The organism is Actibacterium atlanticum (assembly GCF_000671395.1).
GTDB classification, from domain to species: domain Bacteria; phylum Pseudomonadota; class Alphaproteobacteria; order Rhodobacterales; family Rhodobacteraceae; genus Actibacterium_D; species Actibacterium_D atlanticum.
In genome coordinates this window covers 1-55,308 of record NZ_AQQY01000013.1, presented here as the reverse complement: position 1 = coordinate 55,308, position 55,308 = coordinate 1, and the positions used below count along the sequence as shown (strand labels likewise).

Annotated in this window: 56 protein-coding genes and 1 tRNA gene; 26 read left to right on the top strand and 31 right to left on the bottom strand. The window is 60.1% G+C overall.

Annotated features, from left to right (window positions below; genetic code table 11):
- Positions 1 to 408: 408 nt before the first annotated feature.
- Complete coding sequence (locus ATO10_RS14895) at positions 409 to 885, bottom strand: hypothetical protein (RefSeq protein WP_035253109.1); 477 nt, start codon at positions 883 to 885, stop codon at positions 409 to 411.
- Between the two features lie 56 nt (positions 886 to 941).
- Between ATO10_RS14895 and hisF the strand changes: the two genes are divergently transcribed.
- Both hisF and ATO10_RS14885 read left to right on the top strand, forming a co-directional pair.
- The gene (gene hisF, locus ATO10_RS14890; RefSeq protein ID WP_035253107.1) at positions 942 to 1,700 is read left to right on the top strand and encodes an imidazole glycerol phosphate synthase subunit HisF; all 759 of its coding nucleotides are present in this window, start codon (positions 942 to 944) and stop codon (positions 1,698 to 1,700) included.
- A complete protein-coding gene (locus ATO10_RS14885) occupies positions 1,700 to 2,014 on the top strand; it encodes a phosphoribosyl-ATP diphosphatase (protein WP_035253106.1) in 315 nt (104 codons plus the stop codon). The genes hisF and ATO10_RS14885 overlap by 1 nt, the downstream gene beginning before the upstream one ends.
- A gap of 707 nt (positions 2,015 to 2,721) precedes the next feature.
- Here the strand turns inward: ATO10_RS14885 and ATO10_RS16100 are convergent.
- From ATO10_RS16100 to rlmB, 4 genes are all read right to left on the bottom strand, one after another.
- Positions 2,722 to 3,759: a calcium-binding protein gene (locus tag ATO10_RS16100; protein WP_051598179.1), complete on the bottom strand. Its 1,038-nt coding sequence runs from the start codon at positions 3,757 to 3,759 to the stop codon at positions 2,722 to 2,724.
- A 76-nt stretch (positions 3,760 to 3,835) separates the two neighbouring features.
- Positions 3,836 to 4,273 (bottom strand): CoA-binding protein, encoded by a 438-nt coding sequence (locus tag ATO10_RS14870; RefSeq protein ID WP_051598178.1) that lies wholly within the window; start codon positions 4,271 to 4,273, stop codon positions 3,836 to 3,838.
- A gap of 180 nt (positions 4,274 to 4,453) precedes the next feature.
- On the bottom strand, positions 4,454 to 4,732 hold the full coding sequence (locus ATO10_RS14865; protein ID WP_035253104.1) for a hypothetical protein: 279 nt from the start codon (positions 4,730 to 4,732) through the stop codon (positions 4,454 to 4,456).
- 3 nt (positions 4,733 to 4,735) lie between these two features.
- Positions 4,736 to 5,512, bottom strand: a complete 777-nt coding sequence (gene rlmB / locus ATO10_RS14860; protein WP_035253101.1) for a 23S rRNA (guanosine(2251)-2'-O)-methyltransferase RlmB — start codon at positions 5,510 to 5,512, stop codon at positions 4,736 to 4,738.
- Positions 5,513 to 5,643: 131 nt separating this feature from the next.
- Between rlmB and ATO10_RS16445 the strand changes: the two genes are divergently transcribed.
- Positions 5,644 to 5,727, top strand: a tRNA-Tyr gene (locus tag ATO10_RS16445).
- An 18-nt stretch (positions 5,728 to 5,745) separates the two neighbouring features.
- On the opposite strand, the gene ATO10_RS14855 is transcribed toward ATO10_RS16445, so the two are convergent.
- The gene (locus ATO10_RS14855; RefSeq protein WP_035253099.1) at positions 5,746 to 6,162 is read right to left on the bottom strand and encodes a hypothetical protein; all 417 of its coding nucleotides are present in this window, start codon (positions 6,160 to 6,162) and stop codon (positions 5,746 to 5,748) included.
- 92 nt (positions 6,163 to 6,254) lie between these two features.
- Here ATO10_RS14855 and ATO10_RS14850 point away from each other — a divergent pair, with 92 nt between their 5' ends.
- Both ATO10_RS14850 and ATO10_RS14845 read left to right on the top strand, forming a co-directional pair.
- A complete protein-coding gene (locus tag ATO10_RS14850; RefSeq protein ID WP_035253097.1) occupies positions 6,255 to 7,259 on the top strand; it encodes a hypothetical protein in 1,005 nt (334 codons plus the stop codon).
- A 72-nt stretch (positions 7,260 to 7,331) separates the two neighbouring features.
- Positions 7,332 to 8,624: an O-acetylhomoserine aminocarboxypropyltransferase/cysteine synthase family protein gene (locus ATO10_RS14845; protein ID WP_035253094.1), complete on the top strand. Its 1,293-nt coding sequence runs from the start codon at positions 7,332 to 7,334 to the stop codon at positions 8,622 to 8,624.
- Between the two features lie 138 nt (positions 8,625 to 8,762).
- Here ATO10_RS14845 and ATO10_RS14840 read toward each other — a convergent pair whose 3' ends face one another.
- Both ATO10_RS14840 and ATO10_RS14835 read right to left on the bottom strand, forming a co-directional pair.
- A complete protein-coding gene (locus tag ATO10_RS14840; RefSeq protein ID WP_035253093.1) occupies positions 8,763 to 9,974 on the bottom strand; it encodes a GTP-binding protein in 1,212 nt (403 codons plus the stop codon).
- Between the two features lie 160 nt (positions 9,975 to 10,134).
- Positions 10,135 to 10,830, bottom strand: a complete 696-nt coding sequence (locus ATO10_RS14835; protein ID WP_035253091.1) for an SIMPL domain-containing protein — start codon at positions 10,828 to 10,830, stop codon at positions 10,135 to 10,137.
- 157 nt (positions 10,831 to 10,987) lie between these two features.
- Here ATO10_RS14835 and ATO10_RS14830 point away from each other — a divergent pair, with 157 nt between their 5' ends.
- Positions 10,988 to 13,516, top strand: coding sequence for a hypothetical protein (locus tag ATO10_RS14830; protein WP_035253087.1), 2,529 nt, complete (start codon positions 10,988 to 10,990; stop codon positions 13,514 to 13,516).
- A 133-nt stretch (positions 13,517 to 13,649) separates the two neighbouring features.
- Positions 13,650 to 15,554 (top strand): monovalent cation:proton antiporter-2 (CPA2) family protein, encoded by a 1,905-nt coding sequence (locus ATO10_RS14825; protein WP_035253085.1) that lies wholly within the window; start codon positions 13,650 to 13,652, stop codon positions 15,552 to 15,554.
- 132 nt (positions 15,555 to 15,686) lie between these two features.
- Here ATO10_RS14825 and ATO10_RS14820 read toward each other — a convergent pair whose 3' ends face one another.
- From ATO10_RS14820 to ATO10_RS14800, 5 genes are all read right to left on the bottom strand, one after another.
- Positions 15,687 to 16,202, bottom strand: a complete 516-nt coding sequence (locus tag ATO10_RS14820; protein ID WP_035253081.1) for a CarD family transcriptional regulator — start codon at positions 16,200 to 16,202, stop codon at positions 15,687 to 15,689.
- A 293-nt stretch (positions 16,203 to 16,495) separates the two neighbouring features.
- On the bottom strand, positions 16,496 to 16,834 hold the full coding sequence (gene fdxA, locus ATO10_RS14815; protein WP_035253080.1) for a ferredoxin FdxA: 339 nt from the start codon (positions 16,832 to 16,834) through the stop codon (positions 16,496 to 16,498).
- 49 nt (positions 16,835 to 16,883) lie between these two features.
- Positions 16,884 to 17,258: an RNA-binding S4 domain-containing protein gene (locus ATO10_RS14810; protein WP_035253077.1), complete on the bottom strand. Its 375-nt coding sequence runs from the start codon at positions 17,256 to 17,258 to the stop codon at positions 16,884 to 16,886.
- Positions 17,259 to 19,988 (bottom strand): helicase-related protein, encoded by a 2,730-nt coding sequence (locus ATO10_RS14805; RefSeq protein ID WP_035253076.1) that lies wholly within the window; start codon positions 19,986 to 19,988, stop codon positions 17,259 to 17,261.
- A 25-nt stretch (positions 19,989 to 20,013) separates the two neighbouring features.
- On the bottom strand, positions 20,014 to 20,508 hold the full coding sequence (locus ATO10_RS14800) for a tetratricopeptide repeat protein (RefSeq protein ID WP_238323519.1): 495 nt from the start codon (positions 20,506 to 20,508) through the stop codon (positions 20,014 to 20,016).
- A gap of 130 nt (positions 20,509 to 20,638) precedes the next feature.
- Between ATO10_RS14800 and ATO10_RS14795 the strand changes: the two genes are divergently transcribed.
- From ATO10_RS14795 to ptsP, 8 genes are all read left to right on the top strand, one after another.
- On the top strand, positions 20,639 to 20,926 hold the full coding sequence (locus ATO10_RS14795) for an SCP2 sterol-binding domain-containing protein (protein WP_035253071.1): 288 nt from the start codon (positions 20,639 to 20,641) through the stop codon (positions 20,924 to 20,926).
- Between the two features lie 9 nt (positions 20,927 to 20,935).
- Positions 20,936 to 21,874 carry an alpha/beta hydrolase gene (locus ATO10_RS14790; RefSeq protein WP_035253068.1) on the top strand — a complete coding sequence of 313 codons (939 nt, stop codon included), beginning with the start codon at positions 20,936 to 20,938 and terminating at the stop codon, positions 21,872 to 21,874.
- Positions 21,875 to 21,973: 99 nt separating this feature from the next.
- Complete coding sequence (locus ATO10_RS14785; protein ID WP_051598177.1) at positions 21,974 to 23,158, top strand: 3-deoxy-D-manno-octulosonic acid transferase; 1,185 nt, start codon at positions 21,974 to 21,976, stop codon at positions 23,156 to 23,158.
- Between the two features lie 119 nt (positions 23,159 to 23,277).
- Complete coding sequence (locus ATO10_RS14780; protein ID WP_035253062.1) at positions 23,278 to 23,754, top strand: NUDIX hydrolase; 477 nt, start codon at positions 23,278 to 23,280, stop codon at positions 23,752 to 23,754.
- A gap of 64 nt (positions 23,755 to 23,818) precedes the next feature.
- On the top strand, positions 23,819 to 24,256 hold the full coding sequence (locus tag ATO10_RS14775; RefSeq protein ID WP_035253060.1) for a DUF1178 family protein: 438 nt from the start codon (positions 23,819 to 23,821) through the stop codon (positions 24,254 to 24,256).
- Complete coding sequence (locus ATO10_RS14770; RefSeq protein WP_035253057.1) at positions 24,256 to 24,921, top strand: SDR family NAD(P)-dependent oxidoreductase; 666 nt, start codon at positions 24,256 to 24,258, stop codon at positions 24,919 to 24,921. Before ATO10_RS14775 ends, ATO10_RS14770 begins: the two co-directional genes overlap by 1 nt.
- 72 nt (positions 24,922 to 24,993) lie before the next feature.
- Complete coding sequence (locus tag ATO10_RS14765) at positions 24,994 to 26,232, top strand: aspartate kinase (protein ID WP_035253055.1); 1,239 nt, start codon at positions 24,994 to 24,996, stop codon at positions 26,230 to 26,232.
- 13 nt (positions 26,233 to 26,245) lie between these two features.
- A complete protein-coding gene (gene ptsP, locus ATO10_RS14760; protein ID WP_035253053.1) occupies positions 26,246 to 28,498 on the top strand; it encodes a phosphoenolpyruvate--protein phosphotransferase in 2,253 nt (750 codons plus the stop codon).
- On the opposite strand, the gene ATO10_RS14755 is transcribed toward ptsP, so the two are convergent.
- Together ATO10_RS14755 and ATO10_RS14750 are read right to left on the bottom strand one after the other, a co-directional pair.
- Positions 28,495 to 29,262: an EcsC family protein gene (locus tag ATO10_RS14755; protein ID WP_035253051.1), complete on the bottom strand. Its 768-nt coding sequence runs from the start codon at positions 29,260 to 29,262 to the stop codon at positions 28,495 to 28,497. The two genes, ptsP and ATO10_RS14755, sit on opposite strands and share 4 nt — an antisense overlap.
- A 38-nt stretch (positions 29,263 to 29,300) precedes the next feature.
- Entirely contained in the window at positions 29,301 to 29,792 is a 492-nt protein-coding gene (locus ATO10_RS14750; RefSeq protein ID WP_035253047.1) for a GNAT family N-acetyltransferase, read from the bottom strand.
- Positions 29,793 to 29,872: 80 nt separating this feature from the next.
- Here ATO10_RS14750 and ATO10_RS14745 point away from each other — a divergent pair, with 80 nt between their 5' ends.
- On the top strand, positions 29,873 to 30,484 hold the full coding sequence (locus tag ATO10_RS14745) for a flavin reductase family protein (RefSeq protein WP_035253044.1): 612 nt from the start codon (positions 29,873 to 29,875) through the stop codon (positions 30,482 to 30,484).
- Between the two features lie 178 nt (positions 30,485 to 30,662).
- Here the strand turns inward: ATO10_RS14745 and ATO10_RS14740 are convergent, their stop codons facing one another.
- Positions 30,663 to 32,252 (bottom strand): SulP family inorganic anion transporter, encoded by a 1,590-nt coding sequence (locus tag ATO10_RS14740; RefSeq protein WP_238323518.1) that lies wholly within the window; start codon positions 32,250 to 32,252, stop codon positions 30,663 to 30,665.
- 255 nt (positions 32,253 to 32,507) lie between these two features.
- Here ATO10_RS14740 and ATO10_RS14735 point away from each other — a divergent pair, with 255 nt between their 5' ends.
- Positions 32,508 to 33,080: an invasion associated locus B family protein gene (locus tag ATO10_RS14735; protein ID WP_035253038.1), complete on the top strand. Its 573-nt coding sequence runs from the start codon at positions 32,508 to 32,510 to the stop codon at positions 33,078 to 33,080.
- 18 nt (positions 33,081 to 33,098) lie between these two features.
- On the opposite strand, the gene ATO10_RS16555 is transcribed toward ATO10_RS14735, so the two are convergent.
- Complete coding sequence (locus ATO10_RS16555; RefSeq protein WP_202898671.1) at positions 33,099 to 33,272, bottom strand: hypothetical protein; 174 nt, start codon at positions 33,270 to 33,272, stop codon at positions 33,099 to 33,101.
- 316 nt (positions 33,273 to 33,588) lie between these two features.
- On the opposite strand from ATO10_RS16555, the gene ATO10_RS14730 reads away from it, so the two are divergent.
- On the top strand, positions 33,589 to 34,128 hold the full coding sequence (locus tag ATO10_RS14730) for an adenine phosphoribosyltransferase (RefSeq protein ID WP_035253035.1): 540 nt from the start codon (positions 33,589 to 33,591) through the stop codon (positions 34,126 to 34,128).
- On the opposite strand, the gene ATO10_RS14725 is transcribed toward ATO10_RS14730, so the two are convergent.
- The 11 genes from ATO10_RS14725 to coxB form a co-directional block, all read right to left on the bottom strand.
- Positions 34,125 to 35,528, bottom strand: a complete 1,404-nt coding sequence (locus ATO10_RS14725) for an FAD-binding oxidoreductase (RefSeq protein WP_035253032.1) — start codon at positions 35,526 to 35,528, stop codon at positions 34,125 to 34,127. The two genes, ATO10_RS14730 and ATO10_RS14725, sit on opposite strands and share 4 nt — an antisense overlap.
- Positions 35,529 to 35,564: 36 nt before the next feature.
- The gene (locus ATO10_RS14720) at positions 35,565 to 36,377 is read right to left on the bottom strand and encodes an MBL fold metallo-hydrolase (protein ID WP_035253029.1); all 813 of its coding nucleotides are present in this window, start codon (positions 36,375 to 36,377) and stop codon (positions 35,565 to 35,567) included.
- Positions 36,378 to 36,433: 56 nt separating this feature from the next.
- Positions 36,434 to 37,027 (bottom strand): GNAT family N-acetyltransferase, encoded by a 594-nt coding sequence (locus ATO10_RS14715; RefSeq protein ID WP_035253026.1) that lies wholly within the window; start codon positions 37,025 to 37,027, stop codon positions 36,434 to 36,436.
- Positions 37,027 to 38,289, bottom strand: coding sequence for a M16 family metallopeptidase (locus ATO10_RS14710; RefSeq protein ID WP_035253023.1), 1,263 nt, complete (start codon positions 38,287 to 38,289; stop codon positions 37,027 to 37,029). Before ATO10_RS14710 ends, ATO10_RS14715 begins: the two co-directional genes overlap by 1 nt.
- Positions 38,286 to 39,677 (bottom strand): threonine synthase, encoded by a 1,392-nt coding sequence (gene thrC, locus ATO10_RS14705; RefSeq protein WP_035253021.1) that lies wholly within the window; start codon positions 39,675 to 39,677, stop codon positions 38,286 to 38,288. The genes ATO10_RS14710 and thrC overlap by 4 nt, the downstream gene beginning before the upstream one ends.
- Before the next feature lie 15 nt (positions 39,678 to 39,692).
- Complete coding sequence (locus ATO10_RS14700; protein ID WP_035253019.1) at positions 39,693 to 40,358, bottom strand: SURF1 family protein; 666 nt, start codon at positions 40,356 to 40,358, stop codon at positions 39,693 to 39,695.
- 86 nt (positions 40,359 to 40,444) lie between these two features.
- Positions 40,445 to 41,278 carry a cytochrome c oxidase subunit 3 gene (locus tag ATO10_RS14695; protein ID WP_035253016.1) on the bottom strand — a complete coding sequence of 278 codons (834 nt, stop codon included), beginning with the start codon at positions 41,276 to 41,278 and terminating at the stop codon, positions 40,445 to 40,447.
- A gap of 30 nt (positions 41,279 to 41,308) precedes the next feature.
- Positions 41,309 to 41,902, bottom strand: a complete 594-nt coding sequence (locus ATO10_RS14690; protein WP_035253015.1) for a cytochrome c oxidase assembly protein — start codon at positions 41,900 to 41,902, stop codon at positions 41,309 to 41,311.
- Positions 41,899 to 42,090, bottom strand: coding sequence for a hypothetical protein (locus ATO10_RS14685; RefSeq protein ID WP_035253012.1), 192 nt, complete (start codon positions 42,088 to 42,090; stop codon positions 41,899 to 41,901). Before ATO10_RS14685 ends, ATO10_RS14690 begins: the two co-directional genes overlap by 4 nt.
- A gap of 1 nt (position 42,091) precedes the next feature.
- Entirely contained in the window at positions 42,092 to 43,042 is a 951-nt protein-coding gene (gene cyoE, locus ATO10_RS14680; RefSeq protein ID WP_035253010.1) for a heme o synthase, read from the bottom strand.
- 57 nt (positions 43,043 to 43,099) lie between these two features.
- Positions 43,100 to 43,993, bottom strand: a complete 894-nt coding sequence (gene coxB, locus ATO10_RS14675; protein WP_035253007.1) for a cytochrome c oxidase subunit II — start codon at positions 43,991 to 43,993, stop codon at positions 43,100 to 43,102.
- Positions 43,994 to 44,161: 168 nt separating this feature from the next.
- On the opposite strand from coxB, the gene tldD reads away from it, so the two are divergent.
- From tldD to ATO10_RS14640, 7 genes are all read left to right on the top strand, one after another.
- Positions 44,162 to 45,583: a metalloprotease TldD gene (gene tldD / locus ATO10_RS14670; protein WP_035253005.1), complete on the top strand. Its 1,422-nt coding sequence runs from the start codon at positions 44,162 to 44,164 to the stop codon at positions 45,581 to 45,583.
- Positions 45,584 to 45,727: 144 nt separating this feature from the next.
- Entirely contained in the window at positions 45,728 to 46,798 is a 1,071-nt protein-coding gene (gene dprA / locus ATO10_RS14665; RefSeq protein WP_081806546.1) for a DNA-processing protein DprA, read from the top strand.
- Positions 46,799 to 46,978: 180 nt separating this feature from the next.
- Positions 46,979 to 49,543 carry a type I DNA topoisomerase gene (gene topA / locus ATO10_RS14660; RefSeq protein WP_035253003.1) on the top strand — a complete coding sequence of 855 codons (2,565 nt, stop codon included), beginning with the start codon at positions 46,979 to 46,981 and terminating at the stop codon, positions 49,541 to 49,543.
- Between the two features lie 123 nt (positions 49,544 to 49,666).
- Positions 49,667 to 50,365 (top strand): CoA transferase subunit A, encoded by a 699-nt coding sequence (locus ATO10_RS14655; protein WP_035253000.1) that lies wholly within the window; start codon positions 49,667 to 49,669, stop codon positions 50,363 to 50,365.
- An 18-nt stretch (positions 50,366 to 50,383) separates the two neighbouring features.
- On the top strand, positions 50,384 to 51,421 hold the full coding sequence (locus ATO10_RS14650; protein WP_035252998.1) for a GSCFA domain-containing protein: 1,038 nt from the start codon (positions 50,384 to 50,386) through the stop codon (positions 51,419 to 51,421).
- Positions 51,418 to 52,215: a hypothetical protein gene (locus ATO10_RS14645; RefSeq protein WP_035252996.1), complete on the top strand. Its 798-nt coding sequence runs from the start codon at positions 51,418 to 51,420 to the stop codon at positions 52,213 to 52,215. Before ATO10_RS14650 ends, ATO10_RS14645 begins: the two co-directional genes overlap by 4 nt.
- Before the next feature lie 27 nt (positions 52,216 to 52,242).
- Positions 52,243 to 52,872, top strand: a complete 630-nt coding sequence (locus ATO10_RS14640) for a 3-oxoacid CoA-transferase subunit B (RefSeq protein WP_035252994.1) — start codon at positions 52,243 to 52,245, stop codon at positions 52,870 to 52,872.
- A 75-nt stretch (positions 52,873 to 52,947) separates the two neighbouring features.
- Here ATO10_RS14640 and ATO10_RS14635 read toward each other — a convergent pair whose 3' ends face one another.
- The 3 genes from ATO10_RS14635 to ATO10_RS14625 form a co-directional block, all read right to left on the bottom strand.
- Positions 52,948 to 53,349, bottom strand: coding sequence for a hypothetical protein (locus ATO10_RS14635; protein ID WP_035252992.1), 402 nt, complete (start codon positions 53,347 to 53,349; stop codon positions 52,948 to 52,950).
- Positions 53,350 to 53,398: 49 nt separating this feature from the next.
- Positions 53,399 to 53,800, bottom strand: coding sequence for a hypothetical protein (locus tag ATO10_RS14630; protein ID WP_035252990.1), 402 nt, complete (start codon positions 53,798 to 53,800; stop codon positions 53,399 to 53,401).
- Between the two features lie 183 nt (positions 53,801 to 53,983).
- Positions 53,984 to 54,799 (bottom strand): lytic transglycosylase domain-containing protein, encoded by an 816-nt coding sequence (locus ATO10_RS14625; protein ID WP_035252987.1) that lies wholly within the window; start codon positions 54,797 to 54,799, stop codon positions 53,984 to 53,986.
- 58 nt (positions 54,800 to 54,857) lie between these two features.
- On the opposite strand from ATO10_RS14625, the gene ATO10_RS16440 reads away from it, so the two are divergent.
- A complete protein-coding gene (locus tag ATO10_RS16440) occupies positions 54,858 to 55,157 on the top strand; it encodes a hypothetical protein (RefSeq protein ID WP_155886781.1) in 300 nt (99 codons plus the stop codon).
- Positions 55,158 to 55,308: the final 151 nt, after the last annotated feature.

The following is a 55,308-nucleotide window of genomic DNA, read 5'->3' as shown; positions in this document are numbered from 1 at the left end:
GCAGAACCAGTTTGATCATAATTCTCATCTATCTCGTTACGTTGGGGCCGCCGAGCATCTTTGCGATCCACGCGCTGTTTACACCGGACCGCTATAGCCCGAACGGGCGTCGGTTGCTTTGGATGCGCAATCGTAGCGCTGGCGCTGCAGCCATTTGGCTCCTGGTCGTTTTTCTTCCTGGAATACTAAGCTTCGCGATTTATCACTTGGGTAAATGCACAGGCGTTAACCAGTATTTTCGAACTACATGCGAGCGCATCCCGGATGATTTCGGAACATCTGCAGCATTTTGGATTTTCGTAGCCATGGTGCTGGGAATTGTTGGATGGCTTCCACTTTTCGGTCTGATTTGCGCCGAGTGGGCTACGCGAAAAAGCTATCGCGCACGCCAAGACGAGACCGACTAACCTACACCGCTTGTTTGCGACGTAGTCGGACCTCCTCAAACCACTTGATCAGCCCGACATCCATTGGCCAGGTGATGGCAATGAATTTGATCCAGTTGGCTATGATCAGGGGCCAGATGCCTTCCCCTCCTGCCAGCAATTGCAGGGCAAAATAGTTGTCAGTGTAATCCGCCACGACCGACAGCCAGACCAGCGCCAGCAGCAATGCGCGACGTCCGCCCTGCCAGTAGCGGTGCACAACGAAGCTTAGCACCACGCCGTAAAGCGTCGGGAAGATCAGGTCGATCGTCCAGGTGCCGCGCAGGTGATAGGCGATGTCGGCGGGGCTCCAGCTGGCCAATCCGCGTTCGACCTGCCCGACGGTCATCAAGAACCCAAGGCTGCGCCAGCCGGGCAGGAAGCTGAAATAAACCAGCATCAGGACCATCCAGCCCAGCCCCAGCACCACGCCGATGGAAAGAAGTGTAAACCGTGTCATGCGCTGTCAGATAGTGCGGCCTTGCCCTTTGCCCAGTGCGCGCCTAAACAAATCGCATGTTAAAAACGCGCATCATCCCCTGTCTGGACGTTGCCGATGGCCGTGTGGTCAAAGGCGTGAACTTCGTTGACCTGATCGACGCCGGTGACCCGGTCGAGGCCGCCAAGGCCTATGACGCGGCGGGCGCCGATGAGCTGTGCTTTCTGGACATTCACGCAACGGTCGAAAACCGGGGCGCGATGATGGATATGGTCACCCGCACGGCGGAACAGTGTTTCATGCCGCTGACGGTGGGCGGCGGGGTGCGCACGGTCGAAGATGTGCGCAACCTGTTGTTGGCGGGGGCCGATAAGGTTTCGTTCAACTCAGCCGCTGTGGCCAACCCCGATGTGGTGGCCGAGGCCTCAGAACACTTTGGCAGCCAGTGCATCGTGGTGGCGATTGACGCGAAAACCGTATCCCCCGGCAAGTGGGAGATTTTCACCCATGGCGGGCGCAAACCCACCGGCATTGATGCGGTCGAATTTGCCAAGCTGGTCGAAAGCAAGGGCGCGGGCGAGATTTTGCTGACCTCGATGGATCGCGATGGCACCAAGGCGGGGTTCAACTTGGCCTTAACCAAAGCGATTTCCGATGCGGTGGACATCCCGGTGATCGCCTCGGGCGGGGTGGGCACGTTGGACCACCTTGTGGAAGGCGTAACCGAGGGCGGGGCGAGTGCGGTGCTGGCGGCCTCGATCTTTCACTTTGGCGAATATACGATTGGCGAGGCCAAAGCGCATATGCATGCCGCGGGCATCCCGGTGAGGTTGTGATGGATATCTTACGTGAACTGGAAACGGTGATCGCCTCGCGCAAAGGCGCGGACGCTGACAGCAGTTGGACGGCGAAATTGCTGGCCAAAGGCCCCGAGAAATGCGCCGAGAAGTTCGGGGAAGAAGCCATTGAGGCCATCATCGCCGCCGCCAAGGATGACCGCGAGAACCTGACCTATGAGGCGGCGGATGTGCTGTATCATCTGCTGGTGATGCTGGCCGCGCGGGATGTGGCGCTGGACGATGTTCTGGCCGAGCTGGCCCGCCGGCAGGGCATCAGCGGCATCGCTGAGAAGGCGTCGCGCAAGGGCTGAGGCCGGGCTCGGAATTAGTTGGGGTTTACTCCTCGCCAGCTACTTCGCCATTTTCAACTCTTCCGCGTATACAATATTACCCACAGAATCTGTTATGGGAACATAGCAGGCTCCCTCTTTGGGCGGGCGGAGCTTTCCGTTCAAGCTGCTGAGAATGCTTGTCGGAACTTGCTCCTTTTGGCACGGTGGAAGTTCGAAAACAGCGTAACCTCGTTGCGCCATACACCTTCCATAGTATTCGCTCCTAAGCGAAGCGTTTGCGTCATATTGATAGACGTTGCCTCCTGATACGACGCCACCATATGTGTTGCAGCTTACGGTGGTTCCATATGTGTAGCATTGGGTTGAAACAGGAGTAGTATAGACCGGCGTAGTAGCCGTTCTAACATCTCTTGGAACCGCGTTGACGCTAGCCAGTTCGCAATCGAAATCATCTCTGTCTGCTCGTGAGACCGTGGCTCCAGACTTGAACAGGTAATACTCGTTTTGGTCGACGCACCCGACCAACACGATCATTGAGAATATAGACAATCTAATCATGGCTGAACCCACGTTATCTAAACCACAGGCAGTGCGTGCACTCTAAACCGAACATTCAACCAAAAGGAAGGGCGAACTCACTGCAGTCCAAATTGCTTTAGGTTGAAGTTCGTTGCGAGAAGTAGAGAGGCAATTCCGAGGAGGCGTCGCGCAAGGGCTGAGACCCTTTAAAACACGAAGTCGCCGCTTTCCAGCTCGCTTAACTCATAGCCCAGCAACCAGATCAGGTTGCCTGCGCCATCGCTGATCACCACGTGATCGCCCAGCTCGAACATGTGGTTGGCGGTCAGGTCGTTGTAATCCGTGATCGCGCTGACGTCGCTCAGCACTACGACATCGCCGGTCGAGGACGCGTCAAAGTCCAAAATCACATCGGTGCCCCAGTCATCTTCAAAGATGAACAGATCCGTGCCGCCCTGCCCTTGCAGAATGTCCGTGCCCGCGCCACCGGTGATCAGATCGCGCCCGTCGCCGCCGATGATGATGTCATTTCCGGTTTCGCCCGTCAGCGTGTCACCGCCCGCGCCGCCCAAAAGCAGATCGCGGCCCGCACCACCGTTGACAGTATCGTCCCCCGCGCCGCCGATCAGTTGATCATTGCCACCTGCGCCGTTGATCGTGTCATCTTCGGCCCCGCCGATCAGGGTGTTCGATCCGTCATCCCCCTGCAGCACGTCGCTGGGCAGCAAGTCCTCGGGGCTTTCGCCGGTGTCAAACGGCATCGGATAGCCGGTGAACAGCGCCAGATATTCCTCAACCGGGGTGCCGTTGCCATCGGTCAGGTTCAAGGTTCCCCCTGATTCAAGCCAATCCTGCATCGCGCCGATCCCTACCAGATGCGCCCCGGCAATGATCGCGCTGGCGGTGATATAGACGCCGTCCATGGTTTGCCCAAGATAGTCATCCAGCCCAAAGGCTGTGACATAGCCCCACAACAGTTCAAACCAAGCATCCGCCGCCGCATCCTGCACCGTCGGAGACGCCAGAAATTCGGCCGTTGAATCAATGCCCCACTTGCCGGTCCAACCGCCGGAATAGTTGTTGTCATAGGCGTTGCCGTCGTGGTTCACGAAGCCAAGGTCAATCAACGCAGCCTCGCCGAACTGATAGGCGCCCAGATAGCCTGCGGCGCTGACGACGCTGTAATTGCCACTGGATTCACGCTGTTTCAGCGCCTCGCGGAAGTCTTCGTATGTGTTGCTCATTGCCCTGCCTCGGCCCAATCCACCTCGAAACAATCAAGATTTTAGCGGGCAATTAGGGCGAAATTGCGGACAATTTTCAGGAGATCGCCCCAAACAGACGGGGATATTCGATCTTGGGGCAACGGTTCATCACAACATCCACCCCAGCAGCGCGGGCGGATTGCGCGGCCCCTTGGTGCTCCACGCCCAGCTGCATCCAGATCGTGCGCAGATCAGGCAGATGGGTCAGAGCCTGATCGACGATCGGTGGCACGTGTTCGGAGCGGCGAAACAGATCGATCATATCGACCCCGGCCTCGGGGGGGATCGCAGCCAGATCGGGAAGGATCACCTCGCCAAGGGCGGATTTCCCCGCATGGCCCGGATTGATCGGGACGATACGTTTGCCAAGGTCTTGCAAATACCGGGCAACGTAATGGGAAGGACGCGCAGGATTCAGCGAAAATCCCACCACAGCCACGCAGCGGGTCCGGTTGAAAATATCACGCAACAGGGCATCAATGTGATCAGTCATGGGGCCTTGGTCGCACAAAAAAGCGCCCGAGCCAATCAGGCCGGGCGCCAGTCACGGAACGAGGGACAGTGAAGCACAGCGCGGTGTTCCGTACGCGCCTGCTGCTGTGGAGATAAGTATGAAACTCTCTTCTTCCAGAGCATGTAATAAGAATGTGAACAGGCGGTTAATGGCCGAATCCTAGTCGAAAATGTCTTCGATCTCGTCCCAAAGCTCGTCCAACAGGTTCTGAATCGGCGATCTTTTCTTCTTTTTCTTCTTAGACTTAACCGGCAAGCGCGGGTTGTGCTGCACGGGCTTTTCAGGCTTGGGTTTGGGCGCGGCTTTCAGCGCCTTGAGGTCGTGCAGCTGCGCACCGCAGGCGGTGCAGGTCAGCTCGTGCAGCACATCCCCGCGCAGAACGAACGCGGCGCGCGTGCCGCAGTAAGAACAGGTCGCGATTCGGGGCTGGTGAGGCATAGGTCAGGTCCGGGTGGCGGCAAACAGCGCCACAGCAGACGCGTTTGATACATTTAGGGAGCCAAACTCGGCCGCAAAAGGGATCTTGACCAGATGATCGCAGGTTTCTCGGGTGCGTTCGCGCAAACCCGGGCCTTCGGCACCCAGAACCAGCCCTACGGGCACATCTTTGAGGTCAGCCAGACGGGTTTCGATTTCATCCTCGGCCTCACCCGCCAGACCCAACAGAACATAGCCCATCTCGCGCAGTTCACCCATCGCATCGGCCAGATTGCGCACCCGAACATAGGGCTGACGCTCCAACGCGCCCGAAGCAGTTTTCGCCAGCGCCCCGGTTTCAGGTGCCGAGTAACGCGACGGCGCGATGACTGCACGCGCCCCGAACACCTCGGCCGAGCGCAGAATGGCACCGACGTTGTGCGGATCGGTCACCCGATCCAGCAAAATCACCCGCGGCGCGTCTTTGCCGGGCTTGCACAAATCGCGCAGCTTGCCCCAATCCAGCGGTTTGACCTCAAGCGCGGCACCTTGGTGGACAGAGCCAGAATCAATCGGGGCTGCGAATTTGCGGGGGTCGGAAATCTCAGGCTCCATCCCGCTTTCGGCAATCGCATCGGCCAGTTTGTCATAGGCGTTTTTGGTCACCACAAGGCGCAAACGCTCACGCATCGGATTCATCAGCGCATCGCGCACCGCATGCAGGCCAAACAGCCACACGGTCTGCGCCGCCGAAGCCCGTTTCGCCCGTTCTTTTTCCACAACCCAAGTCGGCTTTTTCATGGCGCACGCCCTTTTTTGACAGAGGCCGGACCATGCAGGGAAGACGCCGCAGGTTCAAGGGATTTTCGTCTTGACGCGCCCCGGCGGCGCAGGTATCCACCCGCTACTTCGACGGTTCAACCGTCAGAGATGGGCGACAGGCCGCAAGGTGTGGCAGGGGACTGTAACTCCCTCGCGGAGACGCACGCCTGGTTCGATTCCAGGGTCGCCCACCATCTCTCCTTTTTCGAAGATCACTGAATTTGCACCGCCCCCCGGGCGAAGCTTTCGGTGATGGATGTGCCATCGTCATAGGTCAGCGTCACGGAGACATCTTCGACGGACCCCAGCGGGAAAGCCACATAGGGCAACAGGCCCGTGTCCATTTTCAGCGCGTTGGGCGCGCCTTCTTCCGCATGGCACGGTTCGGTCGCTAACTGCGTCGCATCCCCACCGTTCACCGCGTAGGAAATGCTGTCCAACCCGCAACGCCAGCTAAGAATTTGGGTGAAATAGAGCAAGTCCTGCCCGTCATATTCACGCACGGCGATCCAGTTGGACTTGGTCATCTCCAGGATCGGTTTGACCTCGGCGGCGGTGGTGAAGTTTTGCGCCAGCGCAGGTGTGGTCAGCAAAGCCACGCATGTGGCGGAAATTAAGGCATTCTTCATGGGTCCCCTCCCGTAATTGAGGCGCCGTAAGGGCTTACGAGATGGCCCATTACGGCGTATAGTTTCGGCAAAACAAACCGAGCAGGTTCATCATGGCCAATCAGGGCGACAAACACCAAGCGTTTAATATCGTGATCATCGGGCAAAACGGGCGCCTTCAGTACGAAGCGTTGCTGTTTGCGGCCTCGCTCAGGCATTCAGACCCCGACTTTGCCGGACGCCTGTTCGTGGCCGAACCCCAACCCGGCGACCGCTGGAACAGCGACCCGCGTATGAGCAATCAGGAATGCCGCGCCGCGCTTGAACGCCTGAAGGTGGAAATCCTGCCCTTTGAGAGCCATCACTTTGGCTCGGACTACCCGTATGGCAACAAGATCGAGGCCCTGCGTGCCCTGCCCGAGGGCGAGCCGTTCGTGTTCTTTGACACCGACACGCTGATCACCGGGCCCGTTTCAGAAATACCGTTCGATTTTGACCGGCCCTCGGCCAGCATGCGGCGCGAAGGCACCTGGCCCAAGCTGGAACTTTACGGGCCCGGCTATGGCGACATCTGGAAGTCGCTCTATGACAAGTTCGGGCTGGATTTTGAAAGCACCCTGGATCTGGACCAGCCCGATGAGTATTGGCAGCGGTACATGTATTTCAATGCCGGGTGGTTCTTTTACAAATGCCCCCGTGAGTTTGGCCAGCGGTTTGAGGAATACGCGCTGGCGATCCGCGATGACCCGCCCGAAGTGGCCGCGGTACAGGAATTCGACCCGTGGCTGGATCAGGTCGCTTTGCCCTTGGTGATTGCCTCGTTTGGCGGCGGACGTCCGGGGCCGGAACTGGCGGGATTGGACGGTGATGTGACCTGCCATTGGCGGCTGATGCCCTTGTTGTTCGCGCGCGAAAGCGATCACGTGGTCAACACGCTGAAAGAGGTGGCCGCGCCGAACTGGATCAAGAAGGTTCTGAAGAACTATGAGCCATTCAAACGGATGATCTTTCAGAACAAGGGGCAGAAAGTGCGCGACATGTTTGATCGCGACGATCTGCCCAAGCGCGAACAGGCGATCCGCAACAAGATTAAGAAAGCCAATCTGTGGATGCGCTAACCCTGTTATTTGAGAATTGAGAAGTCACAGGTCTTGGCCTACGCTCCCGGGCATAAATAAGGGAGAGAATTCATGACCGACGCCCCCGAGTACGGCTTCGATACCAAACAAATTCACGCCGGTGCGGCGCCTGATCCGGCCACCGGTGCGCGCCAGACACCGATCTATCAGTCCACCGCCTTTGTGTTTCGCGATTCCGAACACGCCGCGAAACTGTTCAACCTTGAAGAGGTTGGATACATCTATTCGCGCCTGACCAACCCCACCGTATCCGCGTTGCAGGACCGAATCTGCGCGCTTGAGGGGGGCGCGGGCGCTGTTTGCTGTTCATCCGGCCATGCCGCACAGATCATGGCGCTGTTCCCGCTGATGGGTCCGGGGTGCAATGTGGTAGCCTCGACCCGGCTTTATGGTGGGACCGTCACGCAGCTGAGCCAGACCATCAAACGCTTTGGCTGGTCGGCCAAGTTCGTCGATTTTGACGATCTGGACGCGGTGAAAGCGGCGATTGATGACGACACCCGCGCGGTGTTCTGCGAATCCGTCGCCAACCCCGGTGGGTACGTGACCGACATCCCGGCCATCGCCGCCATTTCGGACGCAGCGCAGGTGCCGCTGATTGTCGATAATACCTCGGCCACGCCGTACCTGTGCCGCCCGATCGAAATGGGCGCGACGCTGGTTGTGCATTCGACCACCAAATACCTGACCGGCAACGGCACCGTCACCGGCGGCGTCGTGGTGGACAGCGGCAAGTTTGACTGGATGGCGACCGACAAATTCCCGTCGCTCAGCCAACCCGAACCCGCCTATCACGGGCTGGTCTTTGGCGAGGCTTTGGGCCCGATGGCCTTTACCTTCCACTCCATCGCCGTGGGCCTGCGCGATCTGGGCATGACGATGAACCCGCAGGGCGCCCATTACACGCTGATGGGGATCGAAACCCTGAGCCTGCGCATGGAGAAGCACGTGGCCAACGCGCAAAAGGTCGCCGCATGGTTAGAAAACGATCCGCGCGTAGACTACGTCACCTACGCTGGCCTGCCCTCGTCGCCTTATTACGAGCGGGGCAAAAAGATTTGCCCCAAAGGCACCGGTGGCCTGTTCACCGTGGCGCTGAAATCGGGCTACGACGGCTGCGTCAAATTCGTGGACGCTGTTCAGTTGTTCAGCCATGTCGCCAATCTGGGGGATGCGCGTTCGCTGGTGATCCACTCGGCCTCGACCACACACCGGCAGCTGACATCCGAGCAACAAGAGGCCGCCGGGGCCAGCCCGAACGTGGTGCGTATTTCGATCGGGATCGAAGATGCTGACGATCTGATTGCCGATCTGGATCAGGCTTTGGCTGCTGCAAGCGCCTGAACACAATGAAACGACGACGCCCCGCAATCGCTTGCGGGGCGTTTCTTTAGAATACGGCTTCTGGATCGTCCACCGGGGCCAGCACCAGAACGCGTCGCGCTTGAACCGTGCGATCTGTGTATAAATGTAGAACTTTGTTCATGCCGCCTCCTCGGCCCGGCGCCACGCCGGGAACGGGTCGACATAATCAGGCAGGTTGTCCGGCCCCTGCGCCGCCACTGCGGGCACAAGGCACTTGTCCAGTCGCGCCTGAAGCGTCGGCCAGTCGATCCCGGCGCCGATGAACACGATCTCTTGGCGGCGATCACCCCATGGCTCTTGCCAATGGGCCTGCATATAGGCCCGGGCGCTGTCGTGATCGGGGCGGCGATCTTCGGGGACCGCGGCCCACCATGTGCCCAACGGTTTGATGCTGGACAACGCCCCTGCCAACGAAAATTCCGCCACCCAATCAGGGCGCGTCGAAATCCAGAAATGCCCTTTGGCGCGGATGACACCGGGCAGCTCGCCATTCAAAACGTCCAGAATGCGTTCAGGCACAAAGGGCAGGCGGGCACGATAGACAAAGGACCCAACGCCGTATTCTTCGGTCTCGGGCACGTGGTCTTTGAAGCCATACAGCTCTTTGGCCCACATCGGGTGCTCATGCGCCTGTTCAAAGTCAAACAGGCCGGTGTCCAGAATTTTGTCGGCGGCGACGTCTGATTGGTTGGTCTCGATGATCTCGGCATCGGCGTTCAGGCTGCGGATGATCTTGCGGGCGGCATCGACCTTTTGCGCCCCGGCATCGGCAACCTTGTTCAGGATCACCACATCAGCAAATTCGATCTGGTCGGTCAAAAGGTGGACCAGCGTGCGCTCGTCCTCTTCGCCCATGGTTTCGCCGCGATCGCGCAGGAAATCATGCGATGAAAAGTCCTTTGTCAGGTTCACCGCATCCACAACGGTCACCATCGTATCCAGCCGGGATACGTCAGACAGGCTTTCACCAAACTCGTCACGGAAATCAAAGGTCGCGGCCACAGGAAGCGGTTCAGAAATCCCGGTGGATTCGATCAGCAGATAGTCGAACCGCCCTTCAGCCGCCAGGCGGCGCACCTCGTCCAGCAGATCATCACGCAGGGTGCAGCAGATGCAGCCGTTCGACATTTCAACTAGTGTTTCATCTGTGCGGCTGAGTTCCGTATCCGCGCGAACAAGATCGGCGTCGATGTTCACTTCGGACATATCATTCACGATAACCGCGACGCGACGCCCCTCGCGGTTGTTCAAAACACGGTTAAGAAGCGTGGTTTTCCCGGCGCCAAGGAAGCCGGAGAGAACCGTGACGGGCAGGCGTGTATCATTCATTTGGTTGCAATTCCTCAATGGCAGTTCACCGCCTGCGTGCGTCTGACCCTAGACCCAGATCATCGCGCAGGCGATTCTAGAGGTGTTACGTTATAACATAACGTTTCTACGATCAATGCAACCATGCCCCGCCCCACGTTTGGGGGGGGGGCACATGGGTTTAAGGGTCTATGGCAAACACCATCGTGACCTGGGCACTGACCGACACTTCTCCGCCCTCAACCGGGACGTCAGCCGACATGCGGGCGGCCTCCATCATCATGACGGGCTGTGGGGCGGTGCGACCGGTTTCCGAGATCGACAGGATCGGGCCAAGGGTCACACCAGCAGCCTCGGCATAAAGCTGGGCTTTTCGCATGGCCTCGGCCACGGCAGCGCGCCGGGCGTCATCTTGTGCCGGTTCGGGTTCTTGCAGTCCAAAGCTGAGGCCCCGAAACTGGTTCGCGCCCAACTGCACCACCTGATCCAACACGCCACCCAGCACGTCCAGATCGCGCACCCGCACCATCAGCGTGTTCGACGCGGTGAAACCTTCGATCTCGGGGGCCTCACCCGCCTTATAGGGGCGGTTCTTCCAGCGAGGATTTAGGCTCAGATCGCGGGTCTGCATATCAGCGCCGTCGATTCCCGCAGCTTTGAGCGCATCAATAATCTTGGCGGTGCTGGCAGAGGTTTCCGCCATCGCCTGCGCCGCCGTGGGTTTGAACGACACCACCCCCAATGTAATCGTGGCCATGTCAGGCGCGGCAGCTATTTCACCGGTACCGGTCAGGGTCAGACTGGCGGGGGGCGGGGTTTGGGCCAAGGCAGGGCAGGTCAGACCCAAAACAAGCACCAGAACACTCAGAATACGCATAGGGCTCTCCTTTATTTGCGATAAGCTTTGACTGTTTGACGCGCCGCGCAAGGTTTTCCTTTGCATTGGCGGGTTTAGTCGGCAATATCTCGCTGCAATGCGACCCCGGACAGCCCGGGGATGCATCGTCAACCCGGGCTACTGTAAACCAACTGCTATGAAACCTCGTTTTGCCCTCAACCTTTCGCATGATGGCATTGGCCTGATGCATCGGGCCAAGGGCAAATGGCATGTGGTGGGCGAAGTCGCGCTGGACAGCGCCGATCTGAACGGTGATCTGGCGGCATTGCGGGATACCGCGGCGGGGCTGGAACCAGACGCGCTGCACAGCAAGCTGATCCTGCCTGACAGTCAAATTCTGTATTTCGAAACCGAGGTAGACAATGGCACCCGCGCGACGCGTGCCAAGCAGGTGGAAGAGGCTTTGGACGGGCGCACGCCTTATGCGCTGAACGAACTGGTCTTTGATTTCAAAGTGAACGACGGCGTTGCGCAGGTTGCCGCCGTGGCCCGCGAAACTTTGGACGAGGCCGAGGCTTTTGCCACCGAACACGGGTTCAACCCCGTCAGCTTTGTGGCCGCGCCGCAGGAAGGGCAGTTCCCGGGGGAGCCCTATTTCGGCGAAACCCTTGCCGCCTCTGACTTGCTGGCGAATGGCGAAAGCGTGAACCGTGATCGCAATCCGGTTTTGTTAAGCGCGCAGGATGCACCGGCGGATGCCGAAGCCGAGCCAGAGTCTGAACAGCAACAAGATTTCGATTTTGAGCCCGAGTTCGACCCCGCGCCTTTTGGCGAGACCGAGTTTGAAACACCCGAGCCAGCCCCAGAGGCTGAGGCTGAGGCTGAGGCTGAGGCTGAGGAAGAAACGGTCTCCGAACCACCTCGGCCAGCGCAAATGTCTCCGCTGCCCCCGCCCGAGCTGCGCCCCAGCTTTTCAACCCGGCGGAACACCAACCAAGCGCCCAAACCGGTGCCCAGCCCCGAGGCCCCGGCCCGGCTGACCCTTGGCGCGGCCACTGGCGGCGTGTCACGTCCGCTGCCCGGCACGGGTGTCACAGCCGATCAAACGCCCGAAGCCGCCCCCGCAGCGCGGTTGGTCGCCAAGAAAGAATCGGCTGCGACCAAAGACACCAAGGCGGATACGCCAGCTGTATCGCCTGCCCCGGCCAGCCCAACCCGCAAAAAGCCCGTGCTGCCCAAGCCGTCGCTGCCAAAGGTGACGATGCCTAAGGTGGCGGTTCCCAAAGTGGCCGTACCCAATATCAAGGCCGCCAAAGAGGCGGCTGCAAAGCTCCCCAAACCCAAGCTGCCAAAATCCCGCAAGGCAACCACACCAAAACCGACCGCGCCGCCCCCGGCGCCAAAACCCGCCCCGCTGCCGCGCGTCACCGCGCTGGCCAGCACCACAACGCCGGATCACGGCGCGGACGAAGCTGATGCACTGACGGTGTTTGGCGCGCGTAAGGCGCAGGCTGAACCACGCGGGCCACGGTATTTGGGGCTGATGCTGACGGTTGCCTTGGTTCTGGTTATGGCGGCGGTGGCGCTTTGGTCTGCCCTGTTCATGACGCGCGAAGTGGCCCTTCTGCCCGAAGATCAGCCCGACACCCCGGCACCGATTATCGCGGCCCTGCCCCCGGAAGACTCATCGTCGCCCGCTGAAATCGCACCTGCATCGGAACCAGAACTGCCCCCGCTTGCCCCGCTGACCCAACAGGACGCCGAAGCCATCTTCGCGGAAACAGGCGCTTGGGTTTTGCCGCCACAGGCACCGGTCGCCCCAAAGGCGGATGGGCTGGATGACCTCTATATCGCGGCGATTGATCCGACGATCCGCGGTGAAGACGCCGTCGCGCTGCCTCCGGCGGATTCGTTGAACACCGATCAGCCGCGTGATCCGGAACCCGCCCCGCCGCTTTTGGGCCAGCGGTTTGATCTGGACGCACGCGGGCTGGTGCGCCCCAGCCCCGAAGGCACGCTAACCCCAGAGGGCCACAAGGTGTTTGGCGGTCCTCCGCCCGTCACGCCGCCCGCACGCCCGCAAACAGACGCCGCACTCACCCCCGAAGCGCCGACGCCCGAGGCCAGCGCCGAACAGGCCCGGTTGGCGGCCTTTAAACCGCGCCCGCGCCCCATCGATCTGGGTGAGCGTCAGGAACGCGCCGCCACCGGAGGGTTCAGCCGCGAGGAACTGGCCGCAATCAAACCGCGCCCGCGCCCTGAGCGCCCTGAGGCCCCGGCAGGCGCGACCGCCCCCGCAGACGCTGAAACCGCGCCCAGTGTCGCCGACGAAGACAATCCGATGGCCATGGCCAGCTCAATCCGGCCCAAAGCGCGGCCCACGGATTTCGCCAAAACTGTCGCGCGCGCGCAAGAACAGGCCAACGCAACGCCGGTGGCCGCCGTGCCTGCCGCGTCGCGGACCGCCCCGCCGATTCCGACCAGCGCCTCGGTTGCCAAACAGGCCACCTTTCAGAACGGCATCAACCTGCGCGATCTGAACCTGATCGGGGTGTATGGCGGTGCCGGGGACCGGCGCGCGCTTGTCCGTCTGTCTTCGGGTCGGTTCGTGAAGGTGAAAGTCGGGGACCGTCTGGACGGGGGCAAGGTCGCCTCCATCGGGGATGATTACCTGACCTATGTGAAAGGCGGCCGCAACCGCACGCTGGATATGCCTGACAGCTAGGCTATCGCATAAAATTTCCGCGCTTAATCGCCGCAAATGACCTTGGGGCAATTGGCAAAGCCGCGCCGGGGCGACATGATCATGTCACACGTAACGCGCACAAAGCCGCCAATACCAAGGCCATAAAGACCCCATGGAAAGTTTCCTGCTGATCGCCACAATTTATCTGACCGCTGCAGTGGTCGCGGTCCCTCTTGCGTCGCGTTTGGGGTTGGGATCGGTGCTGGGCTATCTCTTGGCGGGCATCGTGATCGGGCCGGTGCTGGGGCTGGTGGGCTCTGAAACCAAAGACCTGCAACATTTCGCCGAGTTCGGTGTCGTCATGATGCTGTTCCTGATCGGGCTTGAGATGGACCCGCGCGCCTTGTGGGACATGCGCCACAGGCTGTTAGGCATGGGTGGCTTACAGATCGTGCTGACCACCGGAGTGGTCATGGCCGGGGCCTGGTACTTCGGGCTGGTCTGGCAAACCGCACTGGCCGTTGGGCTGATTCTGGCGCTGTCTTCGACCGCGATCGTTATGCAAACCCTGACGGAAAAAGGGCTGGCCCCCACCGAGGGAGGGCGGGCGACGTTTTCGGTATTGTTGACGCAAGACATTGCCGTCATCCCGATGCTCGCCTTGCTGCCCCTGCTGGCGGTCGCGCAGCCTTTGACCTTTGCCCCGGATGGTTCGATATCTCGCCATGGTGACGGCCATGGGGATGCCGGGCACGGCGCGGCGATGTCAATCGTCGCCGACATGCCGGCATGGGGGGTGACACTGGCCACGCTGGGGGCGGTTGCCTTTGTGATCCTGATTGGGCGCTACCTGTCGCGCCCCTTGTTCCTGATGATCCACGGCACCCGCCTGCGCGAAATGTTCACCGTCGTCGCCTTGCTGATTGTGGTCGGCATTGCCGTCCTGATGATCACGGTCGGTCTGTCGCCCGCCCTAGGGACCTTTCTGGCGGGGGTGGTCCTGGCCAACTCGGAATTCCGGCACGAACTGGAAAGCAATATTGAACCCTTCAAGGGCCTGCTATTGGGCCTGTTCTTCATGACTGTCGGCGCAGGGATCAACTTCAACCTTCTGTTCGCCAACCCGGTCAACATCATGGGTCTGGCCCTGTGCCTGATGGTGGCGAAGGGGCTGATCCTGTACCTGATCGCCACGCTTTTCAAACTGCGCCGAGACCATCGCTGGCTGTTCACGCTGGCCCTGGCACAGGCCGGTGAGTTTGGCTTTGTTCTGGTCAGCTTTGCGCTGCAAACCAATGTGCTGGAGCACACGCTCAGCCAGAACCTGCTGCTGATCATCGCCATGTCGATGCTGATGACCCCGCTGTTCTTTATCCTGCACGATTTCCTGGCCCGCAAACTTGCCGAAACCCAACAGCCCGGCACGCAACCCGAGCCTGATCAAATCGACGAACAGCACTCGGTGATCATCGCAGGTGTGGGGCGTTTCGGGCAGGTTGTGAACCGGATGCTGCAAATGTCAGGCTACCGGGCGACGGTTCTGGATCACGACCTAAACACGATCCGGTTGATGCGCAAATTCGGGTTTAAGGGCTTTTATGGCGATCCTACCCGCCCCGAACTGTTGCACGCTGCCGGCCTGTCCTCGGCAAAAGTCGTGGTGGTGGCACTGGACGACATGGAGAAAACCACCCAGCTGGTAAGATATATTCGGCGCGAGCGCGAAGATATCTCCATTGTGGTGCGGGCACGCGACAGGGTGCATGTTTATGAACTCTACCGCGCCGGGGCCGATCACATTGTCCGCGAGATGTTCGACAGCTCGCTGCGGGCCGGGCGATATGTGCTCGAAGATCTCGGCCTGACCGATTTCGAAGCCAATGAAATGGAAACCGAGTTCTACAAATACGACCGCTACTCGCTGCGCGAACTGGCTGACCTGTGGAAACCCGGTGTTCCACTGGAAGAAAACGCCGCATATCTGACGCGTGCGCGCCAACTGAACAAAGAACTCGAAACCGCGCTGGTGACCCAAGATGAAGGCGGCACTGCGCCCACCGGCGACAGCGCTGGTTAAACACCACCGCTGCGACCCCACCCGCCCGAGGCGCCCCGCGCCGAGATATCTCTTGCGCGCAAAGCGCGCACCATTTGACAACAAAAAAGGCCGCGCTCAAGCGCGGCCTTTCTAACTCTCTGTGGGGGCCAATCAGGCCGCGGCGGCGCGTGAAATCAGCACTTCTCCGACCTGCGCCTGGGCACTGCCCTCGTCCATACCGCCCACGGCGGCAATCTCACGGGTCAGACGTTCCAGAGCCGCTTCATAAAGCTGACGCTCCGAATAGCTCTGCTCGCGCTGATCATCCGTGCGGTGCAGGTCACGTACCACTTCGGCAATCGCGATCAGATCACCCGAGTTGATCTTCTGTTCGTATTCCTGCGCCCGACGCGACCACATGGCGCGTTTTACTTTGGCCTTGCCCTTCAGGGTGGTCATCGCCTTGGACACAACATCGGGCGAGCTGAGCGAACGCATACCGATCTCGGTCGCCTTATTCGTCGGCACCCGCAGGGTCATCTTGTCTTTTTCAAACGAGATCACGAAAAGCTCCAGCTCAAGCCCCGCAATTTCTTGCTGTTCGATTGATACGATCTGGCCAACGCCATGGGCCGGATACACAACATAATCGTTGGGACGGAACTCGGATTTCTTGGTCTTGCTCATTCAGTGGCTTCCTCTCATCCCCAAACTTCATCCCAGTGACACCGACAGCCCCGAAAACACGAAGTTTCAGGTTGAACTGCCCTTTGGCGCTGGAAAACCACCGCGCAGGCGAGCCGCGCTGCGTGTGGTGGGTCAGGTATTCAGTTAAGTTCGTTACATTAATGTAGCAAAAAATACGGGCTTTTTAAAGCGCCGCACCGCCGCAATGCGGTTAAATTCATGTATTTATTGAATAAATTGCGCACAATAGCCAAGCGCAGACGCTGCTCTGCAGCGCCAACAGGCCGAATCGCTTAGCCGCCTTCGCCCGGAGCAGGATCAAAGATTTTTTCAAGCTTGTCCGGTGCGCCGTCGTTTTCATCGGCGTCAGGCAGCGGATCTTTCTTCGATACGATGACCGGCCACAACTCGGCGTATTTACGGTTGAACTCGACCCATTTCTCCATGTCCGGCTCAGTGTCCGGGCGGATCGCATCTGCGGGGCATTCGGGTTCACACACGCCGCAGTCGATGCATTCGTCAGGGTGAATCACCAGCGTGTTCGTCCCCTCATAAAAGCAATCGACCGGGCATACTTCGACACAGTCGGTGTATTTGCAACCAATGCAGTTATCAGTGACGATGTAGGTCATGCGGGCTGTCCATTCTTAATCAAGGGTCTAGCTAGACCAGCTAAAAGCATCATTCAAGCGGCCCTGATTTAAAAAGTTGAATCTGTCGCCGTTCTTTCTTGTCCGGGCGACCTTTACCCTCATATCGCGGCGATCGTGGAACGCTGTCCTTGATCGGCGTCAAATCATCATAGAGCTGTTGTGCCTCGGGCGCTGGCCCGCGCCGTTCACCCGGCGCAACGACCCGCACCACCCGAATGTCGCGCCCCTGCGCGAAGGTCAGCGTGTCGCCCACACCAACCTTATGCGCGGGCTTGCCAACCTTGGTGCCATTCACCCGTACATGCCCGCCGGACACGGTCTTGGCGCTGAGGGTGCGGGTCTTGAAGAACCGCGCGTGCCAAAGCCACTTGTCCAGACGAATCTGTGCAGGCGAGTCGCTCAATTAGGTCTTATCCCGCAAGCCCATCAGCGCCGCCGCGAACGGGTTGTCCGGGTCGATAGGCTTTTCTTTCTTGGGCGGGCGTGCCTGATAGGTCTTGCCACCCCCCTGCGGTTTGCCTTTGCCCTTGGGGCCGCCTTTGCCGCGTGGTTTGCCACGGCCTTGCCCTTGATTGCGATCATTGCGCGGCTTGCCACCGCCCCCCTGACGGCGCGGGGCCCAGGTAAAGGTATAGAACACCTCGGCTTCAGGCTCGGCGGGCTCGGAAGCCTCGGCCTCGGTAGCCGGAGCCTCAGCGGCGGGGGCTTCTTCAGTCGGGGCCTCTTCGGCCGCTTCAGCAGTCGCCTCAGGCGCAGCTTTGACCTTGGCGCGTTCGCCTTTTTCGGCCTTATAGCCCAGACCGCCCATCAGATCGGCGAACTGCTCCAGCGTCATGCCGGTGATCGACAGCATGTCGGGGTTGGCCTCAAAGCCGCCACGGCTGTCCTGCGCGCGCAGCAGATCAGCCAGACGCTCCAGCATATCGATACGGATGGCGCGCGCACCTGCCCGGCGATATCCGGACAAGGTGTAATAGCCATCGGGTACATCCACGACCGGAATGGTCACCAGGCCCGGCGGCGGGCTTTCGGGGAATTCGTCCAGCTTGTTGAACAGGGACCACAGAACCAGACGCAGACGCGTTGGCGCCGGTTTCAGCAACAGGGGCATGAAGATGGTGAACTGACCAAAACGGATACCATGCTTGCGCAGCGCACCACGGGCGTCCTGATCCAGATCTTTGACCTCGGTGGCGATTTGGTCGCGCGGGATGATGCCCAGCGCTTCGATCATGCGGAAGGCAAAACCGCGTTGCAGGCCGCTCAGCGCCTCGTCGCGCTGCATGTTCAGCAGTGGTTCAAACAGCGTGGCCACCTTACGGTCGATGAAATGCTGCAAGCGGCGGGTGACTTTTTCAGCCACGTCGGTGCCGGCCTCTTCGTCAACAAAGGCTTCGACCTGCGGCTTCATCACCTCGGCGCCAACAACCAGCTTGCCCACGGCATGCTCGCCCCACATCAATCCACCTTGTTCGGTGAAATCCAATTCAGTGTCGGGCGCGTTGTAAAAACGATCCGCACGCAGATGGAATTCAGGCTTGAGCGCCGCCAAGGACGCCTGTCGCAGGGTTTTTGCCTCGTCCGGGGTCGCGCTTTTGTCCTGCGAGAACCGGAAACCTTCCAGACGGCCGACGAATTCGCCCTCAACCGTCACTTCACCCTTATCGTTCACCTCGGCCACAAGGCCCTCCTTCTGCTTCAACCGCCGCAACAATACAGACGTGCGCCGGTCAACAAATCGTTTTGTCAGCGCCCCGTGCAATGCATCTGACAGGCGGTCTTCTACAGCGCGGGTCGCCTCGCGCCAATGCAATTCGTCGTCAACCCAACCTTTGCGTTGGGCGACATAAGTCCATGTGCGGATATAGGCCAGACGTTTCGACAACATGTCAATGTCGCCTTCCGTCCTATCGATCCGCTTGATCTGACGTGCCAGCCAGTCTTCGGGCACGCTGCCGCCATCATGCAGGAAACCGTGCATACGTTCCAAGAGACTTACGTGCTCACCGGCGGAAATCCCCCGAAAGTCGGGAATACGACACACATCCCACAGGCGTTTGACATCCGGCCCGCCATGCACGCGGTCCCGAATATCCGGGTTCTCGGCCAAAAGACGCAGCGCATGCAGATCGTCGGCTTCGCGCGCTTTGGTCAGCCATTCGTCCTGCGTGCCTTCCTCAAGCGACGCGATCAGCCGATCAATACTGCCATAGGCCAGATCCGAGTTACGCCAGTTAAGCTTGCGGATCGGGGTGAACCGGTGGCTGACAATGGCCTCGGCCAGATCTTCATCCAACGGCGGCGCTTCGCCTGTCACTCCAAAGGTGCCATCGCGCATGTGCCGTCCGGCGCGCCCGGCGATCTGGGCCAGTTCGTTGGGCGCCAGATAGCGCATACGACGGCCATCGAACTTGCTGAGGCCCGAAAAGGCGACATGGTGGATATCAAGGTTCAGGCCCATCCCGATGGCATCGGTGGCGACCAGATAGTCGACCTCGCCGTTTTGATACATTGCCACCTGCGCATTGCGGGTGCGTGGGCTGAGCGCCCCCATGACAACTGCGCAGCCGCCCTTTTGGCGGCGGATCAGCTCGGCGATGGCATAGACATTATCAACCGAGAACCCAACGATCGCCGCGCGCGGCGGCATGCGCGAAATTTTCTTGGACCCGGCATAAGTCAGTTGCGAGAACCGCTCGCGTCGCATGAACTGGGCGCGCGGTTCAAGCGCGGCAATCGCGCTGCGCATCGTGTCCGAGCCAAGAAACAGCGTTTCATGCAATCCCCGCGCATGCAGCAGCCGGTCGGTAAACACGTGCCCGCGTTCGGGGTCAGCACAGAGCTGAATCTCGTCAATGGCCAGAAAATCTGCGCCATTGTCTTGCGGCATCGCCTCGACGGTGCAAACCCAATACTGCGCACGCGGCGGGATGATGCGTTCTTCGCCGGTGAGCAACGCCACAACCGACGGCCCGCGCAGGGCAACAATGCGGTCATAGACCTCGCGCGCCAAAAGGCGCAGCGGCAGGCCGATAACCCCGGTGCGATGCGCCAGCATCCGTTCGATGGCGTAATGGGTCTTGCCGGTGTTCGTCGGTCCCAAGACCGCCGTCACCTGCCCGCGCTGTTGCATGGAATTGCCTTCGTGTCCGTCTGGCCTAAAGATCGATACCTTCGACCTGCTCTTCAAGCCGCTCTATGGCGCTTTTTAGATCGGGATCATGCGGATGTATAGCAGCCGCAGCGCGATAGGCCGCCAGGGCCCGGTCGGCATCCTGGGACTGTTCCAAAATTGCGCCAAGGCCGGTCAACGCGCCAAAATGATCGGGATTCAGGGATAGAACCGTGCCGATGTCATGGGTCGCCGGCCCATAGAGACCAAGATTGAAATAGGCCGTCGCGCGCATGTTATAGCCTTCCGCGAAATCAGGGGCGTGATCGACCAGCGCGCTGAAATGCTCCAGCGCCTGTCCAAAGTCGCCCTCTTCCATTGCCGTGCGCCCGCGCTGCAGTAACAGATCCATGGACGGCGACCCGGACTTGGACCATTCGGTCCAGATCGCGTCTTCAACCATCTGCCAATTGGGCAGTTCCGGCTTGGCCAGTTGGTCCAGCAAGTCCTGAACGGTGGACGTGTCGGCCCAAATCGGCATAGCTATGCTCATCGGCACAAATGCCGCAACGACACGATTGAGAAACTTCTGTTGCCTACCCATAACAGGAGTAACAGTAACGCATGGGCGGCGAAAACCAAGGTGCCGCGCAGAAATTCGGAGAATTGTGATGAGCGACATGATCACTGCAGCGGTTGAGGCACTGACCGAAAAGGTAACCGGCACGTTTGATGGGGTCGCCAAGTTCGTGATTGAAGACGAAGGTGCGATCATGCTGGATGAATCGGGCGTGCGCGCGGGCGACGAAGAGGCCGAGGTCACGCTGACCGCCGCCGCAGACGTGTTCGAAGGCATGCTGTCGGGCGAGACCAATCCGACAATGGCCTTTATGTCGGGGCAGCTGAAAGTTGACGGTGACATGGGTCTGGCGATGAAACTGGCCGGCGTACTGTCGTAATCTGAACCCTTGGAAAACGCTCCTTTTTCTAGCGACATCGCCGATGGGCCGGAAGATGCACGCAGTTTTTGGCTGACCGCCCGAGACGGGGTGCGCATTCGCATCTCTCTGTGGGGACAAGCCAAGAAGGGCACGGTATTGCTGCTTCCCGGTCGTACCGAGTTTGTAGAGAAATATGGCCGCGTGGCGCGGATTCTAGCGGCACGGGGATATGCCACGCTGGCGATTGACTGGCGCGGACAGGGTTTGGCTGATCGGCTGCTGGATGACCCCAACAAAGGCCATGTAACGCAGTTCACCGACTACCAGATGGACCTGGACGCCGTGATTGCGGCCCTTCCCAAGCTGGGGCTTGATGCTGACAAATTATACCTGATCGCCCATTCCATGGGCGGCTGCATCGGTTTGCGCGCTGTGATGGAGGGCCTGAAAGTGCGGGCGGCCGTGTTCTCGGCGCCAATGTGGGGTCTGCCTGTTGCAAAACCTCTGCGCCTGTTGGCCCACACCCTAAGCCATACCGGGCTGGGGCGGCTCTATGTGCCGGGCAATGAAGGGGCGACAAGCTATGCCGCAACCACCCCCTTCGAAGGCAACACCCTGACCTCGGATGCCGAGGCGCTGGCCTTTATGCAGGCCCAGACGACGGCCCACCCAGAGCTGGCCTTGGGCGCGCCGACACTGCAATGGGCCACCGAGGCTTTTGCCGAAATGGCGGCGCTGGAAAAGATGCCCTCGCCCGACCTCCCCGCCATCGGTTTTACCGGCGCGGATGAAGAGATCGTGACCAACAGCGCCGTGAAACACCGCATGGCACGCTGGAGCAAAGGCCAATACAAAGATTTCCCCGGTGCGCGCCACGAAATCATGATGGAGCGGGCCGATGTCCAGAATTCGTTCTTCGAAAGGACGTTTGATCTGTTCGAACACGCCCCTGCACGCAGCGGCTGACTTGCCAGCCGCTGCGCGTCGGCGTAGGTCTGAGACCACCCCTAACAACAGACCGTCCTGCCCCTCGTGTTTCTGTATCGCCTCTTGTTGACCATATGCATGCCAGTGCTGGCATGGCGGCTGTGGCGTGAAGGCCCGGCCCAGCGCGCGCAACGGTTCGGTCAAACCGAAAACGCGGCACCTGTTTGGGTACACGGCGCCTCTAACGGAGAGCTGACCGCCGCCAAACCCTTGATTGATGCGCTTCTGGACAGCGATCCCAAGCTGCGCCTGTTAATCACCTGCAACACCGTAACCGCCTGCGCGATGGTTCAAAGCTGGGCCTTGGAACGTGCGCAGGTGCAGTTGGCACCACTGGACTTGCGCTGGGTGCTGAAACGCTTCCTGCGCGCCGTCAACCCGCGCCTGCTGATCGTCATAGAGAACGAGCTGTGGCCCAATCGCATGGCGATGATGCAGGCGCGCGGCGGGGCCGTCGCGGTTGTATCGGCCCGGATGTCGGAAAAAAGCGCAACCAACTGGGCGCGCCTGCCCGGATTGGCATCGCAGGTCATGGGGTTGATTGATATGTTCTGCGCGCAGGATGCGGCTTCGCAGGCGCGGTTCGCTGCGCTGGGGGTCGACAAATCTGCCATCGGGCCGATCGTGAACCTGAAATCGCGCACCGCACCGGGAGCTTTCGACAAGGCGCTGTTTGACGCCTATGCCCAGATTTTGCCCCGCGACAGCACAGTTTTGGCGGCCTCGACCCATCCGGGCGAAGAAGCCATCGTTCTGGACGCGTTCAAGACCGCGCTGGAATTCCGCCCAGATCTGCGCCTTATCCTTGCCCCGCGCCACCCCAAACGCTCGGACGCAGTGGCGCAGTTGATCCGCGAACGCGCGCTAAGCTTTACCCGACGTTCCCGGGCAGAGCCGCCGGGCAAGCAAGTGTTTTTGGCGGATACGCTTGGGGAAATGGCCCTGTGGTACGAACTTAGCAGCCTGTGTTTCGTCGGAGGATCGCTGGTGCCCAAGGGCGGGCATACCCCGTTTGAACCGATCGCCCATGGCTGTGTTGTCTTGCACGGGCCCTATCTGGAAAACTACGCCGAGCCCTATGCCGCACTGGACGCGGCCGGGGCCGTGACGCGCGTGGCCTCGGCCAAAGACTTGACCCAGTCTTTGCTCAGCCTCGACACCGGCGCGCGCCACCATATGGCAGCCCAGGCACGCGAAGTCGCCGGAGAGCTGCACGCCCCTGACCGGCTTAAACCCATCGCGGCGAAACTGCTCAAACTCTGATTGCGCCCAACGAACTTCGCGTCTTGTCATCTGGCTGTGCTTTGCATCGACGACCATTTCAGCCTATAGATACGCGCGGAGGACCTCTGGCAGCGAAACAGGGGCAAGGATTGAGTAGTATGAACATGCACCGGACGACGCAAATGCCCATGAAGGTGGCGCGCGGCCAAAAGCGCCACGCGCGCACGCAATTTGCGGCCCTGTGCTATCGTGTTGTCAAAGACAAACCTCAAATCCTGATGATCACCAGCCGCGACACCAGACGCTGGATCATCCCCAAGGGTTGGCCGATGGACGGCATGACCCCGGCACAGGCGGCTGCCGAAGAAGCCTGGGAAGAAGCGGGCGTCAAAGGCCGCATTCACCCCACCGTGCAGGGTATGTTTTCGTACGACAAAGTGCTCCCCGATGACGGGTCGGTGCCCTGTGTCGTTTCGGTCTTTGCCCTGCGGGTAAAAAGCCGCTCGCCAGATTTCCCGGAAAAGGGCGAACGTAAGGTCAAATGGATGTCGCGTAAAAAGGCCGCCGCCCGTGTACGCGAGCCAGAACTGGCCCAGATCATCAGAAAATTTGATCCGTCGCTGCTGCACTGGTAGGACAATTGGCCCATTGATGGCTTCTCGATTTATGCTTAGCTAGAGCGCAGACTAGGGTAAAAGCATGATCCGCTACGCATTGAAATGCACACAAGGCCACCAGTTTGAAAGCTGGTTCCAATCCGCTGAGGCGTTTGACAAGCTGCACGCCAGCGGCATGGTCGAATGTGCAATGTGCGGCGACACTGCGGTCACCAAAAGCCTGATGGCCCCCAACATCGGGGCAAAATCCAATACTCAGCCAGACACTGTTTCTGAAAACCCCCTGTCGACGCCAGCAAACCCGGCCGAAAAAGCCATAGCCGACCTGAAAAAACATGTCGAAGAAAACTCTGACTATGTCGGAGACAGTTTCGCCACCGAAGCGCGTGCCATGCATGACGGCGAAGCGCCTGAACGCGCGATCCATGGCGAAGCCAAGCTGGACGACGCCAAAAAGCTGATTGAAGACGGGGTGCCCATCGCCCCCCTGCCCTTTGCCCCCAATCGAAAGACAAACTGATGCATGTCCTTATAACAGGCGCTAACCGTGGGATCGGATTACAGCTGGCCCGCGACCTTGCGGCGCGTGGCGACACGGTACTGGCCACAGCACGCGGCACAGATCACCCCGACATCGACGGCGTGACGTGGCTGAACCTTGAGGTCACCAAGCCAACATCTCATGACGCTTTGGCACGGGCACTGGATGGGGCCGGGCTTGATTTGGTCGTGTGCAACGCAGGTGTCTATCTGGACAAAGATCACGAACTGGCCGAAGGCTACGCCGCCGATCTGTGGGCTGACACTTTCGCCGTGAATGTCACCGGCGTGTTTCTGACAGCGCAGAACCTGCTGCCCAACCTGCAGGCGGCCAAGGCCGGCAAAATCGCAATCATAGGGTCGAACATGGGCGCGACCAGTCGTGCGCCCGGCGGCTCGTATATCTATCGCGCCTCCAAGGCCGCCGTTTTGAACCTTGGCCGCAACCTTGCCACAGACCTGCGCGGCCTGAACATCCCGGTCGGCGTTTACCATCCCGGTTGGGTGCGCACCGACATGGGATCGGACGCAGCCGAGATTTCGGTGCAGGAAGCCGCCGCAGGGCTGATCGCCCGGTTTGACGCGTTGAACATGCAAAACACCGGCTGTTTTGAAAGCTGGGACGGCGAAACCTATGCCTATTAAGGCCCCTGCCCTTGCTCTTGCCCCCCGCTTGACCTAGAGCATCCCGGACAAAATGAAGTGCAGGGGCAAGCCATGCCTATTCTGGTGATGAAATTCGGCGGCACCTCGGTTGCCGATCTGGAGCGGATCAAAAACGCCGCCCAGAAAGTGAAACGCGAAGTGGAACGGGGCTATGACGTGATCGTCATTGTCTCGGCCATGTCGGGCAAAACCAACGAGTTGGTCGGCTGGGTCGAGGAAACCTCGCACCTGTACGACGCGCGCGAGTATGACGCCGTGGTCAGTTCGGGTGAAAACGTCACCGCCGGTCTGATGTCGCTGACCCTGCAAAACATGGATGTGCCCGCGCGCAGCTGGCAGGGTTGGCAAGTGCCGCTGAAAACCTCCAGCGCCCATTCCGCCGCCCGCATCGAGGAAATCCCGCGCGACAATATCGACGCCAAATTCGCCGAGGGCATGAAAGTGGCCGTCGTTGCCGGGTTCCAGGGCATTACGGACGAAGGCCGGATTGCAACATTGGGCCGGGGTGGGTCCGATACCACCGCCGTGGCCTTTGCCGCCGCCTTTGATGCGGAACGCTGCGATATCTATACGGACGTGGACGGGGTCTATACCACGGATCCGCGGATTTCGACCAAAGCCAAGAAACTCGATAAGATCGCGTTTGAGGAAATGCTGGAACTGGCCTCTCTGGGGGCCAAGGTTCTGCAAACCCGCTCGGTTGAGCTGGCCATGCGGTTCAACGTCCGCCTGCGCGTACTGTCGAGCTTTGAAGAAACTGACGAAAATTCCGGCACGCTGGTCTGCGCCGAGGAGGAAATCATGGAAAGCAATGTAGTTTCAGGTGTCGCCTATCAGCGCGACGAAGCAAAAATGACCCTGGTTTCGGTCGCTGACCGCCCCGGCATCGCCGCCGCCATCTTTGGCCCGCTGGCTGAAGCGGGGGTGAATGTCGACATGATCGTGCAAAACATTTCCGAAGACGGTCGCACCGACATGACCTTCTCGTGCCCCACCAATCAGGTGGCCCGCGCCGAACAGGCCATGACCAAAGCCAAGGAAGACGGCGAGATCAACTTCCACGGTCTGGTCGCCGATACCGAGGTCGCAAAAATCTCGGTTGTGGGGATCGGCATGCGCAGCCACGCCGGTGTTGCCGCCAAAATGTTCCAAGCACTCTCCTCTGAGGGGATCAACATCAAGGTCATTACAACCTCTGAGATTAAAGTTTCCGTGCTGATCGAGCGGAAATATATGGAACTTGCGGTGCAAGCCCTTCATGATGCGTTCGAACTCGAAAACGCAGGCTGATTGAAAGGGCCAAATGCCCGACCATCTTGAAAGCGAAAGCCGGAAGCTTCTTCGTCGGCTGCGCGATACCCTTGCCGAAAAAGGCGAAGGGCAGGAACGGCTTGACCGCATCACCCACCTGATTGCGGATTCGATGGGCACGCAGGTGTGCTCGATCTATCTGTTTCGCGATGAAGACACGCTGGAACTGTGCGCCACCGAAGGCCTGAACGCCGAGGCCGTGCACAAAACCCGTATGCGCGTGGGCGAAGGCCTTGTGGGGCGGGTCGCCTTGTCGGCCCAGGCCGTCAACACCGGCAATGCCCCATCGGAAAAAGGCTTCCGCTATATGCCCGAAACCGGCGAGGAAATTTATTCCTCGTTTCTGGGCGTGCCGATTCAGCGGCTGGGCGAACGGTTGGGCGTGCTTGTGGTACAGTCCAAAGACGCCCGCGAGTTTTCCGAAGATGAGGTGTACGCGCTGGAAGTCGTGGCCATGGTGCTGGCCGAAATGACAGAGCTGGGCGCCTTTGTCGGCGACGAGGCCGCCATGTCGGCCCTGCACCAGCGCTCGGTTCTGTTGCGCGGCGGATCCGCCCAAGAGGGCACCGCCTCGGGCCGGGTCTGGCTGCACGAGCCGCGCGTCGTCATCACCAACCCCGTCGCCGACGACCCGCAGCAAGAACGCGAGCGGTTGGAAGCCGCGATTGACGACCTCCGGGTATCTGTCGATGACATGCTGTCCACCGCATCCACTGGTGACAGCGAACAGGTTCAGGTGCTGGAAGCCTACCGGATGTTCGCCAATTCACGCGGCTGGAAGCGCCGGATGCTGGAAGACATCGACCGCGGGTTGTCCGCCGAAGCGGCGGTTGAAAAAGAACAGTCTCTGGCCCGGGCCCGGCTGCAAACTGTGCCAGATGCCTATCTGCGCGAGCGTCTGCAGGATTTGGATGATCTGTCCAACCGCCTGCTGCGCATTCTGACAGGTCAGGGTCATGAAACCGGGGCCGAAATGCCCAAGAACCCGATCCTTGTGGCGCGCAATATCGGCCCGGGGGAATTGCTGTCATATGGCCGAAAGCTGAAGGGCATCGTGCTTGAGGAAGGCTCAGTCGGCAGCCACGCGGCCATCGTCGCGCGCGCCTGGGCGATCCCGCTGGTCATCCATGCAGAGCGCATCACGACCGAAGCCCTGAACGGGGATCACATCCTTGTCGATGGTGATCAGGGCATCGTGCATTTGCGCCCCGAAGATACGGTTGCCGCCGCCTTTCGCGACAAGATGGCGATGCAGGCCAAAGCGCAGGAACGCTATGCCTCGATCCGCGACAAAGAGGCCACAACCCGCGACGGCACCACCATTGCGCTGCATATGAACGCAGGGCTGATGGCCGATCTGCCGTCGCTGGACAGTTCAGGTGCCAAAGGCGTGGGGCTGTTTCGCACGGAACTGCAGTTTCTTGTCCGCAACAAAGTCCCCCGACGCGACGAGCTGGCCGCGCTTTATGCCAAGGTGCTGGATGCCTCGGCTGGCAAACGCGTGGCATTTCGAACTCTGGATATCGGGTCGGACAAGGTACTGCCCTATATGAAGCCGCAAGACGAGCCGAACCCGGCGCTCGGCTGGCGGGCAATCCGCGTCGGCCTGGACAAACCGGGCGTGATGCGCATGCAGTTGCAGGCGCTGATCCGTGCCGCTGCCGGACGCGATCTGACGGTCATGTTCCCCTTTGTGGCCCAGATGGAAGAGTTCATCGAGGCCCGCACCAACCTGCTGGATATGTGCGATCACGAACAACGCATGGGCCGCCCGGTGCCGGAAACCCTTGAGGTTGGCGCGATGCTGGAAACGCCCAGTCTGGCCTTCGCCCCCAAACAGTTCTTTCAGATGGTCGATTTCATCTCGATTGGCGGCAACGATCTGAAACAGTTCTTCTTTGCTGCGGATCGTGAAAACGAGCGCGTGCGCCGCCGCTATGACACGTTGAATGTCAGCTTTTTGACCTTCCTGCGCCAGATCGTTGATCGCTGCAACGAATGCGGCACAGCCGTTTCTTTTTGTGGCGAAGATGCAGGCCGCACGGTGGAAGCGGTCTGTTTTGCGGCGATGGGTCTGCGGACCCTGTCCATGCGCCCCGCCTCGATCGGGCCGGTCAAACATATGCTGCGCCACACCGATCTTGCCGAGGCCCGCGCCGTCATCGACAAAGCCTGCGAAGAGGGCGCCCAATCTGTGCGCCCGGCCGTCATGGAATGGATGCGTAGTAACGGCTGGGCGGTTTAACGCTTGATCCCAACCGGCGCCATGCGGCTGCGCAGGGCGTCGGTCAGCAGTGCCTCGGGCTGACCGGTATCGCGGGCCAACGCCTTTAGCCCGAAAGAAACATGGGCAATTTCCTGATAGTAGCGCGTAAAGGCAAGGTTGGCAGCGGCCCCCGCCGCGGCGCCAATCACGGGCACGGTCTGTGCGGCCAGTTTCTTGCCCAAAGCCGCCGCCAGTTTCGGCGCGATGCGGGTCAGCAAGGTTTGCGTTGCCGGACCGGTCAGCGTAACGCGCACGGCCAGAAACCCCATATCAGCCCCATCATCTTCGGCCAGCGGGCCTGCTGCCGCGAAGACCTGCAAACAGGCAGCGCGAATGTCCGGGTCGTCGGTGTCAAACCCGTGCTGGGCGGCAATGGACTGAATCGCGCGCAGCAAGGTCGTGGTGGTCACCGGGAGTTCCGCCAAGGCCGTGGGCAAGCCGCCCATGCCTCCTGCCGCGCCCATGGCGGTTGTGGCCAGCGCATGGGCCCAATCCGGGCCGTCTGGCACCGCGCCGGCGCGCGAGCCTGCGGCGGCATCGGTCGCGATCTGCAAGGCGCGCAGGGTGGCCTCTTCGAGCCGACCTTTGGCGCTATCTGGCAGGCGTTCCAGCAGGTTCTCGGCCTGCCCGCCCAGCATCACCAGCAATTGCAAACCGGGGTTGCCCGCACGACGATAACGGCGGGCAAGGTCATCCAGCTGCCGCTCGAGCTGCGGCGCGACGATCACATCTGTTGTGTCCATGGGATAAACATGGGGAAGCGCGTCAGGGCGTGCAAGGGTCAGGCAGGTTTGATCCGCGTTACACGGCCCTGCACCCCATTCCACGCGTCTTGGCTTAGGGCCACGCCCAATACCCGATCCGGGTTGGTGGGGGGGGGCATTTCTACCCCGTTCAGGCGGACAAAGCCAAACCGTCCGTAATAGGGAGCATCCCCGACAAGGATCACCCGCTCCCAGCCCAGAGCCCCGGCACGTTGCAACCCGTCTTGGATCAACAGCGCCCCCAATCCTTCGCCCTGATGGGTCGGGTGTACCGCGATGGGGCCCAGCAACAGCGCGGTGTCGTTTGCCACCTGCACCGGCCAAAACCGGATCGCACCCGCCAGAATGCCGTCGCCATCCCGGGCGCACAGGCACAGTGGTGCAACGGGGTCGACCCCATCGCGCAAACGATAAGACGACAGCGCCTCGCGACCCGGTGCAAAGCACAGGTCATAGAGCGCCTCTACCTCCCACCAGTCGTCTGGCGTTTCTGCCGTCAGTTCAAACACGCGTGTGCCTCAGAAATACAGTTTGGCAACGGCCCTAACACGCGGGTAGGTGTTGGGCAAACCCTGCAGGAGCGCGCATCATGTTTTATCAACCTCAAGACGGCCACGGCCTGCCGCACAATCCGTTTTCCGCCATCGTCTCGCCCCGCCCTATCGGCTGGATTTCGACCCGTGGCGCGGACGGGCGCGACAACCTTGCGCCCTATTCCTTCTTCAACGCGGTAGCCTATAGCCCGCCGCAGGTGATGTTCAGTTCCACCAGCACCAAACCGGATCGCGGCGACACCAAGGATAGCGCGGGAAATATCCGCGATACCGGAGTTTTCTGTGTGAACATCGTGTCTTACGCGCTGCGTGACGCAATGAATGCCTCGTCTGCGATGGTCGCGCGCGAGCAGGACGAGTTTGATCTGGCGGGGCTGGAAAAAGCCGAATGCGAAACCATCAACTGCCCGCGTGTCGCCGCTGCGCCCGCCGCTTTGGAGTGCAAGCTGACGCAGGTCATCCCTCTTGAGGGCGACAACAATTTCATGATGCTGGGCGAGGTCACCGGCATCCACATCGCAGACGGCTGTCTGGAGGACGGGCGCTTTGACGTGCTAAAATACAACCCGATGGCGCGGCTAGGCTATCGCGATTACGCCGTGGTGCGTGATCTGATCAGCCTGAACCGACCCGGCCAGAAACCCTGATTTTGGGCGATACACATCCCATGCACATCCGATGCACATTCCATGCATACGCGATGCGCGGATCAAACGGTACCGTTTACCCCAGTCAAAGGCGTCGCGACCGGCCCGGAACAGCAAGGTCAGGCGCGCACCGGATCGCAAACGATCCGGTGGCCTGCATCCAGATCTGAACTGACGCTTAGTGCCCGCCGCCAAAGAGGCCGGTTTTGACCTCGTAATGCGCGGCCAGCTGATAGTCCGGGTCATCGTCGCTTTCGTCGATGATCAGCCCGGTCTGGGTCAGCAGCTTGGTACAGTCAGGCGACAGGTGGCGCAGGTGCAGCTCTTTGCCGGCCTCGTGGTATTTCGCCGCCACGCCCTCAATCGCGTTCAGCGCCGATTGGTCCGCGACCCGGCTTTCGGCGAAATCAACGATGACCTGATCGGGGTCACCCGCCGGATCAAACAGCTGCGAGAAGCCTTCGGCAGAACCAAAGAACAGCGGGCCGTTGATCTCGTAGACCTTGGCGCCATCGTCATTGATGGTTTGACGCGCCGAGATGCGCGAGGCATTGACCCAGGCGTATTGCAGCGCCGAGACGATCACGCCAACTACAACGGCGGTGGCCAGATCGTAATAGACGGTGACGACAGTCACGAGGATGGTGACAAAGGTGGCGAATTTAGTGGACACCCGCATGATGCGGAAACTGTTCCACGCAAACGTCCCAATCACCACCATGAACATCACACCGACCAGCGCAGCCAGCGGGATTTGTTCGATCAGCGGCGAGGCAAACAGGATGAAGCTGAGCAGGAACAGCGCCGCGACGATGCCCGAAATCCGGGTACGGGCCCCCGACTTCACGTTGATCATCGACTGACCGATCATCGCACAGCCGCCCATGCCGCCAAAGAAGCCGGTCACGGTGTTGGCCACGCCCTGCGCCACACATTCCTGACTGGCGCCGCCGACGCGGTTGGTCATCTGACCCACCAGGTTCAGGGTCAGCAGGCTTTCAATCAAGCCAATCGCGGCAAGGATCACCGCATAGGGGGTGATGATTTGCAGGGTTTCCAGCGTCAGCGGCACAGCCGGAATGTGGAACGGCGGCAAGGAACCTTCGATCGAGGCCATATCGCCCACACGCGGCACATCAATGCCAAAGCCGATCACGATCAGCGCCACGATGACGATGCCCGCCAGCGGCGCGGGCACCACATTGGTAACCTTGGGCAAGAGCCAGACGATCGCCATGGTCAGCGCCACCAGCGCCAGCATGATGATCAGCGGCATGCCCGAGAGCCATTCACCACCCGACATGCCGTGGCCCGAGGCCTCGGCCGTGCCCGGCACCTGAAACTGCGAGAGCTGCGCCAAGAAGATCACGATCGCCAGACCGTTCACAAAACCCAGCATCACCGCATGAGGAACCAGACGGATAAACCGGCCCAGTTTGAAGATACCCGCCAGAATTTGCAGGATGCCCATCATGACAACGGTCGCAAACAGGTATTCAACCCCATGTTCGGCGACCAACGCCACCATCACCACCGCCAGCGCGCCCGTCGCGCCCGAGATCATGCCCGGTCGTCCGCCGATCAACGCTGTGATCAGGCCCACGATGAAAGCCGCATAGAGGCCCACCAGAGGATGCACCCCGGCAACAAAGGCAAAGGCCACGGCCTCGGGCACCAGCGCAAGCGCCACGGTCAGGCCTGACAGGACCTCGGTTTTCAGCACCGATGGCGTCAGTTTGGTCGCGGGTGACCAGTTGCTGTTAGACATAAGCGAGCGCGCAAAAGAGCGATAAGCGTTCATGGGCAAGGGCATCGTCCAGCGTTTGGGTGGGTTTTGTTTCGGCGGGAGCGCTATCACGCCTGCGCGCTGATAGATAGCCCATAGGCCGGTTTTTCTGCGTCCGCAGCACAAAGAGCGCCTGCTCACGGGGGAATATCGGCTTCGTGACCGCGACACAGACCTTCGTGATTAGACAGGCGCCGACCGGCAAAGCACAGTGCCGCCAAATCTTGGGAGGTCTTCATGTTTATTCGCGCCTTTGTTTCGCTCCTTTTCACCGCCCTGTTGGCCGCCCCTGCCGTGGCGCAGGATCTGCAGGGCAATGACACGGCGGGCAACTGGAAAGTCCGTCACTATGAAACCTTCGGCATCTGGAATTCCATCTGCGACGAGCGCGAAGAAGGCGGTTCATTGGTGCAACGCTGTTACCTGCGCTATGTCGATGTGTTTTCGCCCGCACCGAATTTTGCGGCGCAGTTTCTGTTTGTAACACCCCAAGGGGAGGGCGCGCAGATTGAATTCGGGCTGGAGCCGGGCACGCTGTTTTCCCCCAATGGATTTCGCATTGATCAAAACGGTGAAACCACGTGGCGCACCCGCCGTCCCGGCTGCCTGACCGGCCTGTCTTGCGACTTTGAGGGCGACCGCGCCGCGGATCTGCTGCAGGCGATGGCGGCAGGCGGGGAGATGCGGTTTGTCTTTGTCGACCGGCACGGCAAAGCGCAGGATCTGAGCTGGCCTCTGGACGGGTTTGACGTTGCGCTGGCGGATTTCCACGCCCAGTCCAAAGCCCGCGACCTTATGACCGCTTCGTGATCTGCGGAGGAAACCGGTTTATTCGCTGGGATTTTCCTTAAGAAACCGGCGGATAAACCCCCGGATTTCGCGCGCCGCACTGGTATCAAGCTCTTTACAACGCTCAACAAATTCGTCGCGTTGCTCTTTATCCAGCCGCAGCACCAGCTGGCTGTTTTTCTTAGAGCTTTTTTTACCGGATTTCTTGTTCACTGGGCACGATCCCGAGGGGCTTGAAAAATTGATATGCAATGTATATACATAACATATCGTTCTGCGGTACCCTGTTAAACATTGAATCGAGTAGAAGGAAACAAAAAAATGAACCTGCTAACTGCACAGTCCATGTTGGTGCGCCGTCAGATGAACCGGCGCAAACCGCTTTTGCCCTGGCTGCCCAAGCGGACCAAGCCTGCACAAGACTTGCCCAAGAAAAAGTAATCGCAGGGGCCCATGGGCCCCTTCGCGCCTTGCGCTGCGTGCTGCAATCGGCCACAAATTCGCCAAGCCTAACAGCAAGAGCGATCCGATGCCGCGCCCCTCTTCCGTCAAAGATTACATCCGCACCATCGTCGATTTCCCGCACGAAGGGATCATGTTTCGCGATGTGACCACGCTGTTTGCCGACCCGCGCGGGTTTCGCATGGCGATTGACCAGATGCTGCACCCTTATGCCGGGCAACCGATTGATAAGGTCGTGGGGCTTGAGGCACGCGGGTTCATTCTGGGCGGGGCCATCGCGCACCAGCTGACGGTTGGCTTTGTGCCAATCCGCAAAAAGGGCAAACTGCCCGGCACCACCATCAGTGAAGAATATAAGCTGGAGTATGGCGAGGCGATTGTGGAAATCCACGATGACGCCATCCAGCCGGGTGAACGCATTCTGGTGGTCGACGACCTGCTGGCCACGGGAGGCACGGCCGAGGCCGGGATCAAGCTGATCGAACGGCTGGGCGGAGAGATCGTGGGATGCGCTTTCATCGTGGACCTGCCCGAACTGGGCGGGCGCAAACGCCTGGAAGAGATGGACATGGACGTGCATGTCCTGTGCGAATTCGACGGGCTTTAACCCGGAACGATCACGCCTGGGTTCATGATCCCCAGCGGGTCTATTGCAGATTTAATGGCGTGAATGGCGGATAGCTTGCCCGCATCGCCGTATTTCTGCAAATCCCCCACCTTAAGCCGCCCAATCCCATGTTCGGCGCTGACTGATCCGCCCATCTGGTGCACCAGATCATGCACGCAGGTTTTGATCGCCTCGCGCTGGTCTTCGTGATCAGCCCGGGCTTTGCCCGGCATCGGGAAGACGTTGTAATGCAGGTTGCCGTCGCCCAGATGGCCAAAGCAATTGACCCGGTATTGATCAATCTTGGCCAACGCGTCGATGCCGCGCGGGATGAAGTCCGGGATTGCCGAGAGCGGCAGGGAGATGTCATGCGACGAGATCGAGCCGATGCGCCGATTGGCCTCGGGGATGTGTTCACGCACCGACCAGAGCGCCTGTGCCTGCGCGTTTGACTGGGCGATGACCCCGTCGGTGACCAGCCCGGCCTCCATGCCCAGCTCAAACAGCTGTTCCATCGCGGACGCAGCCCCTGCCCCCATGCCCAGTTCCACCAGTACGCACCAGCCCGGCGGGTGCGGAAAAGGCTGGCGGATATCGGGCAGGTTTTCGGCCAGAAACTGAAACCCCATGCGGCTGATCAGTTCAAACGCCGAGACGCTTTCGCCCGCCACCTTGCCCGCCAGCGCCAGCAGGTCCAGCGCCTGTGCCGGGCCGGGCACAGCCAGCATGGCAACGGCCACGTCGCGGGGGCGTGCGAACAGGCGCAGGGCGGCGCTGGTGATCACGCCCAGCGTGCCCTCGGCCCCGATCAGCAGGTGACGCAGATCATAGCCGGTGTTGTCTTTGCGCAGGCGTGTCAGACCGTTGAATATCTGACCGTCGGGCAGGACCGCCTCGACCCCCAGACACAGGTCACGGGCATTGCCATAGCGCAGCACGTTCACCCCGCCCGCATTGGTCGCCAGAACGCCGCCGATACGGGCCGAGCCACCGGACGCCAGTGACAGCGGGAACAGACGATCGGCTTTGGCGGCGCACTCTTGCACGTCTTGCAGGATCGCACCGGCCTGCACCACGGCGACATTTTCTGACGGGTGAACGGTGATATCGCGCATCCGCTCCAGTGACAGGATCAGCGGCGCGGGGCCTTGTTCCATCACCTGACCGCCCACCAGCCCGGTGCCCCCGCCATAGGGCACAACGCCGACACGGGCCGCAGCACAGGCGCGAATGACCTGTGCGACCTCGGCGGTTGAACGGGGGGCAACCAGCCCCCCGCCCTGCCCATGATACCGCCCGCGCGGTTCTTGCAGGTAGGCATCGGTCAGGGGGCGAAAGGCAGCCTCGGGCAGCAGGCCGCGCAGCTGAGAGATGAAAGGGGCGTCAGCGGGGTTTAACATGCGGGCACCTAAGCAACCCTGCGCCGGTTGCGCAAGTCAGTCCGACAGGAACTGTGGCTCAAGCACCAATACGGTGGGCGCACCGGGAAGGCTGAACCGAGACAGGGTGATGTCGTTGATCCCGGCGCGCTGCACCGAAAATTCGGCCTCGATATCGGTCAGGAAAATGTCCAGCGAGTAATCCGAGAACCAGTGCATCGGGATCACCACGGACGAACGCAACCGTTTGATCACGTTGATCATCGACGGCAGGTCCAGTGTCCGCCCGCCATCAACCGGCGCCAGCAGCACATCCACCCGGCCCAGATCGGCATATTGCTGGGCATCGGGTTCGTGGTGTAGGTGACCCAGATGACCGATGCACAGGCCTGCGACTTCGAATACGAAGATCGAGTTGCCGTCTTCGATGGCCAGTCCGCTATAGCCCCGTGTGTCGGTGGTGACGTTGCGGATCAGTATCTCGCCCAGATCCAGGTGATGGGTCGCCGGGGTGCCATCGCGGCTGGGCCAGCCTTGCAGCACATGTTTGATGTCAGGGTCAGGGTAGCTGGTAAAATGGGTGTCGTGCGAGTTGTTCATGGTCACGACATCGGGCAGAAAAGTGGTGATCCCCAGATAGCCTGCAAAATCGGTCACCACGGTAATGCCCCCCGGCGTTTCGATCAGGAACATCGAATGGTCGATGTATCGGATACGTACGTTGTCTTTGGCCACGGGGGTGCCGAAACCGGCCAGCCATACCATGTTGGGAGACGCCTGCGCCAAAGCCCGGCAATGGCTTTCGATCCGCTCTTGGGCAGAGGCAGACCATGTGAGGGCAAGCAAGAAAAGCGTGGCTAGGCGAAACATGCGCGTCTCCTTTCCGCAAAAAGGTAGCACAAAACCCGCATTTTCAAGCGATCACTTTACAGCGACAGGCCCACTTCGGTGCGTCCGCGCCGGTCGGTGCGTAAATTTGCGTATAAAACGTGATTGCGCCAGCGCCCGTCGATTTGCAGATAGCTTTGGGCAACGCCTTCGTATTTGAAGCCGGATTTTTCCAGCACCCCGCGCGAGGCGGTGTTTTCGGGCAGACAGGCGGCCTCGACCCGGCTGAGATCAAGTTCGGTAAAGGCGTAATGCACAAGCGCCTCGATGGCTTCGCGCATGTAGCCCTGACGCGCGAAGGGCGCACCGACCCAATAGCCCAGCGTGCCGGCCTGCGCCGGGCCGCGGCGGATGTTGTCCAGCGTGATGGCGCCCAGCAGAACTTCGTCTGAGCGGCGGATCAGGAACAGCGGCACGGCGGTATCACCGGTCAGCGCGCGTTGCGCCCAGTAGACCCGGTTGGTGAAGCTTTTCTTGGTCAGGTGATCGCGCGCCCAGCGCGGTTCCCATTTGGTCAGGAAGTCCTGACTGTCACGACGCAGGTTGGCCCAGGCGGCATGGTCGGAATGAACGGGCGGTCGCAGGGACATACGCGGCGTTTCAATCCGCACCTTGCGCCGCCTGTTCAGCATCACGCAGCCAGCCTGCCTTGCAGCGCCGCCAGATCGGGCGCGTTGGCGACGGGGCCATAAAGCGCCAGCGCAGCGGGCGACTTGAGGATCAGAGATCCGGCAAAGTCGCACACATCTGTCGTGGTGGTCGCATCAATGCGGGCGATGGTCTCTTCCAGCTCGGGCACGCGGTCCCAGGTGGCGACCAGACGCGCCTGACGTTCAGCACGCGACAGCGGGCTTTCCAGCCCCATCAGCATACCGGCCTTCAGCTGCGCGCGGGCGCGGGCAACCTCGGTCGGAGTCATATCATGGGCGGCGCGTTTCAGCTCGTCCATGGTCAATTCGGCCAGCGCGGGCAGTTCTTCGCCCGACGTTCCGGCATAAATCGTCAGCATGCCGGTATCGGCATAGGCCCCGGCCTGCGCAAAGATCGAGTAGCACAGCCCGCGCTTTTCGCGGATCTCCTGAAACAGGCGCGAGGACATCCCGCCCCCCAGAGTGCTGGCAAAAATCTGCGCGGCGTAGCGCGCCGGGTCACGGTAGCCCGGGCTTTCAAAGCCAATCGCGATATGGGCCTGTTCCAGCGCTTTTTCTTCACGCCGCTCGCCGCCGCCAAACTGCGCCGGGGTGGCAGCATCGCCCTTGCTGGGCGCCAGCCCACCAAAGATTGCCTCAGAAAGGCGCACGATTTCTTCGTGGTCCACCGCACCCGCAACCGACAGGATCATCTGATCCGGCGCGTATTGTTCGCGCACAAACTTGAACAGATCGTCGCGGTCAAAGCTGCTGACCCGTTCGGCCGGGCCAAGGATCGGGCGACCGATGGCCTGTTCGGGGAAGGCGGCCTCTTGCAGCCAGTCAAAGATCACATCGTCGGGCGTGTCCATCGCCTGACCGATTTCCTGCAGGATCACACCGCGCTCGACCTCTATTTCAGCCGGGTCAAACACCGGGTTCAGCACGATGTCCGAGATCACATCCAGCGCCAGCGGCACATCGGTTTCCAGAACCCGAGCGTAATAGGCCGTCATCTCGCGCGAGGTATAGGCGTTGATATAGCCGCCCACATCTTCAATCGTTTCGGCGATCTGCAAGGCGCTGCGTCGGGCCGTGCCCTTGAACGCCATGTGCTCAAGGAAATGGGCGATGCCGTTTTGTTCAAGGCGCTCGTGACGGCCACCTGCCGTCACCCAGATGCCAATGGCGGCGGATTTCATGCCGGGCATCGCCTCGGTGACGATGCGAAAGCCGTTATCCAGCCGGTGTAGTTCTACGCTCAAGCGCGGCGCCTCTCGTTAATCAGGGTCTCCAGCGCGGCCAGATCATTGGCAACACGGGTGACACGTTCTGATCGGTCATACAGATCAGCCATGCGCTTGGGAAGGGGCGGATGAATGCCGGTGGCCGCTTCAACCGCTGCGGGGAACTTAGCCGGGTGCGCGGTGGCCAAAGTGATCATTGGCGTGGCAGTTTTGGGCTGCTCTTGCGCAACTTTCACCGCGACGGCGGAATGGGGGCACAGAATCTCGCCGGTGCGGGCCTGCATGTCGGTGATAGTGGCCGAGGTTTCGTCTTCGGAGGCGCGGCCCGAGCCGAACAGGTCTTGCAGCACCTGCATCGCGCCCTGGCTGATCTGGAAACCGCCATCGGATTTGAGTTCATCCATCAGCTGCGCCACGGCGGCACCGTCGCGGTCATAGGCGTCAAACAGTGCGCGCTCAAAGTTCGAGCTGACCTGAATGTCCATCGACGGGCTGATCGAGGGCGTCACGCCGCTGGTGACATAGCCCTGCCCCGAAAGCGCGCGGTGCAGAATGTCGTTTTGGTTGGTCGCGACGATCAGGCGGTCAATCGGCAGGCCCATGCGCTTGGCGATGTAACCGGCGAAAATGTCGCCGAAGTTGCCGGTGGGCACGGTGAAAGAGACCTTACGGTGTGGCGCGCCAAGGCTGACGGCCGAGCTGAAGTAGTAAACCACCTGCGCCAGAACCCGCGCCCAGTTGATCGAGTTCACCCCGGCAAGCCCCACTTTATCGCGGAACTCGAAGTGGTTGAACATGTCTTTCAGGCGGGCCTGACAATCATCAAAGTCACCATCCAGCGCCAGCGCGTGGACGTTATCTTCGGACGGGGTTGTCATCTGACGGCGCTGAACCTCGGAAACACGACCATGCGGGAACAGGATCACCACATCCACGTTCGGCAGGCCGCGGAAGGCTTCGATCGCGGCGGAACCGGTGTCGCCCGAGGTGGCACCCACGATGGTCACCCGTTTGCCCGACCGGCTGAGCGAGGCCTGAAACAGCTGGCCGATCAGCTGCATGGCGAAGTCTTTGAACGCCAGCGTGGGGCCGTGGAACAGTTCCAGCAGGAAGTGGTTGTCGTCCAGTTGCACCAAGGGCGCGCGGGCGTCATGGCCGAAACCTGCATAGGCGCGGGCGATGATGGCGCGGAATTCGTCATCGGTGAAGGTGTCGCCGATGAAGGGGCGCATGATGGTAAAGGCGATCTCTTCGTAGGATTTGCCCGCCAGCGCGGCGATATCATCGGTGCTGATCTGGGGGATGGTTTCGGGCACATAGAGCCCGCCATCGCGGGCCAGCCCGGTCATCATGGCTTCTTCGAAACTCAGAACCGGGGCCTGCCCCCGGGTGGATACATAACGCATCAGATTCTTCCGCTTTTAGTCGGTTCCCCGCCTGATACGCCAGACGAGCAGCGCTGTCATCCCCAGCCAGACAACCGCCAGCGAATACCAGGTGACGGCATATTCCCAATGGTCGTTCGGGATGCCCGCGCTGTTGACGGGAAACGGCGCCAAAACCGGGTCGGCGGGGGTGATGGTGCGGGCGACGATCAGGACCGGATCGGTGCCCAGATGGGCGGCAAGCCGTTCTACGTCACGGGCAAACCACAGGTTGTTGGCCAGATCGGGGTCTGGGGTGTAGCCATCGACCTCATCGGGCCAATGCAGATTGCCGGTGACGGTGATCTGATCGGGGCGCGGGCCGGGCTGGTCCTGCAGCTTCAAAAAGCCGCGATCCAAAAGCACGCGGCGGTCGCCCATATCAAGCACATCGACCACGCGGTGCCCTGCCCCGATCAGCTTGACCGAGGCCAGAACCAGCACGCCGGGTTCCAGCGTGCCGGTGGCGGTGACGGGCAGAAAGCGATCTGCGACCGGGTCGGGCTGTGCGGGCACGGCGATGGGCGTGCCGCCGATGCGGGCGTCAATCTCGGCCAGTACGGCCTCTTTCCATTCCAGCCGCTGCATCTGCCACGTGCCCAGCCAGATCAGGATTCCAGCCCCCCAAAGACCAAACAGCAATGGCCAGATCGCGCGCCGCATGTCATTCCCCTCGATAGACAAAGGCGCGAGGTTGCCCCCGCGCCCGTAAGATTTGGTATCAGCAGTCGCGCAAGGCGCGCAAGCTGTTAGCCGCCCCAGATGTAAACTGCGGCGAACAGGAACAGCCAGACCACATCCACAAAGTGCCAGTACCACGCAGCGGCCTCGAACCCGACGTGCTTTTCGGGGGTGAAGTGGCCCTTCTGCAGGCGCAGCAGGCAGATGAACAGGAAGATGGTACCGATGATCACGTGCGCCCCGTGGAAGCCCGTGGCCATGAAGAAGTTGGCGCCATAGATGTTGCCCGAGAAGCCAAAGGCCGCGTGGCTGTATTCATAGGCCTGGAAGTAGGTGAAGATCAGGCCCAGAGCGACGGCAAGGATCAGGCCGTTACGCATGTCTTTGCGGTTGTTTTCATGCACCAGCGCGTGGTGGGCCCAAGTGGCCGCAGCGCCCGAGCACAGCAGGATCAGCGTGTTGATCAGCGGCAGGTGCCAGGGATCAAAGGTTTCGATACCAGCCGGCGGCCAGACGCCGTCCACTTTGGGGCTGTCGGGACCCATCGGATAGATAGCGTGTTTGAAGAAGCTCCAGAACCAGGCGGCAAAGAACATCACTTCGGACATGATGAACAGCACAAAGCCGTAGCGCAGGCCGATGCGGACAACCGGTGTGTGATCGCCCGAGTTGCTTTCAGCGACAACATCCGACCACCATGTGAACATGACGTACAGAACGCCGATCAGCCCGGCAAAGAACAGCCACGGGCCGCTGACGGTGATGGTGCCAAACAGAAAGGTGGCCTCGCCGGTCATAAAGACGACGGCGCCAAGCAACATGGCAAAACCCGCGATCGCGCCGACGAAGGGCCAGATGGAGGGGTTTATGATGTGATAGTCGTGGTTTTTCTCATGAGCCATGCGTCTTGGCCTCCCTCGTTATGACCGTGGTCACTGTGTCTGAACGCTGGACTTTCCCAAATCCAGCGCTGCTTGTGTTTGATAGTCCTCGGGCAAATCTGCCCGATGAAAGGTGTAACTAAGTGTGATCGTGTGTACGTATTTCGCTTCGCGGTGTTCCAGAATTTCAGGATCCACATAGAAGGTCACCGGCATCATCACCCGCTCGCCGGGTTCCAGCACCTGCATTTCGAAACAGAAACAGTCGATCTTGGTGAAATAGCCCCCTGCCGAGAAAGGCGCGACGTTGTAGCTGGCGCTGCCGGCGACGGGTTCATCCGTTGGGTTGTAGGCTTCATAGAAGGCCAGCCCGGTTTCGCCCAGCCGCACTTCCATGGTGCGGGCGACGGGTTTGAACTCCCACGGGAACTTGGCGGCCTTGGACGCATCAAACCGAATGGTGATGGTTTCGTCCAGAATCACGTCCGAGCCTTCTTCGGCGGTGACGGTTACACCACCAAAGCCGGTGACCGCGCAGAACCAGTTGTAAAACGGTACCGCGGCCCAGGCCATCGCGCCCATGAACACCACGACCGAGACCAGCTGGATGACTGTCTTGCGAGTCTTGGGGGCCTGCGCCGTCATTGGCTGCCCTCCTTGGGTTCCAGCGAATAGCGCACCGTGTGGTCAAAGCCTTCGATGCTTTCGCCATTGGAGACTTTGACAATGGTCAGGCCAAACACGATCCCGACAAAGGTCAGCAACACGGCCAAAAGGCCCATGTTCCGGCCAAAGCGGCGTTTGTGCAGTTCGTGATCTTCTTTGAACGCCATCTTACCAGCCTCCCAATCCGAAGGGGGCCAGACCGGCCTGCGCCATCAGGGCAACGAAGTGCAGGAACAGGTAGATCAGCGAGAACTTGAAGAACTTTTTCTCGGCGGCGTATTTGTCGGCCTGCGCGTCTTCCTCGGGGCGGCGCCACAGGGCAAAGGCCTTGCGCACGAACATGGCGTTCAAAACGCCCGAGGCGATCAGATAGATCGGCCCGCCGATTGAGGTTGCGGCAATCGCCAGCGCCATCGGGGCCAGCAACAGGGTGTAAACCAGAATATGGGTGCGGGTCGATTTGCGGCCGTGGGTCACGGTCAGCATCGGCACGCCCGCATTGGAATAGTCTTCCTTCATGAACAGCGCCAGCGACCAGAAGTGCGGCGGCGTCCACATGAAGATCAGCGCAAACATCAGCACGCTTTCAACGCTGGCCACATCGCCCGTCACAACCGCCCAACCGATCATCGGCGGGAAGGCACCCGCGGCGCCACCGATCACGATGTTCTGAGGGGTCGAGCGTTTCAGCCACATCGAATAGATCACGACATAGAAGAAGATCGTAAAGGCCAGCAGGCCCGCTGCGGCCCAGTTGGCGGCAAGGCCCAGCATCACCACGGCAAATCCAGACAGGGCCAGACCAAAGCCCAAGGCTTCTTGCGGTGAAACCTTACCTGCCGGGATCGGCCGGTTCTGGGTGCGTTTCATGATGCGGTCGATATCCGCATCCCACCACATGTTCAGCGCGCCGGATGCGCCGCCACCGATGGCGATGCACAGGATCGACACGAAAGCGACAAACGGGTGCACAGACCCGGGCGCCACAGCCAGACCGGCCAGCGCGGTGAACACCACCAATGACATCACGCGGGGTTTCAGCAGCGCGATGAAATCGCCAAAGCTTGCCTCTCCGGTGGTGGCCGTCGTGCGTTCGAATGCTGCGGTGGTGTCTGTCATGCGGTCCTCGCGTTTTGGGTAGGGCCGACGCTTGGGCGCCAGCCCTTACCTGTAACGTTAGTCAGCCGAAGCGACCTGAAGGTCAGCCGGCGCGCCGGCGTACTCTTCTTTGGCGGTTTCCAGCCAGGCTTCGTACTCTTCCTGAGTAACCGCCTTAACGGTGATCGGCATATAGGTGTGGGCTTGGCCGCACAGTTCCGAACACTGGCCGAAGTAGATGCCTTCTTTGCCTTCGTCGACGTTGAACCACAGTTCAGCCAGACGGCCCGGAACGGCGTCTTGCTTCACGCCAAAGGCAGGGATGGTCCAGGCGTGGATCACGTCAGCAGCGGTCACCTGGATCACAACGTTTTTGCCGGTCGGCACAACCATTGCGGTGTCGGTGGCCAGCAGCCACTGGTCCTTGGTATAGCCAGCCTCGGCCAGTTGCTGTTCAACGGCATCGTTGTAAACGAAGCCTTCATCAGCGCCGATCATGTAGCTGTCGAACTGGAATTCGTGGTCAGGATATTCATAGCCCCAGTACCACTGATAACCGGTGATCTTGACGGTCACGTCGGCCTCAGGAATTTCCAGCTGCTTGAACAGAACCGGCAGCGAGAAAGCGCCGATGACAACCAGCACGACAATCGGAACGATCGTCCATGCCACTTCCAGCGGCGAGTTATGTGTGAAGGTCGCAGGTGTGGGGTTCGAACGTTTGTTGTGACGCACGAACACATACAGCATCAATCCAGCGACGAAGACGCTGATCACGGTGATGATATAGAGCAGGAAGTGATCCAGCCCCTGAATATCGCGTGCAAGCTCGGTTGCGGCCGGTTGAAATCCCAGCTCCCCCGGCGACGGCTGCCCGATGATTTCCAGACCGTCCTGCGCGAAAGCCGCAGAGGTGGAAATGGTTGCAGCAAAAGCGGCCGTGAGGCCGGAGAGCGATGTCGAAATCCGCATGGTTTCTCCCTATCAGTATGCGGCAAAAACCGCCAAACGGCACCCCCGGACGGAATGCCGTTGTTTTCCCTGCCCTCAAAAACCATATTGGGCGAACCAAGACAAGCGCATGTTGTGTGTTAACGTCGCAACTTGACCCACGTCAAAGACACATTCAGGAAATTGCAAATGCCCGAACGTCCTTTCAGCCCCTTTAATGACTGCCTGGACCTTGAAAAGGCCCTTAATACCCTGCGACATGCTGCCGCAGGTGCCGATGACGGGGAGCTGTTTCTGGAACGTCGTCGCTCAGAGGACGTGCTCTACGACGATGGTCGAATCCGCAATGCCAGCTATGACGCGCTGGAGGGAATCGGTCTGCGCGCCGTGCGGGGGGAAACCGCCGGTTACGCCCATTCATCCGAAATCAGCCACGGCGCCCTGGAGCGCGCCAGTGCGACGGTCCGTCTGGCCGTTGGCGATGGCGGCGGCGTGATGGCACCCGGCCCGCAACCCACGAATCGCCGGCTCTATTCTGACGCCGACCCGATCGAAGAAGCCGCCTTTCCGGTAAAGATCGAACTGCTGCGCGAGATCGACGCGTTTGCCCGCGCCCTTGACCCGCGCGTGGTGCAGGTGTCGGCCAGTATCTCGGCCTCGTTGCAAGAAGTCTTCATCCTGCGTCCCGATGGCCAGTTGCTGAATGATACCCGCCCGATGTCGCAGCTGCATGTATCGGTGATTGTCGAAAAGGACGGTCGACGTGAAAGCGGCCGCGCGGGTGGCGGCGGGCGCGCCGGATTGGCGGCCATGATGCAACCCGATCATTGGCAGGGCGAAGTGCGCGAAGCGCTGCGCATCGCGTTGGTGAATCTGGATGCCACCCCGGCCCCGGCAGGGGTTATGGACGTGGTCCTTGGCGCCGGTTGGCCCGGCATCCTGTTGCACGAAGCTGTCGGCCACGGGTTAGAGGGGGATTTCAACCGCAAGGGAAGTTCGGCGTTTTCCGGGCTGGTTGGTGAACGGGTCGCCTCTAAGGGGGTGACGGTGCTGGATGACGGCACGATTCCGGATCGGCGCGGCTCGATCACCTTTGATGATGAAGGCACGCCGTCGGCCAAAAACGTCCTGATCGAGGACGGGATTCTTGTGGGCTATATGCAGGATCGCCAGAACGCGCGCCTGATGGATGTGGCCCCCACCGGCAACGGGCGCCGCGAAAGCTATGCCCATGCGCCGATGCCGCGCATGACCAACACCTATATGTTGGGCGGCGACACCGCGCCGGGGGACATCGTCGCCGATCTGAAGGACGGGATTTACGCGGTTGGCTTTGGCGGCGGGCAGGTTGATATCACCAATGGCAAGTTCGTGTTTTCCTGCACCGAAGCATACCGCGTGGAAAACGGCAAAGTCGGTGCGCCGGTCAAAGGCGCGACCCTGATCGGCGATGGCGCCACGGCAATGCAGCAGATTCGTGCCATCGGCAACGACATGGCGCTGGACCCCGGCATTGGGAACTGCGGCAAGGCGGGGCAATGGGTGCCGGTCGGCGTGGGCCAGCCCACGCTGATGATCGGAGGACTGACCGTCGGGGGCTCGGCCACCTGATATTTTTCACCTTTTACGAGCAACGTTCACACCTCGTTAACCCTGATGGGGAATCGTAAGGGTGTAATGAGCGGAGCTTTGTAACCGGTGGATCTGAATTCTTCCTTTCCCCCCCTCGCACCACCCGACAGGGAAGACACCCTGGTGGCATGGCTTCGCCTCATTCGCTCGCGCCGCGTAGGGGCGGTGACTTTCCACAGGCTGATGGATGAACATGGCGATGCGCACTCGGCGTTGGAGGAGCTGCCAGAGATTGCCCGCGCCGCCGGTGTCAAAGGCTATCAGGTTTGTGATGCCGTCTCTGCGCAGCGCGAGTTGCAGGCAGGCAGGCGTGTCGGGGCAAGGCTGATCAGCTGCGCCTGCCCCGACTACCCCCCGGCCCTGCGTGATATATCCGATGCGCCGCCGCTGGTTTGGGTGCGGGGCGAAACGGCGCTTTTGCACCGTCCGATGGTGGCGCTGGTCGGGGCGCGCAATGCATCGTCCTTGGGGCAACGCATGGCGCGCAAACTGGCCGCAGACTTGTCTGAGGCGGGGTTTGTCACCGTTTCCGGGCTGGCCCGCGGGGTTGATACCGCCTGTCACTCGGCCTCGCTGCCCGGTGGGACGGTCGCGGTGCTGGCAGGTGGGGTGGATGTGGTTTACCCGCGCGAAAACGCCGACCTGACCGAAGAAATAGCCAAATCCGGCGCTTTAATATCCGAACAACCCATCGGATTGCAGCCACAAGCGCGCCATTTCCCCCGCCGTAACCGGATCATCTCGGGCATGGCGCGGGCCGTGGTGGTGGTTGAAGCCGCCGCGCGGTCAGGCAGCCTGATCACCGCACGCAACGCGCTGGATCAGGGGCGCGAGGTGCTGGTGGTGCCCGGCCACCCGTTTGATGCCCGCGCCGGAGGCTGCAACATGTTGATCCGCGATGGCGCGACTTTGGTGCGCGGAATCGATGACATCATCGAAGCCATCGGTCCGGCCACGCAGACGCAGGCCGAGTTGCCCCTGGTGCCGGAAGGCCCCGCAGAACGCCCGCGCGTCCAGACCCGTGCGCTGCATGATCAGATATTGCACCGGCTTGGCCCCTCGCCCATGGCTGAGGACCAATTGATCCGCGATCTTAAACGGCCCGCTGGCGAGGTTACGCCAGAATTGGTGAACCTTGAACTGGATGGCCGGATCGAGCGGCAATCGGGCGGGTTGATCGCGCTGAAGCATTAGGCAGTACCTGCGCCCCTGGCCTGCGAAATATCCACCGGAACACTCTTGTATATAGGCGCCCAATTTTTCCGCCCCTACGGGGCGTGGGCTAAAGCTGCTTTTCAATCCATTGACAATCCCGCCAATCGCGACACATTTTGCGCCGCCAAGGGCCATTTTGCCCGAGTCGAAAGGAAATTCATGCCCGTCGTCGTTGTAGAGTCCCCGGCCAAAGCCAAAACGATCAACAAGTACCTTGGCAAAGACTATACGGTGCTGGCCTCCTACGGGCATGTGCGCGACCTGCCGCCCAAGGATGGCTCTGTCGACACGGATAACAATTTCGAAATGCTGTGGGAGATCGCAACCGACAGCCGCAAGCATGTCAAAGCCATCGCCGATGCGCTGAAAGACGACAACGAACTGATCCTCGCAACCGACCCCGACCGCGAGGGAGAGGCGATCAGCTGGCATCTGGAAGAGGCGTTGCGCAAACGCCGCGCTATTAAGAAGGACACGCCGGTCAGCCGTGTGGTGTTCAACGCGATCACCAAATCGGCGGTGACCGAGGCGATGAAAGCCCCGCGTCAGGTGGATGAAGACCTTGTGCACGCCTATCTGGCGCGCCGGGCGCTGGACTATCTGGTGGGGTTCAACCTGTCGCCGGTGCTGTGGCGCAAACTGCCGGGTGCGAAATCAGCGGGGCGGGTGCAATCGGTTTGTCTGCGTCTGATCGTGGAACGCGAGATGGAGATCGAGGCGTTTAAGCCGCGCGAATACTGGTCGGTCAAAGCAGTGCTGACCACCCCGCGTGGCCAGAGCTTTGAGGCCCGCCTGACGGTACTGGGCGGCGAGAAGCTGGATAAATACAGCATCGAAAATGCTGCCGCTGCCGAGCTGGCAGTGCAGGCAATCAACAGCCGCGATCTGACGGTGAAATCGGTGGAGGCCAAACCGGCCAGCCGCAACCCTTCGGCGCCGTTCATGACCTCGACCCTGCAACAGGAAGCCAGCCGCAAGTTCGGCTTTGGCGCGCGCCACACCATGAGCTGCGCCCAGCGCCTGTATGAAGCCGGGTTGATCACCTATATGCGAACCGACGGTATCGATATGGCGCCCGAGGCCGTAACCATGGCGCGCGAGGAAATCGGCAGCCGGTATGGTGCTGAGTACGTGCCCGATAAGCCCCGGATTTATAAGAACAAAGCCAAAAATGCCCAGGAAGCGCACGAATGTATCCGCCCGACGGATATGTCGCGCGATGCGGCCAGTTTGAAAGTTTCAGAACCTGATCAGCGCAAGCTTTATGATCTGATCTGGAAACGGACGCTGGCCAGCCAGATGGCCGGCGCCAAGATGGAACGCACCACTGTGGACATTGGCAGCGATGACGCCCAGATCGTGCTGCGCGCCACCGGTCAGGTTGTGCTGTTTGACGGCTTTATGAAGGTCTACGAGGAAGGCCGCGATGACGTGGTCGTGGATGATGACGACAAGCGCCTGCCCCAGATCGCCCAAGGCGAACCTGCCGCCAAGGAAAGCGTCACCCCCGAGCAGCATTTCACCCAGCCCCCGCCCCGCTATACCGAGGCGACGCTGGTCAAACGGATGGAAGAGCTGGGCATTGGCCGCCCGTCAACCTATGCCTCGATCGTCACGACGATTCAGGATCGCGGCTATGTGCTGAAAGACAAGAACCGCCTGATCCCCGAGGATAAGGGCCGCTTGGTCACGGCGTTCCTGACCAACTATTTCCGCAAATACGTGGGCTATGAGTTCACCGCGAACCTTGAAGGCGAGCTGGATGATGTCTCGGCCGGTGAGGCAGAATACATCGATGTGCTGGCCAAGTTCTGGAAAGATTTCTCGGCCGCGATTGCCGAAACTGCGGATTTGCGCATTTCAGAGGTGCTGGAAAAGATCAACGACGTGTTGGCACCGCATTTGTTCCCACCCACGGAAGACGGATCAAACCCTCGCATTTGTCCGAAATGCGGCAATGGACAGCTGAACCTGAAAACCGCCCGTTCGGGTGGGGCCTTCATCGGCTGTAACAACTACCCCGAATGCCGCTATACCCGCGCTTTGTCGGTGTCGGCCGACAGTGCAAATGCGGAACTGGACGGCAAGGTGCTGGGCCATGACGGCGAGGACGAAATCACCCTGCGCGTTGGCCGCTTTGGCCCCTATGTGCAAAAGGGCGAGCCGACCGAAGACATCCCCAAGCCACCGCGCGCCAGCCTGCCCAAAGGCAAAACCGCCGAGCAGCTGGGATGGACCCCGGAAACCCTGACATTTGATCAGGCGATGATGCTGCTGAACCTGCCGCGCGAAGTGGGAGACCACCCCGAAGGCGGCATGATCACCACCAACTTCGGGCGCTTTGGCCCCTATGTGATGCATAAGTTGGAATCAGAGGCCAAGCCGGTCTACGCCAATGTCAAAGATGCCTCGGACGTGTTTGAGATCGGCATGAACCGCGCGGTGGAACTGTTGGCGGAAAAACGCGCCAATCCGGGACGTCGCGGCAATTCAGCCCCGGCGAAACCACTGAAGGAACTGGGGGAGCACCCCGATGATGGTGGCCCCGTCAACGTGATGGAAGGGCGCTACGGCCCTTACGTGAAGTGGGAAAAGGTCAACGCGACCCTGCCCAAAGACGTGGAACCAGCGGATGTAACCATGGAAATGGCCGTGCAGCTGATCGCCGAAAAAGCGGCCAAGAAGGGCACAAAACGCAAGACCACGCGCAAGAAGTCTTCGTGACGGGTGCGAAGTTCACCAATTTGGCAAGTATCATGGCGTAATTCTTATGCCGCGCATGCATTCTAGGGTTTGACTCTGCTTCGCTGCGACGCAAAAGTTACGCAAATCATTTGAGGGGGACACATGAGTAAAATCTACGCAAATGCCGCTGACGCGCTGGACGGGCTGCTGGAAGACGGCATGTTCATTGCTGCGGGCGGGTTCGGGCTGTGTGGCATTCCTGAACTGCTGATCGACGCTTTGGTTGAAAGCGGCGTCAAGGATCTGACCATTGCCTCGAATAACTGCGGTGTGGATGGCTTTGGTCTTGGCAAGCTGCTGGACACCAAGCAGATCAAGAAAATGATGTCGTCCTATGTGGGTGAAAACGCCGAATTCATGCGTCAGTATCTGTCGGGCGAGCTGGAGCTGGAATTCAACCCCCAAGGCACCCTGGCCGAGCGCATGCGCGCTGGTGGTCATGGCATCCCTGGCTTCTATACCAAGACCGGTGTGGGCACCGTGATTGCCGAGGGCAAGGAATCCAAGACCTTCAACGGCGAAGAATTCATCATGGAAGAAGGCATTTTCGCCGATATTTCCATTGTGAAGGCGTGGAAAGCCGACGAAACCGGCAATGCGATCTTCCGCAAAACGGCGCGTAACTTTAACCCGCCCGCAGCGATGTGCGGCAAGACCTGCATTATGGAGGTCGAAGAGATCGTCCCCGTAGGCAGCCTTGACCCTGACCTGATCCACCTGCCGGGCATTTACGTGCACCGCCTGATTCAGGGCGAGCACGAAAAGCGCATCGAACAGCGGACCACACGCCCCGCGGCCTAAGCGGGCGCGGATGGTGCGATGGGCTCTCCCTATGACACACAGCCGGAACGCGCGTTCTGGCGGACAGGTGTAGCGGAACGCGATCCGCTGCACCCCGGAGACCTGTACCACCCCCGGTTCAAGCTGCGCCAGAAGCACAGCATCGTCACCGCCGGCAGCTGCTTTGCCCAACACATCGGACGGGCCTTGCGTCAGGCTGACTTTGACGTACTTGATGCCGAGCCCCTGCCGCCATACGTGCCCCAGCAGGTGGCGAACAAGTTCGGCTATGGCGTGTATTCAGCACGCTATGGCAACATCTATACCGCGCGTCATCTGAAACAGCTGTTGGAAGAGGTCTGCGGAGAAATCTCTCCTGCCCTGCCCGTATGGGAAAAAGACGGCCGTTTCTATGATGCCCAGCGTCCCGGCGTTGAACCTGACGGCTTGCCGGATGAAGAGACGGTTCTGGCCCATCGCGCCACGCATCTGGCCTCAATCAAAGAGCTGTTTCAGGCTGCCGATGTCTTTGTCTTTACCTTCGGGCTGACCGAATGCTGGCTGCATCGCGAAAGTGGGACTGTGTATCCCTCGGCGCCCGGTGTCGTTGCCGGCACCTATGATCCGGAACTGTTTGAGTTCAAGAACCTCGCCTTCAACGAGGTTCTGGCGGACTTTACAGCGGTGCGCAAGCGGCTGCTGGAATGGAACCCCAAAATCCGCATTCTGGTCACGGTATCCCCGGTGCCGCTGACAGCGACGGCCGCAAACCAGCATATTGAAGTGGCGACATGCTATTCGAAAGCGGTTTTGCGGGCCGTGTGTGGCACGCTGGTCAACAAATACCGCAATGTGGATTACGTGCCCTCGTACGAATTGATCACCTCCCCCAAGGCGCGCGGGCTGTATTTCAATCAGAACATGCGCAGTGTCACCCGCTCGGGCGTGAATGCGGCGATGAACATGTTTTTGGGCGCCCATGGCGTAAAGCAAAAGGCGGCGCAGCCAAAGCCAAACGCCGGGGTCGCGTTTGACCCCAGCTGCGAGGACGCCTTGATAGAGGCGTTTGCGCCATGACCAGGATCGCAGTCGTTGGACATTCGCATGTTGGGGCGCTCAAGCTTGGGTGGGACCAAATCTGTGGCGACTATCCCGATGTTGAAATGATCTTTTTCGCCTCTACGGGCGCCGCCGCACGTGGCATGGGGTTAAAGGACATGATGTTCGGGTTTCATACTGAAACCCCGAATGACGATGAGATCATCTTTGGCAACAGCGGTGCGCGGCGGATTGATTTTACCACCTTCGATCACGTCCTGTTTGGCGGCCGCGAATTGCGGGAAGATGAGCTGGCCGATGTGCTATCCGTGTATAACATCGACACGGCCCCGCAGGCCGATCTGGAACGGCGCATGTCGCTGAGCGCCTTTGACGCCATCCTTGAGGCATTTTGCCAAACGCGGATCAAGCACGAGTCCTGGCACAACTGGGAAACGCCCCGGCTTTGGATTCATCCGCAGCCCTATCCAGACGAACGCTGCCTTGAGTCAGGGGATTTAAAGTTTCTATCGTGGTGCGTTCTTTGCGCCGACACAGAGCGGTTGCTTTGGATGCGCACCCGGTACTGGCAAAAATTGACCGCCGCGTTTGAACGCACCGGAGCGACTTTGCTGCCGCACCCGGCAGAGACACTGACCGATGTTGGTCTGACCGACCCGGCCTATTCGCTTGGGGCGCGCCGTTTGCTGGATTCCAGCATCCACGCGCAGGAAGAGTACAATCACATGAATGCGGAATACGGCGTGTTGGTGATGAAACACTTTTTAAGCCGCTGCCTGGCACCGGGCCGCGATCTGAAAACCGGAACATAGAAGACGAGAGAGAGGAAGGGTCAAACCATGGCTTGGGACCGCAATCAAATGGCCGCCCGCGCGGCGCTGGAACTGGAAGACGGCACCTATGTGAACCTTGGCATCGGTATTCCGACGCTGGTTCCCAACTTTATCCCCGAAGGTGTGACGGTAACTCTACAGTCGGAAAACGGCATGCTGGGCATGGGCCCCTTCCCCTATGAAGGCGACGAAGACCCCGATCTGATCAACGCGGGCAAGCAAACCATCACCGAAGTGCCCAACACCGCTTATTTCGACAGCGCGACCAGCTTTGGCATGATCCGTGGTGGCAAGATTGCTGCGGCGATCCTGGGTGCGATGGAAGTGGATGAAAAAGGCGATCTGGCCAACTGGATGATCCCCGGCAAACTAGTCAAAGGCATGGGCGGCGCCATGGATCTGGTTGCGGGCGTGGGCCGCGTGGTGGTGGTGATGGATCACACCAACAAGCATGGCGACAGCAAATTGCTGAAAGAGTGCACCCTGCCGCTGACCGGCAAGGGCGTGGTTGATCGGATTATCACCAATCTGGGTGTGCTGGACGTGGTTGAGGGCGGTCTGAAGATCGTCGAACTGGCCGATGGTGTCAGCGACGAAGACCTGCGCGCCGCCACGGAGGCGACAATCGTCAACTAGGTTTGACGTCCTAAAACGTAAAACGGGGGCCGAAACCGGCCCCCGTTTCTATTTGGGAGGGAAAAACGTTAGGTCTTAGTTGGCGACAACACCGCTTTTGATCAGTTGCTTGGCCAGGAAACGGTCCGAGCCTTCGTTGCTGCGCAGCAGTTCCTGAATGCGGTGCTCAGAGACACCCGAGGTTACAAAGGTGGTACCGGTGACGTTGTTCTTGGCGATCTGGCGCGCCAGGAAGGCGTCTTCGCCGTCTGCGCTGCGGGCAAGCTCTTCAACGAAATGGCTGCCAAACTCAGTGCTTTTCGAAGACACCGAAGCAGACGACGCCACTGCGCCCTTTTTCAGCTGACGGGCCAGAAAGCGGTCCGCACCATCCGAGCTGCGTTCCAGCTCTTGGATGAAGTGGCTGTTCGACGTGTCAGCAAAAGTGAGGGCTGCGGCGCCAAGAATGATTGCGGTGGTCAGGATCAGTTTTTTCATCGTTCAATCTCCAGTCGAGTTTTTATGTTGGTGAGGTGGGCTGTCGTTCTTATTGAACGACAACACCCTTTTTGATCAGTTGCTTGGCCAGGAAACGGTCCGAGCCTTCGTTGCTGCGCAGCAGTTCCTGAATGCGGTGCTCAGAGACACCCGAGGTTACAAAGGTGGTACCGGTGACGTTGTTCTTGGCGATCTGGCGCGCCAGGAAGGCGTCTTCGCCATCTGCGCTGCGGGCAAGCTCTTCAACGAAATGGCTGCCAAACTCAGTGCTTTTCGAAGACACCGTGGCGGCAGGCTTTACAGCGCCTTTTTTCAGCTGACGGGCCAGGAAGCGATCTTCGCCGTCCGAGCTGCGTTCCAGCTCTTGGATGAAGTGGCTGTTCGACGTGTCAGCAAAAGTGGGGGCTGCGGCGCCAAGAATGATTGCGGTGGTCAGGATCAGTTTTTTCATCGTTCAATCTCCAGTCGAGTTCATAAGGTTTGGCGAACAGTGTTGCCCGCCGATGAACTGGAATTGGAGATGAACCCCGCTCACTTCAATGCACACGAGCGTGATATCACGGCCTCGTTAGTGCACATGTGCACAAGTAATGTTTTCGCGATTTCCATCACAATTTAGGGAAGATGCTTGAACTCAGCCCGCAGTCATCACCCGGAACACGCAGCCGTCGCTGACCAATTCGGGCGGGGTGATACATAGCCCCTTGGCCACGGCCCAGGCTGCCAGCACCTTGGGCACATAGTCCCGCGTCTCGGGATAGGGCGGCACACCCTGTTTGGTGCGCACCGCATTTTCACCTGCATTATAGGCCGCCAGAACCAAGGCCGGATCCTTTTTGAACTCGGACATCAACCAATTCAAATAGGCCACGCCACCACGAATGTTCTGTGCCGGGTCGGACCGGTCCTCGACCCCGAACCTCTCGGCGGTTGCGGGCATCAGTTGCATCAGCCCCACGGCCCCTGCCCCGCTTTCAACATCTGCGCGCCCGCCGCTTTCAACCGTCATCACCGCGAGAACCAAGGCTGGTGACACCTGTGTCCCGACCGTGGACTTCAGTATTTCGATGCCATGGAGCCGCGCGATCTCTTGCATATGCTGCAACCGCGGTGCGGCCACCTGAGAGCCATCCGGCCCCTCGTTCAGCGCGTTAACCATGGGTTCCAGCCGCGCCGGGCTGGCATCTTCTATGTCCGGCGACACCAATGACCAATACCAAGCGTAGCGCCCGCTAGGAATGGTAGGCAATGCGCCGGGGGTCGCCTGCTCAGGAGCTTCGGGCACCGCAGGAAGCTGAGGCGTGATCTGAACATCAATCTTCTTTTGACCCGCCGACGGGGGCTTCACCCGCTTAAAGGTGAAATCCGGATAAGGCGGCGGTGCCTCAGCGAATGCTGGCCCATGGATCATGCAGGCCAAAGCAATCGCAGCGGGAATAAGTTTTTTCATAGCGAGGGTCCTGCTCTGCCCCGTCTTGTTGCGCCAAGTCTTTCAAAAAACGGGTCCGATGACCATTAAATTCGATCCTGACAGGCCTAAGACACACCCCAAAAGTGTATTGATTGCAGTGGATTTCACAATGAATGCAAATTTCTTTAAATTTATTATCTTTTTAAAACAGGTATTTATGCAGTTTTTATTGAGAAAATTCACTCTCTCCAAAATTGCCAAAGCCGCGCCCAATTGCTGCCCCAATCCAACAGCAGATTGCACCCATGGCACGGCGATGCTCAGACAAAAACAGAGGCAGTCTGGGAAATCATCGTCACGCTCCGCAATGATGCGATTAACCTTGAGAGGGACTTAAAATGAAACTGTTCGACATGATCAAGAAATTCCACAACGACGAATCCGGCGCTGTAACCGTTGACTGGGTTGTTCTGACCGCTGCTGTGGTTGGCCTGGGCTTCGCTGTTATCTATGCAGCCGACGATGGCATGACCACTCTGGCAACTGCT

What these genes read in the sequence shown, in the direction of transcription:
- ATO10_RS14895 (WP_035253109.1), bottom strand. Translation starts at nt 885, where the DNA reads ATGACACGGTTTACACTTCTTTCCATCGGCGTGGTGCTGGGGCTGGGC.
- hisF (WP_035253107.1), top strand. Translation starts at nt 942, where the DNA reads ATGTTAAAAACGCGCATCATCCCCTGTCTGGACGTTGCCGATGGCCGT.
- ATO10_RS14885 (WP_035253106.1), top strand. Translation starts at nt 1,700, where the DNA reads ATGGATATCTTACGTGAACTGGAAACGGTGATCGCCTCGCGCAAAGGC.
- ATO10_RS16100 (WP_051598179.1), bottom strand. Translation starts at nt 3,759, where the DNA reads ATGAGCAACACATACGAAGACTTCCGCGAGGCGCTGAAACAGCGTGAA.
- ATO10_RS14870 (WP_051598178.1), bottom strand. Translation starts at nt 4,273, where the DNA reads ATGACTGATCACATTGATGCCCTGTTGCGTGATATTTTCAACCGGACC.
- ATO10_RS14865 (WP_035253104.1), bottom strand. Translation starts at nt 4,732, where the DNA reads ATGCCTCACCAGCCCCGAATCGCGACCTGTTCTTACTGCGGCACGCGC.
- rlmB (WP_035253101.1), bottom strand. Translation starts at nt 5,512, where the DNA reads ATGAAAAAGCCGACTTGGGTTGTGGAAAAAGAACGGGCGAAACGGGCT.
- ATO10_RS14855 (WP_035253099.1), bottom strand. Translation starts at nt 6,162, where the DNA reads ATGAAGAATGCCTTAATTTCCGCCACATGCGTGGCTTTGCTGACCACA.
- ATO10_RS14850 (WP_035253097.1), top strand. Translation starts at nt 6,255, where the DNA reads ATGGCCAATCAGGGCGACAAACACCAAGCGTTTAATATCGTGATCATC.
- ATO10_RS14845 (WP_035253094.1), top strand. Translation starts at nt 7,332, where the DNA reads ATGACCGACGCCCCCGAGTACGGCTTCGATACCAAACAAATTCACGCC.
- ATO10_RS14840 (WP_035253093.1), bottom strand. Translation starts at nt 9,974, where the DNA reads ATGAATGATACACGCCTGCCCGTCACGGTTCTCTCCGGCTTCCTTGGC.
- ATO10_RS14835 (WP_035253091.1), bottom strand. Translation starts at nt 10,830, where the DNA reads ATGCGTATTCTGAGTGTTCTGGTGCTTGTTTTGGGTCTGACCTGCCCT.
- ATO10_RS14830 (WP_035253087.1), top strand. Translation starts at nt 10,988, where the DNA reads ATGAAACCTCGTTTTGCCCTCAACCTTTCGCATGATGGCATTGGCCTG.
- ATO10_RS14825 (WP_035253085.1), top strand. Translation starts at nt 13,650, where the DNA reads ATGGAAAGTTTCCTGCTGATCGCCACAATTTATCTGACCGCTGCAGTG.
- ATO10_RS14820 (WP_035253081.1), bottom strand. Translation starts at nt 16,202, where the DNA reads ATGAGCAAGACCAAGAAATCCGAGTTCCGTCCCAACGATTATGTTGTG.
- fdxA (WP_035253080.1), bottom strand. Translation starts at nt 16,834, where the DNA reads ATGACCTACATCGTCACTGATAACTGCATTGGTTGCAAATACACCGAC.
- ATO10_RS14805 (WP_035253076.1), bottom strand. Translation starts at nt 19,988, where the DNA reads ATGCAACAGCGCGGGCAGGTGACGGCGGTCTTGGGACCGACGAACACC.
- ATO10_RS14800 (WP_238323519.1), bottom strand. Translation starts at nt 20,508, where the DNA reads ATGCCGATTTGGGCCGACACGTCCACCGTTCAGGACTTGCTGGACCAA.
- ATO10_RS14795 (WP_035253071.1), top strand. Translation starts at nt 20,639, where the DNA reads ATGAGCGACATGATCACTGCAGCGGTTGAGGCACTGACCGAAAAGGTA.
- ATO10_RS14785 (WP_051598177.1), top strand. Translation starts at nt 21,974, where the DNA reads ATGCCAGTGCTGGCATGGCGGCTGTGGCGTGAAGGCCCGGCCCAGCGC.
- ATO10_RS14780 (WP_035253062.1), top strand. Translation starts at nt 23,278, where the DNA reads ATGAACATGCACCGGACGACGCAAATGCCCATGAAGGTGGCGCGCGGC.
- ATO10_RS14775 (WP_035253060.1), top strand. Translation starts at nt 23,819, where the DNA reads ATGATCCGCTACGCATTGAAATGCACACAAGGCCACCAGTTTGAAAGC.
- ATO10_RS14770 (WP_035253057.1), top strand. Translation starts at nt 24,256, where the DNA reads ATGCATGTCCTTATAACAGGCGCTAACCGTGGGATCGGATTACAGCTG.
- ATO10_RS14765 (WP_035253055.1), top strand. Translation starts at nt 24,994, where the DNA reads ATGCCTATTCTGGTGATGAAATTCGGCGGCACCTCGGTTGCCGATCTG.
- ptsP (WP_035253053.1), top strand. Translation starts at nt 26,246, where the DNA reads ATGCCCGACCATCTTGAAAGCGAAAGCCGGAAGCTTCTTCGTCGGCTG.
- ATO10_RS14755 (WP_035253051.1), bottom strand. Translation starts at nt 29,262, where the DNA reads ATGGACACAACAGATGTGATCGTCGCGCCGCAGCTCGAGCGGCAGCTG.
- ATO10_RS14745 (WP_035253044.1), top strand. Translation starts at nt 29,873, where the DNA reads ATGTTTTATCAACCTCAAGACGGCCACGGCCTGCCGCACAATCCGTTT.
- ATO10_RS14740 (WP_238323518.1), bottom strand. Translation starts at nt 32,252, where the DNA reads ATGTCTAACAGCAACTGGTCACCCGCGACCAAACTGACGCCATCGGTG.
- ATO10_RS14735 (WP_035253038.1), top strand. Translation starts at nt 32,508, where the DNA reads ATGTTTATTCGCGCCTTTGTTTCGCTCCTTTTCACCGCCCTGTTGGCC.
- ATO10_RS14730 (WP_035253035.1), top strand. Translation starts at nt 33,589, where the DNA reads ATGCCGCGCCCCTCTTCCGTCAAAGATTACATCCGCACCATCGTCGAT.
- ATO10_RS14725 (WP_035253032.1), bottom strand. Translation starts at nt 35,528, where the DNA reads ATGTTAAACCCCGCTGACGCCCCTTTCATCTCTCAGCTGCGCGGCCTG.
- ATO10_RS14720 (WP_035253029.1), bottom strand. Translation starts at nt 36,377, where the DNA reads ATGTTTCGCCTAGCCACGCTTTTCTTGCTTGCCCTCACATGGTCTGCC.
- ATO10_RS14715 (WP_035253026.1), bottom strand. Translation starts at nt 37,027, where the DNA reads ATGCTGAACAGGCGGCGCAAGGTGCGGATTGAAACGCCGCGTATGTCC.
- thrC (WP_035253021.1), bottom strand. Translation starts at nt 39,677, where the DNA reads ATGCGTTATGTATCCACCCGGGGGCAGGCCCCGGTTCTGAGTTTCGAA.
- ATO10_RS14700 (WP_035253019.1), bottom strand. Translation starts at nt 40,358, where the DNA reads ATGCGGCGCGCGATCTGGCCATTGCTGTTTGGTCTTTGGGGGGCTGGA.
- ATO10_RS14695 (WP_035253016.1), bottom strand. Translation starts at nt 41,278, where the DNA reads ATGGCTCATGAGAAAAACCACGACTATCACATCATAAACCCCTCCATC.
- ATO10_RS14690 (WP_035253015.1), bottom strand. Translation starts at nt 41,902, where the DNA reads ATGACGGCGCAGGCCCCCAAGACTCGCAAGACAGTCATCCAGCTGGTC.
- ATO10_RS14685 (WP_035253012.1), bottom strand. Translation starts at nt 42,090, where the DNA reads ATGGCGTTCAAAGAAGATCACGAACTGCACAAACGCCGCTTTGGCCGG.
- cyoE (WP_035253010.1), bottom strand. Translation starts at nt 43,042, where the DNA reads ATGACAGACACCACCGCAGCATTCGAACGCACGACGGCCACCACCGGA.
- coxB (WP_035253007.1), bottom strand. Translation starts at nt 43,993, where the DNA reads ATGCGGATTTCGACATCGCTCTCCGGCCTCACGGCCGCTTTTGCTGCA.
- tldD (WP_035253005.1), top strand. Translation starts at nt 44,162, where the DNA reads ATGCCCGAACGTCCTTTCAGCCCCTTTAATGACTGCCTGGACCTTGAA.
- topA (WP_035253003.1), top strand. Translation starts at nt 46,979, where the DNA reads ATGCCCGTCGTCGTTGTAGAGTCCCCGGCCAAAGCCAAAACGATCAAC.
- ATO10_RS14655 (WP_035253000.1), top strand. Translation starts at nt 49,667, where the DNA reads ATGAGTAAAATCTACGCAAATGCCGCTGACGCGCTGGACGGGCTGCTG.
- ATO10_RS14650 (WP_035252998.1), top strand. Translation starts at nt 50,384, where the DNA reads ATGGGCTCTCCCTATGACACACAGCCGGAACGCGCGTTCTGGCGGACA.
- ATO10_RS14645 (WP_035252996.1), top strand. Translation starts at nt 51,418, where the DNA reads ATGACCAGGATCGCAGTCGTTGGACATTCGCATGTTGGGGCGCTCAAG.
- ATO10_RS14640 (WP_035252994.1), top strand. Translation starts at nt 52,243, where the DNA reads ATGGCTTGGGACCGCAATCAAATGGCCGCCCGCGCGGCGCTGGAACTG.
- ATO10_RS14635 (WP_035252992.1), bottom strand. Translation starts at nt 53,349, where the DNA reads ATGAAAAAACTGATCCTGACCACCGCAATCATTCTTGGCGCCGCAGCC.
- ATO10_RS14630 (WP_035252990.1), bottom strand. Translation starts at nt 53,800, where the DNA reads ATGAAAAAACTGATCCTGACCACCGCAATCATTCTTGGCGCCGCAGCC.
- ATO10_RS14625 (WP_035252987.1), bottom strand. Translation starts at nt 54,799, where the DNA reads ATGAAAAAACTTATTCCCGCTGCGATTGCTTTGGCCTGCATGATCCAT.
- ATO10_RS16440 (WP_155886781.1), top strand. Translation starts at nt 54,858, where the DNA reads ATGACCATTAAATTCGATCCTGACAGGCCTAAGACACACCCCAAAAGT.